46 protein-coding genes (1 of these 46 only partly in view) are annotated in these 57,671 nt (G+C 59.8%); 25 read left to right on the top strand and 21 right to left on the bottom strand.

Going from position 1 to position 57,671, the window contains the following annotated elements; all coding sequences use genetic code 11:
• Positions 1-674 carry the 5' portion of a CDP-alcohol phosphatidyltransferase family protein gene (locus tag FNT36_RS14135; protein ID WP_144848786.1) on the bottom strand. It extends 85 nt beyond the left edge of the window, so the window shows 674 of its 759 coding nt (coding positions 1-674); the start codon lies at positions 672-674; its stop codon lies beyond the left edge, outside the window.
• Between the two features lie 134 nt (positions 675-808).
• Positions 809-1,453, bottom strand: a complete 645-nt coding sequence (locus FNT36_RS14130; protein ID WP_144848783.1) for an MBL fold metallo-hydrolase — start codon at positions 1,451-1,453, stop codon at positions 809-811.
• 196 nt (positions 1,454-1,649) lie between these two features.
• Here FNT36_RS14130 and FNT36_RS14125 point away from each other — a divergent pair, with 196 nt between their 5' ends.
• From FNT36_RS14125 to ccsA (FNT36_RS14085), 9 genes are all read left to right on the top strand, one after another.
• Complete coding sequence (locus FNT36_RS14125) at positions 1,650-2,771, top strand: NAD(P)/FAD-dependent oxidoreductase (protein WP_144848780.1); 1,122 nt, start codon at positions 1,650-1,652, stop codon at positions 2,769-2,771.
• A gap of 64 nt (positions 2,772-2,835) precedes the next feature.
• Entirely contained in the window at positions 2,836-6,180 is a 3,345-nt protein-coding gene (locus FNT36_RS14120) for a PD40 domain-containing protein (RefSeq protein WP_144848778.1), read from the top strand.
• A gap of 195 nt (positions 6,181-6,375) precedes the next feature.
• On the top strand, positions 6,376-8,295 hold the full coding sequence (locus FNT36_RS14115) for a fibronectin type III domain-containing protein (RefSeq protein WP_144848775.1): 1,920 nt from the start codon (positions 6,376-6,378) through the stop codon (positions 8,293-8,295).
• Between the two features lie 114 nt (positions 8,296-8,409).
• Entirely contained in the window at positions 8,410-9,087 is a 678-nt protein-coding gene (locus tag FNT36_RS14110) for a heme exporter protein CcmB (protein WP_317129610.1), read from the top strand.
• Between the two features lie 99 nt (positions 9,088-9,186).
• Complete coding sequence (locus FNT36_RS14105; RefSeq protein ID WP_144848772.1) at positions 9,187-9,810, top strand: methyltransferase domain-containing protein; 624 nt, start codon at positions 9,187-9,189, stop codon at positions 9,808-9,810.
• A gap of 30 nt (positions 9,811-9,840) precedes the next feature.
• Entirely contained in the window at positions 9,841-10,518 is a 678-nt protein-coding gene (gene ccsA / locus FNT36_RS14100) for a cytochrome c biogenesis protein CcsA (RefSeq protein WP_144848769.1), read from the top strand.
• A complete protein-coding gene (locus FNT36_RS14095; RefSeq protein WP_233635915.1) occupies positions 10,490-10,741 on the top strand; it encodes a CcmD family protein in 252 nt (83 codons plus the stop codon). The genes ccsA (FNT36_RS14100) and FNT36_RS14095 overlap by 29 nt, the downstream gene beginning before the upstream one ends.
• A gap of 39 nt (positions 10,742-10,780) precedes the next feature.
• Positions 10,781-11,224 carry a cytochrome c maturation protein CcmE domain-containing protein gene (locus FNT36_RS14090; protein WP_144848765.1) on the top strand — a complete coding sequence of 148 codons (444 nt, stop codon included), beginning with the start codon at positions 10,781-10,783 and terminating at the stop codon, positions 11,222-11,224.
• 521 nt (positions 11,225-11,745) lie between these two features.
• Entirely contained in the window at positions 11,746-14,334 is a 2,589-nt protein-coding gene (gene ccsA, locus FNT36_RS14085) for a cytochrome c biogenesis protein CcsA (RefSeq protein WP_144848762.1), read from the top strand.
• 80 nt (positions 14,335-14,414) lie between these two features.
• On the opposite strand, the gene FNT36_RS14080 is transcribed toward ccsA (FNT36_RS14085), so the two are convergent.
• Positions 14,415-17,171 carry a fibronectin type III domain-containing protein gene (locus tag FNT36_RS14080; protein ID WP_144848758.1) on the bottom strand — a complete coding sequence of 919 codons (2,757 nt, stop codon included), beginning with the start codon at positions 17,169-17,171 and terminating at the stop codon, positions 14,415-14,417.
• A gap of 315 nt (positions 17,172-17,486) precedes the next feature.
• Here FNT36_RS14080 and FNT36_RS14075 point away from each other — a divergent pair, with 315 nt between their 5' ends.
• The 4 genes from FNT36_RS14075 (at position 17,487) to FNT36_RS14060 (ending at position 19,321) form a co-directional block, all read left to right on the top strand.
• Positions 17,487-18,299 carry a Rossmann-like and DUF2520 domain-containing protein gene (locus FNT36_RS14075; protein ID WP_144848755.1) on the top strand — a complete coding sequence of 271 codons (813 nt, stop codon included), beginning with the start codon at positions 17,487-17,489 and terminating at the stop codon, positions 18,297-18,299.
• A gap of 39 nt (positions 18,300-18,338) precedes the next feature.
• Positions 18,339-18,671: a 2Fe-2S iron-sulfur cluster-binding protein gene (locus FNT36_RS14070; RefSeq protein ID WP_144848752.1), complete on the top strand. Its 333-nt coding sequence runs from the start codon at positions 18,339-18,341 to the stop codon at positions 18,669-18,671.
• 108 nt (positions 18,672-18,779) lie between these two features.
• Positions 18,780-19,016: a Fe-S cluster assembly protein IscX gene (iscX, locus tag FNT36_RS14065; protein ID WP_144848750.1), complete on the top strand. Its 237-nt coding sequence runs from the start codon at positions 18,780-18,782 to the stop codon at positions 19,014-19,016.
• 110 nt (positions 19,017-19,126) lie between these two features.
• On the top strand, positions 19,127-19,321 hold the full coding sequence (locus FNT36_RS14060) for a cold-shock protein (protein WP_144848747.1): 195 nt from the start codon (positions 19,127-19,129) through the stop codon (positions 19,319-19,321).
• Positions 19,322-19,412: 91 nt separating this feature from the next.
• Here the strand turns inward: FNT36_RS14060 and FNT36_RS14055 are convergent, their stop codons facing one another.
• Entirely contained in the window at positions 19,413-19,733 is a 321-nt protein-coding gene (locus tag FNT36_RS14055; protein ID WP_144848743.1) for a 2Fe-2S iron-sulfur cluster-binding protein, read from the bottom strand.
• Positions 19,734-19,822: 89 nt separating this feature from the next.
• Positions 19,823-20,830 carry an NAD(P)/FAD-dependent oxidoreductase gene (locus FNT36_RS14050; protein ID WP_144849281.1) on the bottom strand — a complete coding sequence of 336 codons (1,008 nt, stop codon included), beginning with the start codon at positions 20,828-20,830 and terminating at the stop codon, positions 19,823-19,825.
• Positions 20,831-20,987: 157 nt separating this feature from the next.
• Here FNT36_RS14050 and FNT36_RS14045 point away from each other — a divergent pair, with 157 nt between their 5' ends.
• From FNT36_RS14045 to FNT36_RS14025, 5 genes are all read left to right on the top strand, one after another.
• Complete coding sequence (locus FNT36_RS14045) at positions 20,988-21,923, top strand: hypothetical protein (RefSeq protein WP_144848740.1); 936 nt, start codon at positions 20,988-20,990, stop codon at positions 21,921-21,923.
• A 134-nt stretch (positions 21,924-22,057) separates the two neighbouring features.
• A complete protein-coding gene (locus FNT36_RS14040) occupies positions 22,058-23,131 on the top strand; it encodes a glycosyltransferase family protein (RefSeq protein WP_144848737.1) in 1,074 nt (357 codons plus the stop codon).
• Positions 23,132-23,225: 94 nt separating this feature from the next.
• Positions 23,226-24,497 (top strand): phosphopyruvate hydratase, encoded by a 1,272-nt coding sequence (eno, locus tag FNT36_RS14035; RefSeq protein WP_144848734.1) that lies wholly within the window; start codon positions 23,226-23,228, stop codon positions 24,495-24,497.
• A 95-nt stretch (positions 24,498-24,592) separates the two neighbouring features.
• Positions 24,593-24,910, top strand: coding sequence for an FtsB family cell division protein (locus FNT36_RS14030; protein WP_144848731.1), 318 nt, complete (start codon positions 24,593-24,595; stop codon positions 24,908-24,910).
• Between the two features lie 169 nt (positions 24,911-25,079).
• Positions 25,080-25,460 carry a hypothetical protein gene (locus tag FNT36_RS14025; protein WP_233635914.1) on the top strand — a complete coding sequence of 127 codons (381 nt, stop codon included), beginning with the start codon at positions 25,080-25,082 and terminating at the stop codon, positions 25,458-25,460.
• Positions 25,461-25,623: 163 nt separating this feature from the next.
• On the opposite strand, the gene FNT36_RS14020 is transcribed toward FNT36_RS14025, so the two are convergent.
• From FNT36_RS14020 to FNT36_RS13995, 6 genes are all read right to left on the bottom strand, one after another.
• Complete coding sequence (locus FNT36_RS14020; RefSeq protein ID WP_144848725.1) at positions 25,624-26,784, bottom strand: anhydro-N-acetylmuramic acid kinase; 1,161 nt, start codon at positions 26,782-26,784, stop codon at positions 25,624-25,626.
• On the bottom strand, positions 26,781-27,137 hold the full coding sequence (locus FNT36_RS14015; RefSeq protein ID WP_144848722.1) for a nucleotide pyrophosphohydrolase: 357 nt from the start codon (positions 27,135-27,137) through the stop codon (positions 26,781-26,783). The genes FNT36_RS14020 and FNT36_RS14015 overlap by 4 nt, the downstream gene beginning before the upstream one ends.
• Positions 27,137-27,589 (bottom strand): D-aminoacyl-tRNA deacylase, encoded by a 453-nt coding sequence (gene dtd / locus FNT36_RS14010; protein WP_144848719.1) that lies wholly within the window; start codon positions 27,587-27,589, stop codon positions 27,137-27,139. The genes FNT36_RS14015 and dtd overlap by 1 nt, the downstream gene beginning before the upstream one ends.
• Before the next feature lie 141 nt (positions 27,590-27,730).
• Positions 27,731-28,837: an endolytic transglycosylase MltG gene (mltG, locus tag FNT36_RS14005; protein WP_144848716.1), complete on the bottom strand. Its 1,107-nt coding sequence runs from the start codon at positions 28,835-28,837 to the stop codon at positions 27,731-27,733.
• 71 nt (positions 28,838-28,908) lie between these two features.
• Positions 28,909-30,891, bottom strand: coding sequence for a carboxypeptidase-like regulatory domain-containing protein (locus FNT36_RS14000; protein WP_144848713.1), 1,983 nt, complete (start codon positions 30,889-30,891; stop codon positions 28,909-28,911).
• A 138-nt stretch (positions 30,892-31,029) separates the two neighbouring features.
• The gene (locus FNT36_RS13995; protein WP_144848710.1) at positions 31,030-32,211 is read right to left on the bottom strand and encodes a ribonuclease D; all 1,182 of its coding nucleotides are present in this window, start codon (positions 32,209-32,211) and stop codon (positions 31,030-31,032) included.
• 254 nt (positions 32,212-32,465) lie between these two features.
• Here FNT36_RS13995 and FNT36_RS13990 point away from each other — a divergent pair, with 254 nt between their 5' ends.
• Both FNT36_RS13990 and FNT36_RS13985 read left to right on the top strand, forming a co-directional pair.
• Positions 32,466-35,552: a SusC/RagA family TonB-linked outer membrane protein gene (locus FNT36_RS13990; protein ID WP_144848707.1), complete on the top strand. Its 3,087-nt coding sequence runs from the start codon at positions 32,466-32,468 to the stop codon at positions 35,550-35,552.
• A 43-nt stretch (positions 35,553-35,595) separates the two neighbouring features.
• A complete protein-coding gene (locus FNT36_RS13985) occupies positions 35,596-37,008 on the top strand; it encodes a RagB/SusD family nutrient uptake outer membrane protein (RefSeq protein WP_144848704.1) in 1,413 nt (470 codons plus the stop codon).
• Between the two features lie 200 nt (positions 37,009-37,208).
• Here the strand turns inward: FNT36_RS13985 and FNT36_RS13980 are convergent, their stop codons facing one another.
• A complete protein-coding gene (locus tag FNT36_RS13980) occupies positions 37,209-38,162 on the bottom strand; it encodes a bifunctional helix-turn-helix transcriptional regulator/GNAT family N-acetyltransferase (protein WP_144848701.1) in 954 nt (317 codons plus the stop codon).
• Between the two features lie 301 nt (positions 38,163-38,463).
• On the opposite strand from FNT36_RS13980, the gene FNT36_RS13975 reads away from it, so the two are divergent.
• A complete protein-coding gene (locus FNT36_RS13975; RefSeq protein ID WP_144848699.1) occupies positions 38,464-41,037 on the top strand; it encodes a S8 family peptidase in 2,574 nt (857 codons plus the stop codon).
• A 98-nt stretch (positions 41,038-41,135) separates the two neighbouring features.
• Here FNT36_RS13975 and FNT36_RS13970 read toward each other — a convergent pair whose 3' ends face one another.
• The 3 genes from FNT36_RS13970 to FNT36_RS25490 all read right to left on the bottom strand — a co-directional run bounded on the left by FNT36_RS13970 (position 41,136) and on the right by FNT36_RS25490 (position 43,667).
• Positions 41,136-41,942 carry a M57 family metalloprotease gene (locus FNT36_RS13970; RefSeq protein ID WP_144848696.1) on the bottom strand — a complete coding sequence of 269 codons (807 nt, stop codon included), beginning with the start codon at positions 41,940-41,942 and terminating at the stop codon, positions 41,136-41,138.
• Between the two features lie 411 nt (positions 41,943-42,353).
• Positions 42,354-43,496, bottom strand: a complete 1,143-nt coding sequence (locus FNT36_RS13965) for a multinuclear nonheme iron-dependent oxidase (protein WP_233635913.1) — start codon at positions 43,494-43,496, stop codon at positions 42,354-42,356.
• Between the two features lie 3 nt (positions 43,497-43,499).
• Complete coding sequence (locus FNT36_RS25490; protein ID WP_233635912.1) at positions 43,500-43,667, bottom strand: chryseobasin-related MNIO class RiPP peptide; 168 nt, start codon at positions 43,665-43,667, stop codon at positions 43,500-43,502.
• 435 nt (positions 43,668-44,102) lie between these two features.
• On the opposite strand from FNT36_RS25490, the gene FNT36_RS13960 reads away from it, so the two are divergent.
• Together FNT36_RS13960 and FNT36_RS13955 are read left to right on the top strand one after the other, a co-directional pair.
• Positions 44,103-47,123 (top strand): SusC/RagA family TonB-linked outer membrane protein, encoded by a 3,021-nt coding sequence (locus FNT36_RS13960; RefSeq protein ID WP_233635911.1) that lies wholly within the window; start codon positions 44,103-44,105, stop codon positions 47,121-47,123.
• Positions 47,124-47,144: 21 nt separating this feature from the next.
• A complete protein-coding gene (locus FNT36_RS13955) occupies positions 47,145-48,623 on the top strand; it encodes a RagB/SusD family nutrient uptake outer membrane protein (RefSeq protein WP_144848690.1) in 1,479 nt (492 codons plus the stop codon).
• Positions 48,624-48,697: 74 nt separating this feature from the next.
• On the opposite strand, the gene FNT36_RS13950 is transcribed toward FNT36_RS13955, so the two are convergent.
• The 3 genes from FNT36_RS13950 to FNT36_RS13940 form a co-directional block, all read right to left on the bottom strand.
• Positions 48,698-49,171 (bottom strand): hypothetical protein, encoded by a 474-nt coding sequence (locus FNT36_RS13950; protein ID WP_144848687.1) that lies wholly within the window; start codon positions 49,169-49,171, stop codon positions 48,698-48,700.
• Between the two features lie 128 nt (positions 49,172-49,299).
• The gene (feoB, locus tag FNT36_RS13945) at positions 49,300-51,468 is read right to left on the bottom strand and encodes a ferrous iron transport protein B (RefSeq protein ID WP_144848684.1); all 2,169 of its coding nucleotides are present in this window, start codon (positions 51,466-51,468) and stop codon (positions 49,300-49,302) included.
• A 23-nt stretch (positions 51,469-51,491) separates the two neighbouring features.
• Positions 51,492-51,773 carry a FeoA family protein gene (locus tag FNT36_RS13940; protein ID WP_144848681.1) on the bottom strand — a complete coding sequence of 94 codons (282 nt, stop codon included), beginning with the start codon at positions 51,771-51,773 and terminating at the stop codon, positions 51,492-51,494.
• Between the two features lie 273 nt (positions 51,774-52,046).
• Here FNT36_RS13940 and FNT36_RS13935 point away from each other — a divergent pair, with 273 nt between their 5' ends.
• Together FNT36_RS13935 and FNT36_RS13930 are read left to right on the top strand one after the other, a co-directional pair.
• The gene (locus tag FNT36_RS13935; RefSeq protein ID WP_233635910.1) at positions 52,047-52,907 is read left to right on the top strand and encodes a carboxypeptidase-like regulatory domain-containing protein; all 861 of its coding nucleotides are present in this window, start codon (positions 52,047-52,049) and stop codon (positions 52,905-52,907) included.
• Between the two features lie 159 nt (positions 52,908-53,066).
• Positions 53,067-55,769, top strand: a complete 2,703-nt coding sequence (locus FNT36_RS13930; protein ID WP_233635909.1) for a cyclic nucleotide-binding domain-containing protein — start codon at positions 53,067-53,069, stop codon at positions 55,767-55,769.
• A gap of 60 nt (positions 55,770-55,829) precedes the next feature.
• On the opposite strand, the gene FNT36_RS13925 is transcribed toward FNT36_RS13930, so the two are convergent.
• The 3 genes from FNT36_RS13925 to FNT36_RS13915 all read right to left on the bottom strand — a co-directional run.
• A complete protein-coding gene (locus tag FNT36_RS13925; protein ID WP_144848675.1) occupies positions 55,830-56,876 on the bottom strand; it encodes an adenylate/guanylate cyclase domain-containing protein in 1,047 nt (348 codons plus the stop codon).
• The gene (locus FNT36_RS13920; protein ID WP_233635908.1) at positions 56,873-57,256 is read right to left on the bottom strand and encodes a response regulator; all 384 of its coding nucleotides are present in this window, start codon (positions 57,254-57,256) and stop codon (positions 56,873-56,875) included. The genes FNT36_RS13925 and FNT36_RS13920 overlap by 4 nt, the downstream gene beginning before the upstream one ends.
• 39 nt (positions 57,257-57,295) lie before the next feature.
• On the bottom strand, positions 57,296-57,671 hold a 376-nt coding region (locus FNT36_RS13915), incomplete at its 5' end, for a sensor histidine kinase (protein WP_233635907.1).

Here is a 57,671-nt window from a genome sequence, read left to right as displayed (position 1 = left end):
GCCACCGGCACACCCGCTGCCCGCAGCCATATTACTAGCCCTAGGGCCAGTGCCACAAAAATAAACCGCCGCCGATTGCCTAGCCAGCGCAGATTCTTGAATTTTAGCGCAAAGAGCGGTAGCTCAGCTACTAGTAAGCCCGAGAGCACCACGGCTAGCCCTACTAGCAGCCATTGATTTAGGATAATTGAGGTAAGCCCGAAGGTGTCATTCGCTAAAATGAGCGGTAGCGAAGCTACTACCAGCGTACAGGCCGGAGTAGGAAGCCCAATAAAAGAAGTAGTCTGCCGGGTATCGTTGTTGAACTTAGCCAAGCGCAGCGCCGAAAAGATGCTGATTACAAACCCTAAGCACGGCAAGAACAGCATGAGACTAGGCAACTCAAAATCCCCATGCCCTGGGCCTAGTTCCATCGCTTCTATTAGCAGCTTGTACATAATCGCCCCCGGCACCACTCCAAACGACACCATATCGGCCAGCGAGTCTAGGTCCTTACCGATGGGCGACGACACCCGCAGCGCCCGTGCCAGCAGTCCATCGAAGAAGTCAGCCACTGCCGCGATACCTATTAGGTAGGCGCCGATAACTAAGTCGCCTCGAAAGATAAAGGTTAGCGCCAGGCACCCGCACAGCAGGTTGATGCAGGTGAGCGTATTGGGTAAGTGCTTTTTCAAGTCGTATCGAATTTAGAAAGATAGGTCAGCTAGTCAACATCGTGCCAAAAGAGCCCTATTTTCTGCATTAATCACCTTTATCAGCGGGCTAGGCACCCTAGGCGGGCCCGTAGCAATAATTCCTAGGTTGCTAATTAACCCAAAAACGGGTTCGAGCGCCGCTCGGCACCGATGGTAGTGGTGGGGCCGTGGCCGGGGTACACCACCGTAGCGTCGGGCAAGGTCAGGAGCTCTTCCTTAATGCTCTTAAGCAGTGTGTTATGGTCGCCACCCGGCAAGTCGGTGCGGCCAATGCTGCTCTTGAACAGCACGTCGCCGCCTACTAACTGACCGCTCGCTTCGTCGTAAAACACGACGTGCCCCGGCGCGTGGCCCGGTGCAAAACGCACACTCAGTTCGCTCTCGCCTAGCTTGATTACTTGCCCGGCCACTAGCTCGCCGGTAGGCTCGGCGGGCTCGTAGTTGGCAAAGCCGTAGGGGCCGGCGTAGGTGGCCACGGCCCGCAACGTGGGCAGGTCGAGCGCGTGCAGCAAAAAAGGAATGCCAGGGTACGTATTCAACACAAACGCATTGCCAAGCACGTGGTCGATGTGGGCGTGGGTGTTGAGCAAAAGCTTAACATCGAGCTGATGCGCGGCCACGTAGTTGCGTAGGGTATCTTGCTCGGCCCGTGAGTAGGCGCCGGGGTCCACGATGGCGGTGGCCCGGGTGGCCTCGTCGATGAGCAGATAGGTATTTTCGGCGAAGCCGTTGAAGGTGAAGCTGACAATGCGAAGCATAGGCACAAAGGTATTCGGTTTAGGTGCTTAGCAGGGCTGGCGAACGACCTAGGGCAGTAGCACAGACCTTCAGGCCGAGCGTACCGGGCCTGGGTGCTCACGGGCTAACTATTGGCGTTACCTTGTCTTTGCCCAACTTGCTCTTTGCAGAAGCTAATTGGCTCCTCACCGTGCCGCCCGTATCTTGCTTAACAGAATGTCAACTGATTTCGACCTGTACGATTACCTGCTCATTGGCCACGGGCTAGCGGGGGCACTGCTGGCGCGCGAACTGCGCGGCCGCGGCTACCGTGTGCTCGTGTACGACGAGCCGCGGCCCGACACAGCCTCGCGGGTGGCGGCTGGCCTCATGAACCCGGTGGCGGGCAAGCGCTTTGCCCTCACCTGGCGCGCCCTCGACACGCTGCCCTATGCGGTAGCTTATTATCGAAACCTCGAGCAGGAGTTGGAGGCGGATTTCCTGGTCGAAACGCCTATTCTAAAAGTATTTGGCTCGGCGCAAGAGCAGCAGCAGATGGTAGCCCGCGCCGCCACCGAGCCGTGGGCAGGCTTCGTGGCGGCCATCGATACGGCGCCCATCGAGCAGGCTGGGCTGCTGGCCCCGTACGGTGGGGCGTGGCTGCGCGGCGGCGGCTACGTGCGCGTGGCCGAGCTATTGGCCGCGCTGGCCCAGCAAGGCCGCGCCGAAGGCTGGCTGCGCGAAGAAACTTTTCAGTGGGAAGCCCTCGTTAGCGGCGCAGCCGATGTTAGCTACGCGCCAGGGCAAGTGCGCGCCCGGCAAGTAGTGTGCTGCCAGGGGGCAGCCGCCTTGCAGTGCCCGTACTTTGCCTGGCTGCCGCTCACGCCCAACCAAGGCGAAGTGCTGAATGTAGAAGTACCCGGCCTAACGGCAACCCAGGCGCTCAATCGGGGCGCCTACGTGGTGCCCGACGGGCCTGGGCGGTTTCGGGTGGGTGCTACCTACCGGTGGCCACCCTTTGAGCCAGCTGGGTCGGCCGAAGGCGAAGCTGAACTAACGGCGCGCCTTACTGGCCTTACGCCCCTGCCCTATCAGGTGCTGGGGCTGCGGCGCGGTGTGCGGCCCGCCGTGCGCGACCGCCGCCCACTGCTGGGCCACCACCCTGCTTTGCCGTGGCTGAGCATCTGCGGCGGCTTTGGCTCTAAGGGCGTATCCTTGGCGCCTAGGTTAGCTGCTTTGCTGGCCGACCACCTAGGGGGCCAAAGCGAGCTATGGCCCGAGGTAGACGTGGCGCGTTACAACAAACTGTACCTTGCCGACTTACTAGAAAATAAGCCGCCCGCTCGTGCGTTTGGGTAGCGGCCCCCGCGCCAACCGCTTGGCGCTCCACTTATCTCCCGTTTTTACCCCTGATTAATTTGCCGTGAAATTTTTCCTCAATGGCTGCCGGGCCGCTGCCGGCATTCTGCAAACGGGACCGCGTGGGTGGGCCACTGCCGTGGCGGCAGGGGCACTATTGCTACTAAGCGGGCCTGCCGCCCGGGCGCAGCTAGCGCAGGAGCCGTTTGGCCGAGTACGCATCCAGTACAAGAACCTCAACTGGCAGTTTTACTCGACCCAGAACTTCAACGTGTACTTCTACGGCGGGGGCGAGGCCAGCGCACGCCGCGCCGCCGAGTATGCCGAGCAGGAGCTACAGCGCATTACGGCGCTGGTGGGGTACTACCCCTATAGCAAGACCACGCTGATGCTTTACAACTCGGTGGGCGACTTGCGCCAGAGCAACATCGGCTTGCCTGCTCCTAATACCGTGAACGGTGGCGAAGCTCAACTAGCTCGCATGAGCAAGGTCGAAATAGCCTTTGGTGGCCGCCAAACCGACTTCAAGCGGGAGATGAGCTTCCAGATTACGCAGGTGCTGCTCAACGACATGATGTACGGCGGCTCGCTGCGCGAAGTGTTGCAAAGCAACTACCTCCTACAGCTGCCCGACTGGTTTGTGGGTGGTGCTTCGGCCTACGCCGCCGAGGGCTGGAGCGTGGACATGGACGGCTACATGCGCGACATGGTGCGGCAGTACCCCACCGGCAACCGCACGGCGCCCTTCTTTGTGCGTAACTCCAGGTTGGCCGGCCAAAGCATCTGGAACTACGTGGCTGAGCGCTATGGATACGGTGCAGTGCAGAACATCTTGAATCTCACGCGCATCACGCGCGATGTAGAAGTGGGCATCAGCTCGTCGCTGAACGTACCGTTCAAGATATTCCTGCGCAATTGGGTCAACTACTACCGCACGCTGAATACTCAGCCTGCTATTGAGGCCCTCTCGCAGCCAGCCGATGCAGCGCGGCGCAGCTCGCGCAATCGGCGGGGCCTGGAGTTGTTTTCGCAGCCCGTGCTCAGCCCCGATGGCCAGCGCGTGGCCTACGCCGTGAATGACCAAGGCCGCTTCCGCGTGGTAGTGGCCAACCGCGATGGCTCGCACCGCCACGTGCTGCTGCACAACGGCTACAAAACGCCTGAGCAGCAAATAGAAGGCCGCCTGCCCGCTCTGGCTTGGCGTGGCAATGGCCAAGTGGCCGTGGCCGAACTAAGCCGCGGCAAAATGGCCCTGCGCCTGCACGACGCCACCGGCGACGGCATCGTGGCGCGGCTGCGCGGCGCCATTCGCATCAGCCGGCCCACTAGCATTTTTGACACCTACGACCAGGTACTTGACCTCAACTATTCGCCCGACGGCAAGTCACTGGTCTTTAGCGCCATCAAGAACGGCCAGAACGATATTTACCTGCTAAAAGCTGGTAGCCGGCAGCCCGAGAAACTGACCGACGACTTGTTTGACGACCAGCAGGCGGTGTTTATGCCCAATGGGCAGGCCATCGTATTCAGCTCTAACCGCTACCTCGACTCGACGGGTCGGGCACGCCCGGCGTCGTTTCCCAATGTGGTGAATAACTACGACTTGTTCATTTACCATCTTGATGGGCGAGACAAGCCGGTTGAAACCCTGGTGAGCACCATCTCGAACGAGTCGCGGCCACGGCCGATTTCCAACGACGAAATTTTATACCTAGGAGAGGAAAGTGGCATTCGCAGCGTCTACCGCTACTCGCTGGCCACCAAGCAGCGCAAGCCGGTTACCAATTTTTCGTCTAATATCCAAGACTTTGACTACAACATAAGTAGCCAGGCGCTGGCATTTGTGCCGCAGGTGCAGGCCCGCGACCTGCTTTATGTGTATCCCAAGTTTGAGTTGCCCACCGAGCTGTTCTTAGGTAAGACGGCGCGCCAGCAAACTCTGGAAGCTCGCTCGCAGCCGGCCCCCGCCCCGGTGAAGCCAGCAGCTCCGGCGCCAGCCCCTGCCCCCACTACAGCAGCGGCCCCCACCACCGACCCAGTCACTACGGTGCCTGCCCCCGCTACTGTGCCGGCCGACCCCAACAATGCAGTGCCGCAGTCGGCAGCCAAGCGCCGGGGTAGCAACACTGTCAATACCAACAACTACCAGTTTGAGGAGGACGACGACCCGGCCATCCCGGTGCGGCCGCGGCGTAGCACTAAAACGGCTGTAGCCCCCGCGGCTACCAAGGCCGCAGTGCCCGCCCTAGCTGGGCCCTACCGCTACGATACCCGCTTCATGGCCGACAACCTGCTGACGGGCATTGCCGTGGACCCGCTGATTGGCTTTGGGGTGTCGCTGCAAGCCAACTTGTCAGATGCCTTTGAAAATCAGCGCATTCAGGCCAACTTATTTGGGCAGCTCGACCTGCGCACCAGCAATATTAGCCTGTCGTATACCAACGTCACGCACCGCGTCGATTGGGGCATCTCGTACCAGAAGCAGGCGTATTTCTTCGATACGCAGTACAGCAACATCGGCCTCACGCGCTACGGGCGCCACCGGGTGGCCCCCACTGTGGCCTATCCGCTCACTCACAACTTGAGCGTGCGCGGCGGCCCGCTCTTCGAAACCGTGTCGCGGACCCAAACCGGTAATACCAACGCCGAACTGGACACCCATGCCAACTACCTAGGCTACAATGCTGAGCTGGTATTTGACAACTCGCGCTCGACGGGGGTGAACATGCTACTGGGTACCCGCATGAAAGTGGGCATCTTGCAGCAGCGCCAGATTGGCAACTCGTCGGGCGACTTTGGCAAGTTTTACATCGACCTGCGCCACTACCAGAAGCTGCATCGCCAGCTGGTATGGGCCAACCGCGCTAGCTTCGGCAGCTTCTTTGGGCCCAACCTCCAAACCTTCCGCCTAGGGGGCATGGACAACTGGCTGTTTCAGAAGTACAGCGACCAGCAGCTGCTAACGCCGCTACCCGACCCCACGTCCATTTTCAACCAGCAGTTTGTAACCAACCTGCGCGGCTTCGACCTAAGCCGGCGCACGGGCCGCAGCTATGTGCTGTTTAACAGCGAGCTGCGCTTCCCCATTGTGCAGTACCTGTCGCGGCGCCCCATCTACTCGGGCTTCTTCCGCAACCTAGAGTTTGTGGGCTTTGTGGATGCAGGCACGGCCTACAACGGCGGCAACCCATTCAGCGAAAGCAACTCTAACAACACGGTGCCATTCAAGAACAACACGTTCTTCTCAGGCACCGTTATCAACTACCGCAACCCGCTGCTGGTGGGCTACGGCGTAGGCGTGCGCACTACCATGCTGGGCTTCTACACTAAGTTCGACTTTGCTTGGGGCGAAGAAAACGGCATCCGCACCTCGCCTAAGCCTTACCTCACCCTGGGCCACGACTTTTAAGCTCAGCCCTACCTAGGCAACGCGCCCCGGCCCCACAGGCCGGGGCGTTTTGTTTGGGGCACTAGCAGTAGCCGCCTCATTTTCAAGGCAGTTAGTGATGGCCGGCCTTCTTCTTTTGCCGTATAGCAAGATGACCTAGGCCGATGGCCAGTTCACCGTTACTTTACAGCATGATTTCACTTTACCCCCTACATAATGGGACTTTTCTACCACGTCGCCTTTTGGTCGCGCTTGAGCGCGGCCACGCTGCTGGCGGTAGGTAGCCTGACGGCTGCCCGCGCCCAGACCTTTGCCTACCCCGCCAACGAGGCTTACAACGCGGTAAGCGCCTACACGGACCTAGGCGCTACGGGCACCGCCATCGCCACGGCCAACACCGACGACGCCAACTCGGACGCGCAGGCTATTGGCTTCACATTCAATTATAACGGCACGGCGTTTACACAGTTCGTGCTCAATACCAACGGCTACATCAAGCTAGGGGCCACGGCCCCAGTGGCTCCTTACTTTTACAGCTCCCCGCAGGTGACGACTGGTGGTCCGTTGAACTCGACGACTGACACAAACCTGATTCTGCCTTTCAACACCGACCTGACAGCGGGGGCCACTTCTCCCACTGAGTACCGCGTAGCTACCACGGGCACGACAGGTAGCCGCGTATGCACCATTCAGTGGAAAAATGTGTCGGATAAGGCTTCGACTATCGCCACGCAGTACGCCAATTTCTCTTTTCAGGTCAAGCTGTATGAAGGCAGCAACCAGATAGACTTTGTGTACGGCACGGCCACACCCGGCGTCACGGGCACGGCCGCCCCACGCACAGTAGCTGTGGGGCTGAAGGGTAGCAGCCCAGCTGACAACCAGCTGCTGACCGTTCAAAAAGCCTCTACTTTCCCCTGGTCGACCTCAATAGCCCAGAACCGTGACTATCCGGTTGCCACCGGTAACGCCTCGCCTACTGGCCACAACGTGCGTGCCGATGCCACGGTGCTGCCTGAAGCCGGACGGACGTACCGCTTCACAGCACCGACCTGCCGCGTACCCACCAACTTGGCCGTTAGCAACCTAACTACTACTTCGGCTACCATCACGTTCACCGGTCCTACCAACGGCACGGCGTATGCCCTTATTTATGGGCCACCGTTGTTTGACCCTACCCAAAGCGGTACTGTAGTTCAGACTACTAACACTAGCTATACCCTCACAGGCCTTACTCCCGGCAATGGCTATGACCTATACGTGGTGGCCCAGTGCGGCGCCAACAGCCAAAGTATAGGGAGCGCGCCCCTTTATTTTTCGACACCTTGCACGGCTACAACCATCGTTATCAATACGTTTCCGTACGTCGAAAATTTCGATGCTTTGCAGGAGGGTACCATCCCCTGCGGCTACCAAGGGCTGGATGTCAACCAAGACGGCTATACCTGGGGAACCCTAGTTGACTATGGCAACTCGGCTCCTAGTGCGCTGGCTTATGTTTTCAACGACAATGACCCCACAATAGGGGCTGACGACTGGGTTTTCACGCCCGGCTTGCAGCTACGGGCGGGCTACGCTTATCAGTTGCAATTCAGCTACGCCGCTGGCGCGGCCAACTACCCCGAAAGCCTGGAAGTGAAGTACGGCACCGCCGCTACCCCAGCCGGCCAAACTACCCAGCTCTATAGTGCCAAGTCCATCACGAATGAGGCTTATGCCACCACGGCGGCCGGCCAAGTGGCCACCATTACGCCGCCCGCTGATGGGGTGTACTACATCGGGTTTCATGCCCTTAGCGCACCCGACCGGGCGGCCCTGCTCATAGATGATATTCGGATATCTGAGAGCCGCGTACTGGCCGTTCGAAACGCTACCAACACTGTATTCACGGCTGAAGCCGCGCCGGTGCCCTTCGGCGAAACGCTGACTTTGACGCTGAACACTCGCAAGGCAGGTCCGCTGCAATTGACTTTGCGCGATGCCCTAGGGCGGGTGCTGCGCCGCAGCACGATGGCCGCTACCGTGGGCACCAGCGCACTGACCGTGCCCGAGGTAGGGCAGTTGCCCGCGGGTGTGTATTTCCTCAACATCGAGCAAGGAGGCGAGTCGCAGGTGCTGCGGGTGGCGCACCAGTAGCTTGCCCTAGGTTCTCTCTCAAAAGCTGCGGCCGGCCGGTCGCAGCTTTTTTGCTTTTTGAGTAAGGCGCACTGCCTGATACACCGGCCCCGGCACAGGCCGTATCTTTGCGGCGTGTCGCTGCCCGCTGAAATCTGGCATTTATTGCTAAAAGACCTGCGCCTGGAATGGCGGCAGCGTACAGCGCTGGCGGGCCTGCTGCTCTACGTGGGCGGCACGGTGTACGTGAGCTACCTCAGCTTTACGCTGCGCGGCGGCCTGCCCCCGGCCCCGGCCTGGAACGCGCTTTTCTGGATAATCCTGCTTTTTGCGGCCCTAGGTGCCGCAGGCCGCGGCCTGGCGCAAGAGCCGGCTGGCTTGCGCCTGTACTACTATACGGTGGCTCGGCCCGAAGCCGTTATCTTGGCCAAAATCGTTTACAATGCCCTACTGTTGCTAGCCCTGGCGGGGCCAGGGTTGCTGGTCTACACCATGCTGCTCGGCAACCCAGTGCAGAGTTGGGGCCTGTTTGCTGGCAATGTGGCCCTAGGTGCCATCAGCTTGGCTTCGTCGCTCACGCTGGTTTCGGCCATAGCAGCGCGGGCGGGGCAGAGCGGGGGTGGCACGCTGCTGGCCGTGCTCGGGCTGCCGGTGCTAGTGCCGGTGCTGCTTATCGTGGTCAAAATCAGCAAGAACGCGCTCGATGGCTTGCCTTGGGATGTCAGCCAAGGGCCCATGCTCACGCTCATTGCCTTGAACTTTATTGTGGGGGCGGTGTCCTATGTGTTATTCCCTTTTCTATGGCGCACCTAGGTGAGTAGCATTAGGCAATTATCAGCTGTCAGTTCGTGTTAGGCTGATACTTAGTACTTGTCCACTGCTACTTATTCACTGCTTTTCGCTATTTGTTCTATGCTAACTAACCTCCCCCCGCAAGCTTTTGCCCGCCGCGACGAGTCGCCGGACCAGGAGTTTTACCGCTTCGAGCGGCTGGTGACGCACATCGACGCGGGAGCAGTGGCGGCCGTGACGCAGCTCTATCGGCAGTTTTTGCCGGCCGGGGGGGCAGTGCTCGACCTTATGAGCAGCTGGGTGAGCCACCTACCCGCTGAGGTACCCTACACCCGCGTAGCCGGCCTAGGCATGAATGCCCGCGAGCTAGCCCAAAACCCGCGCCTCACCGAGCATCTGGTGCAAGACCTTAACGCGCAGCCGCACCTCCCCTACGGCGACGCTGAATTTGATGGAGCGGGCATTTGCGTATCGGTGCAGTACCTCACGCGGCCGGCCGACGTGTTTGCGGAATTGGCGCGCGTGCTGCGGCCGGGTGCCCCGCTAGTGGTCACGTTTTCCAACCGCTGCTTTCCCGATAAAGCCGTGTACGCTTGGCAAGTGCTCGACGACAACGGCCACGTAGCTCTGGTGCAGCAGTATTTCGCGGCGGCCAACTTTGGCCCCACCGAGGTGTTTGCCCACCGCCCCAAGGGTGGCGACCCCCTCTATGGCGTGGTAGGCCGCGTGCCCACCAACCCGTAGTTTTTAATTCATACTTTATAAGTAACCAACATGAAGTGGTGGAAATACCTGACTATCGCCCTGCTGCTGTACACAGTAGTCATGGGCTTTTTGGGCCACGTGCCGCGTTTGGCCATCCTCAACGAGACGGAGCGTAACCTGTACTTCCACGTGCCCATGTGGTTCGGGATGACGATTATCCTGCTGGCGTCGGTAATTAATTCTATCCGCTACCTGCGCACTCCTAGCTCGCGCCTTGATATTCTAGCCCACGAGTCGGCCAAGACGGGCATCCTCCTAGGGGTATTGGGCCTGCTGACTGGCAGCCTGTGGGCGCGCTACACCTGGGGCACCTGGTGGACCACCGACGTAAAGCTCAACGGCGCAGCCGTGACAATGCTCATCTACGCCGCCTACCTGGTGCTGCGCGGCTCGGTGAGCGATGAGCAGCAACGCGCGCGCCTCTCGGCTATCTATAATATTTTTGCATTTTCGGCGGCTATCCCGCTGCTGTTCATCATGCCTAGGTTAGCGGAAGCGTCGCTACACCCCGGCATGGGTGGCAACCCCGGCTTTAGCAAATATGACCTAGATAGCGCCATGCGTTTGGTGTTCTATCCGGCCGTTATTGGCTGGACGCTGCTGGGCGTGTGGATTACGGAAGTGGCTTGCCGCTTGGCTTTTGTGCAAGAGAAGATTTATGAAAAACAAGAAAAACAACTGGCTTAGCAGGGCCATGGCCCTGCTGCTACCGCTGCTGCTCTTAGGTGGCGCGGCCCTTGCCCAGGCCCCGGCGGCCGCCGAGCCCGAAATGGCGGACGCTCTGCGCGCGAGCGGCAAAATCTATGTGGTGGTGCTGGTGCTCGTCATCATTGTCACGGGCCTGCTGGTGTACCTCGTGCGCCTCGATGGCAAAGTAAGCCGCCTCGAGCGGGACGCAGAAAACCGCTAACCTAGGCACCCCTTTGGTCGAAAATCTGTTCTTAAATCCATGAAGAAAACGCACATTTTCGTGTTGCTCGTCATCGCTGCGGCGGTGAGTGTTATCATCAGCACTATGTCGGGGGCTAGCTCCTACGTCACGTTTGCCGAGGCCCGGCAGCAGGCGGCCGCCGGCAATCCCAATAAGGTGCACGTGGTGGGCACGTTGCCCCGCGACGCATCTAAGCAGCCCCTAGGGCTGGAGTATGACGCCCGCCGCGACCCCAACTATTTTGCCTTCACGCTAGTCGACACTCTCAATGTGGCCCAGCGCGTGGTGTACCATAACCCCGCGCCGCCCGACCTCGACAAGTCGGAGCAAGTAGTTATCGTGGGCGCCATGAAAGACAATATCTTCGTGGCTGACCAGATTTTGACCAAGTGCCCAAGTAAGTACGTGGAGAAGGACCTAGGCAAGACGGCCCCGCCCCCCGCCACGGCAATGAATAACTAGCTTACAGCTAACTGTTTTTAGTATCAGTTTATTCAACCGGCTGTCCTGCTGAGTTTGCAAAGCATCATCTCACGTTTGTGTGCCCTAGGCCAACGCGGTGAGATGCTTCGCAAGCTCAGCAGGACAGCCGGTTTTATGTTGGCGCTGTGCGCCACCCGCGCTGCTCAAGCAGCAGTTGGTAGGCTACAGCAAGCTGCGGCCGGTGATGGCGAGGGGGACTGATGGGGGCACTTCTTTCCTTGATTTGCCTCTGGGCCGCTACCCACACGGCGCGTACCTGATATTCCATCTTTCTAATCCTCAGAATGGGAACCTGCTGCGCTCGATTAGCCTTACCAGCCTGGCGATGTGCAGCGTGGCCGACTCTATGCCCAGTCCTGGCGCGATGCCAGCCTGAGTGAAGTAGCGGTGGACGCAACCTGCCGCCCGCCGCGTGGTTCTGCTTACACCGAACACCTAGTACTGTCGCTTAGCACCCCGGGGTACTAGGTGGTACCTTTGCAAGAAAAACTAGTTTGCCTGTGAATTTATTTATCGGAAATCTCGGCCAGGCCAGCGTTATCGTGGCCTTCGTGGCGGCGGCAGTAGCGGCCTACGGGTACTTTCAGGCGGCGCGCGGCCGGGCCCTCGGCGAGGCCGATGGCAGCTGGCTGCGGCTGGCGCGGGGCGCGTTTTTCGTGCACGGCGCGGCGGTGCTGATGGTAGTGGGCGCGCTGTTCAACATCATTCATGCGCACCGCTACGAGTACTACTACGCGTGGGCGCACTCCTCCAACCACCTGCCGGTGCACTTCATGATTTCGTGCTTCTGGGAGGGGCAAGAGGGTAGCTTCCTGCTCTGGATATTCTGGCACGTGCTCATCGGCCTAGGTATCATGAAGTTCAACCGCCAGTGGGAAGCGCCGGTGCTGGCCGTGTTTGCGGCCGTGCAGGCCTTCCTGGTCAGCATGATTTTGGGCGTAGTGGTGGGCGGCACCAAGATTGGCTCGTCGCCATTCATCTTGCTCCGCGATTTCCTCACCGACCTGCCAGTATGGAAAACGCAGCCTGATTTCGTGCCTAAAGATGGCAACGGCCTCAACGCCCTGCTCCAGAACTACTGGATGGTGATTCACCCGCCCACGCTGTTCCTGGGCTTTGCGCTTACGTTAGTGCCGTTTGCGTTCGCAGTTGCGGGCCTCTGGAAAAAGGAGCTGACCAACTGGGTAAAGCCAGCCCTGCCGTGGACCTCGCTCGGCGGTGCGGTATTGGGCATCGGCATTATGATGGGTGCCTACTGGGCCTACGAGACGCTGAACTTCGGCGGCTACTGGAACTGGGACCCGGTTGAGAACGCCATTTTCGTGCCGTGGCTGGTGCTCATCGCGGCCTTGCACGGCATGGTGCTGTGGCAAAAGCGGCGCATTGCGTTGCGCACGGCATTCGTGCTGGTGATAAGCACCTTTGTGCTTATTCTCTACGCTACCTTCCTCACCCGCAGCGGCGTGCTCGGCGCAGCCTCGGTGCACTCATTTACCGACCTTGGCTTGTCGGGGCAGCTTCTTATCTACCTAGGCTTCTTCACGGTGCTGGCCGTGGGCTTACTAGTGCAGCGCTGGAAAAGTATTCCGGTTTCGGATAAAGAGCTTGACGCCTACAGCCCCGAAATGTGGGTATTTGTGGGCGCCACGGTGCTGTGCTTGGCTGCCTTCCAGGTAGTGTTCACCACTAGCATCCCGGTGTATAAAGCCTTCCTAGGCTTCTTCGGTATCAAAGCCAACATGGCCTTGCCAGCCGACCAGGTGTCCTTCTATACCCGCATTCAGCTGTGGAGCGGGGTACTGATTGCGGTGCTTTCGGGCATCGGGCAAGTGATGTGGTGGCAGCGCAACAACAAAGAGTCAGTGGTCAACGCCTTTGCACCTAGCGTGATGCTAGCACTGCTGGGTACGGCCCTAGGTGTGCTTTTGCTGCGTTATTTCGGCCATCCCATCACGGCGCCCTACGCCATTTTGCTGGCAGCGGGCTTGTTTGGCGTGCTGGCCAATTTTGGCACCTTGTTCGGGCTGTGGCAGCGGGGCGTCACTGTTTCGGGTGGCGCAGTGGCGCACATCGGCATTGCCCTGATGCTGCTCGGTATGCTAGGCTCGTCGGGCTACTCCGATACTATCTCGCGCAACGTAACTGGCCGCCTCATTTCGCAGCAAATGTCGGAAGAGGAAAACCGCGACAACGTGCTGCTGCTCCGCAACGAAACCGTTCCGATGCACGGCTACGAAGTCACCTATACTGGCCAGTATCTCGACGTGCCCGGCGTGCCCGGCTACGTGAACACGCAGCTGCTCTACCGCACCGACGATGAGTATAAGGCAGTAGCTCGCGGCGATATCAAGCGCGACGACAAAGTATATTTCAAGACCGGTGACACGCTCGAAATCCGGCCCGAGAACACGTACTACCGCGTCAACTACGAGGATAAGAAAAATGGCGAGTCCTTCACGCTGTATCCCCGCGCGCAGGTCAACGAGGAGATGGGCGGCATCTTGGCTTCACCGGCGTTGCAGCGCTACCTAGGGCACGACATTTACTCGCACATCACCTCTGTGCCCGACCCGCGCAAGGAACAGCCCTGGAGCCCCAGCATTCCGCACGAGCTGGCCGTGGGCGATACCATTTTCTTGAATGATTATTTCGCGGTGTTCCGGGCCATCGAGCAGGCGCATTCGGTGCCGGGCGTGAAGCTAGAGCAAGGTGACATCGCCCTGCAAGCCGACATGATAATATCGGGTGAGAAGGGCCGGCAGTACCACGCCCACCCCGTGTTCTTGCTGCGCGACCGCCAGGTGGGCAGTGTGCCCGACGAGGTTGAAGACCTAGGCCTGCGTCTCACCCTCAATCAAATTGACCCGGTGAAGGGCAAGTTTACCTTCGGCGTGAGCACCACGGCCAAAGACTACATCGTGTTAAAAGCCACTGAAAAGCCGTTCATTAACTTGCTGTGGGGCGGCACGCTGCTCATGGGCCTGGGCCTGTGCATGAGCATCCGGCAGCGCCGCACAACTAAGGCCGCCAAGGTGCCCGCACCGGCCGTTGGCCGTGCCGGAGCTGCCCGACCGCAGGCCGTGGCTTAGGCTCGCTCCGACTCTTTAGTACCATAAAAAAGGCCACCCCGCTGGGGTGGCCTTTTGCATTGCCCTAGGTAGGCTAAAGCTTACTTGATGACGGAAAGCTGCCGCAGCGCATACTCGTCGCCGTTGGTTATCTTGAGGTGGTAGAGGCCTGTAGCGAGGTGGCTCAAATCCAGCTTATTAGTGAAGTTGTCGCGGGCAGTGCCTGCGTACACACGCTGGCCGATATTGTTTACTACTTCTACTTGCAAGCCTTTCTGCGCATTGGCCCCGGTGATAGCCAAGTCAAACACGCCCGTGGCCGAGGGGTTGGGGAACACCGAGATGGACCGCAGCAGCGCCTCCGACGTAGCCGTGGCGGTAACGGCGGTTACCGTCAGGTCGTCGATGTATAGGTTGCTTTGGTTGGCAGCGCTGTTCACGTGGAAGCCTACGTACTGGGTGCTGGCCCCAGCCGGCAGCAAGGCCACTACGGGCGTCGAGGCCCCACCGGCCAGTGCATAGGCGAGGTTATTGATAGCCGCGTTGGTATATAGCAGGTTGGTTTGGCCGGCCGCTGTGGGGGCCGTGCCCGACTTTACTTCGAGGCTTTCGGTGAAGTTGGACGTGCCCGCCCCGATGCCCGCCGCGCGGTAGCGGAAAGCCACCTGGTAGCGCGTGCCCGCCGTAGCCGGCAGCACCAGCGGCGGCGTGAAAAACCAATCATTAGCGGCCGTATTATTCACCACGGCGCCTTGGTAGCGCATGGCGTAGGGGCCCGAGTTGGGGCTTTCGGTAGAGATGCGCCAAGTAGTGCCATCGCCGTTGGCATCGAGCGTGGTAATGCCGCACGGCAGCGACTGCCCCGGCAAGATGGTATCGAAGTTCTGGTTGTAAGGGAAGGTCGATACCGTTGTCACGGGGTCGCAGGCCGTGATGAACGTCAGCGGAGCTGAGTAGATGCTAGTGCCGCCAGCAGTACAGTTGCTGCGCACATATACTTGGTAGCTAGTAGCCGGCGTGAGGCCCGTCAGCGTCACTGGCGAAGTGGTGGCCGCGATAGTCGTGCCGCCCGTGCTCACATTGAAGCCCGCGGGGCCATACACTAGCTGGTAATCGCTGGTGCCCGTAGCCGGCGGTGTAAACGTAATGGTGGCACCCGTAGGCGTCACGTTGGTAGCGGCCACGGCAGTCGGGGGCGCGCAGTTAGGCACCGCAGTTCCTATCTCGATGGCCACGCGCGCCTTCGGGTTCGCATTCACAAAGTCGGTCCAGGTAGTGCCCGTGGTGCTGAAGTAGAACGTACCTGGCCGAATGGGGTCTTCGGTTTGGTAATTGATACCAATGTTAGCCGGCGCACTGGCGGTGCCGGTTTCGCGCACCGCTACAAAGAATGTAGCAGGTACCGCGATGCCCGGCAGGGTTACTGTAAGAGGGCCCGCAGTAGGCGTGCGGATTTGGGTCGGCGATGTGTAAAGCAGCTGCCCGGGCAGGCCTCCCGTGCCAGTAGCATCGTAAAGCAGCACCTGGAATGGGGACGTATTATTAGCACTCGCGGCCAACGTTAGCACTACGTCGCTGACGACGGTAGCGGCGGGCAGACTAAACTTCTGCGTCAGCCAGCCATTGCCGACCCCTACGCTGCCGGTTGTGGTGCCAGTGGGGTCGGTGTACGATAAGCGATTAGCCGTAATAGTTTGGCCATAAGTGGTACTATTGTTAGTGGTGTTGCCATCAGCAGGCACAGTCACTGTCAGTACGTTATCGCCCGCGGCCAGCGTGGTGGGGTAAGCAGCAAACGTAACCGTGGTAGATGCCCCCGGCGCCAGCGACGCAATAGTTTTGGTATCGCTAAACGTGTTGGCGCCCGTCACGGCCAGGGTCACGGGCAGGTTGGTTTGGGGGCCTGCACCAGCGTTGGTTATCACGGCCCGCACCGTGTGCGGCAGGGCCGTTTGGGTAGCTAGCTTGCCGAGGGTATAAATGGCAGATACAGCAGCGTCATTGGCGGGAGCTGTAGCAAAGCGGAACGTGCGCCCTAGGTCGGGCCCGTAGGTACGGCGGTAGTTAAGTGTAGTGCCACTGTAGACGCCGGTAATGAAAACTGCCGTTGACCACGCCGCAGTCGACGACGTTTTATTAACTAGAATATCCTGCCCGGCCGAGCTGCCCGAGCCTTTGATGCCCACCGTTGGAAAGCGGTTGATGCTAGCGCCTGCTGTGGCCGACACCACCGGGCCGTACACAAACTCGATGGTGCCCGTAGCTTGGTAGAGCTTCACCTGAAACGCGAAGTTGTCGAACTGCGTGGCATTGGTGCTACCCGCCTTGTCGCGCACATTCTTCCACTGAATAGTGCACACCTGGCTGGTGCCCGTGCCTGTGGTAGCCACCCGATACTCGGCGGGGCCCACACTCCCATCCTGCAAGTCGAAGTTGAAGGGTGCCAGCAAGTTCACATCAGCCGGGTCGGTGCTGCTAATGGGGTCAATCCCCGCGGCTTGGCCAGTTTCATAGACCCCAAACAGATTGGCCACCGATGGCGCGGCGCTTCCTAGGCGCATAATACCGTTGGTATTCAGCACAAACTGCGTAAATGATGCGCCGTTATAGTTGAAGGTGAACCCGATATTTTGGGGCGCCGAGTTAGCATCATCGGTATTGGCCGTGGTGATAACTGTGCTGTTGCTCACCGTTGCCAGGTCGGTGTAGGTGCCGGTCACGTTAGAAGCCGTCGCCACAGCATAGTTCAGGACCTGAGCCTGGGCCGCTCCCGCAGCCCCACCTGCCAGCAAGGCTGTGAAGCCCAGCTGCCGCAGTCGATAAGCTAACCCAGTTGTTTTAGCGTAAGGTTTTTTCATGAAAAGCAAAAGAAAATGAGCATAAAATGTGGGGGCAGAGGCCGAGCAGGCAGCTAGGCTAAGGCAAGAAGTACAGCGCGGTCTACAGTCGTATTTCCTAAACGGCTTCTTACCTAGGCGAGGTTGCCTGCAGCCTCAAATGGGACAAGGACCTTTCAACCCCCAAGATGCTAATTTTTTATGGAACTTTCGGCGGGTAGAATGGTACTTCTATCCCAGGCCCTGCTCCCAGTCATCACTACCTATCAAACCAATACCCTAGAGCTCACCTGCTTATTAGGCAGCTAAGCTCTTCCAGCTACTTCGTTTATTCTCATGCGCATTGGTTTATTCGGAACGGGACGCGTGGCCACGGCACTCGGGCCTGCACTTGTAGCCGCAGGGCACGCGCTCATTTTCGTGGCGGGCCGCACGCCTGCCAGCGCGCTGGCCCTTGCTGCCTTAGCCCCTGGCTGCGTCGCCCTCTCGCTGCCATTGGCGCAGGCGCTGCCCCCCGCCGACCTTTACCTGCTGGCCGTGCCCGATGCGGCCGTGCCCAACCTGCTAGCGGCCGTAGCCTGGCCCTCAGGAGCACTGGTGGCGCACTTGGCCGGCGCGTTGCCAGTGGCGGTATTTGCGGCGCAGCCGCAGGTGCGCGGCGGCGTGCTCTATCCGCTCCAAACCTTCAGCCCTGGCCGCGCTATCAACTGGCCAGCCGTTCCCCTCTTTGTCGAGGCCCCCGACGCCGCAGCCGAAGTACAGTTGCTGGCTCTGGCCCACAGCCTCAGCCAGCACGTAGCACGGCTCGACTCGGCCCAGCGGCTGCGGCTGCACCTAGGGGCCGTGTTTGCTAGCAATTTTACCAACCACGTGCTAGGGATTGCACACCAATTGCTGGGCGAGGCCGGCCTCTCTTTCGACCTGCTAGCACCACTGGTGCGCGAAACTGTAGACAAAGCCCTAGGGGCCCAGCTGGGCCCCTTTGCGGTGCAAACCGGCCCGGCTGCTCGCCACGATACCCCTACCCTGGCCGCCCACGCGGCGGCACTGGTGGCTCACCCCGCCTGGCAGACACTTTACACGCAGCTCACGCAGAGCATACAGGCAGCGGAGGCAGCCACTGTGGCGCGCCCGCTTAGCCCTGCCTAACTTTGTACTTTCAACTGGCTCTCTGAGCCCACTACTATTTTGCAACCCTCCACCATCATCTTTCAGTTTCAGGACGGCCAGCCTCCCCAAACGCACGTGGCCGCCAGCGGCGAGTCGGTGCTCGACGTGGCCCTCAACAACGGCATTCAGCTGCAACACAACTGCGGCGGCGTGTGCGGCTGTAGCACCTGCCACATCTACGTGGACAAGGGCATGGACGACCTGCCCGAGATTTCCGACAAGGAAGAAGACTTTATTGACCGGGCCATCAGCCCGCGTATCAACTCGCGCCTAGCCTGCCAATGCGTGCTGCCCAACGAGCAGCTCGAAGTCGTCGTCACCATTCCGCCCCAGCATTTTCTAGGGCACTAGTTTCTTAATTGTCAGTTGTTAATGGTTAATTGTTAATGAGCACCATTACTCATTAGCAATTAGCCATTAACAACTAACCATTAATAACTAATCATTAACCGCTAACAAATGAATCATTACGAGCCGCCCATCGAATGGGCCGACCACGAGGACGTTGCCATTGCGCTCTACGAGAAGTTTGGCGACGACTTCACCGAAGCCAAAATCTATCGCATTCGCTTTACCGAGCTGCTAGAGTGGATTCTGACCCTGCCCAACTTTGCCGGCACCCGCGAGCAGGCCAACGAAGGCCACCTCGAGCAAATCCAGGCCAAGTGGGTGTATGAGTGGCGCGACCACCAGTAGGCTAAACCCCAACCCCCTAGGGCCGTATGACCGTAGCTGGCTGGCCCAGCACCCACCTGCTTGTCAGCTGCGGCTGCGCCAGTCAGCATTTTTTTCTTTTTTATTAGGCTATGAAAACCGGAACAGTAAAATTTTTCAATGAGACCAAAGGCTTTGGTTTCATCACCGACGACACCACCCGCGAAGAGTTCTTTGTGCACGTCACGGGCCTCAACGGCGGCCAGATTCAGCAGAACGACCGCGTAGAATTTGAAACCCAGGAGGGCCGCAAAGGCGTAAACGCCGTGAACGTGCGCCGCATCTGAGGCGTCGCTACGTTGGGTTTATCCTAAAAAAGGCCTTTCCACTGCTGGAAAGGCCTTTTTTGGTATTTCGTGCGTCTATTCCTCTAGCGCCCTAGGCTACTTCAGCTAGCCGAACTACTAGCCCATCGACGCGGGGAGTAAGGCGAATTTGGCAGCTGAGGCGGCTGGTTTCGTGCAGCACGGGCAGGGTGTCAAGCATAGCCCACTCATCTTCGCTGGGCTCGGGCAGGGCAGGGCCGGCCAGCACTTCTACATGGCAAGTGGCACACAGCGCCATGCCACCGCACGTAGCCTGAATGGGGTATTCATTAGCTTTCAGCAGCTCCATTAGGCTCAGGCCCATGTCGGTGGGGGCTTCTAGCTCGCGCCGCTGGCCGGGCGCCTCTTCTACATAAACTCGAACGTCACTCATTCCTTTTGATTATGAATTATGGCTTACGAAACTGAGGTGAGCAGCCAACTAATGCATCGGCTCACCTCAGTTTCGCAGGTCATAATTACTTACATCGTGGGCACCCCGTTTACAGTTGTGTACTTAAGGGTGTATTTTTTGTCGGGGTAAATGTACTTAAACGCGCCCTGACACATAAGCGCCGCCTCGTGGAAGCCGCACAAAATGAGTTTGAGCTTACCGGGATAGGTGTTGATGTCGCCAATGGCGTACACGCCGGGCAGTGAAGTGCTGTAGTCCAGCGTGTTCACCACTACAGCGTCGTTGTCGAGCTCTAGGCCCCAGTCGCCGATGGGCCCCAGCTTGGGCGTGAGGCCGAAGAGTGGCACAAACGCATCAATCGGCACGGTCACGGCCTCACCATTATTGCCCGTGATGGTGACTTGCTCTAGCATGTCGTCGCCGTGCAGGTGCGTCACGTTGGAGCTGAGCACGAGCTTGATTTTGCCCGCTTCAGCCAGGGTTTTTACTTTCTCGGCCGAGTCGGCAGCGCCGCGGAAAGTGGTGCCGCGGTGCACGAGCGTCACGTCGGCGGCCACGTTGGCCAGGAAGTTGGTCCAGTCGAGGGCCGAGTCGCCACCGCCCGCAATCACAATTTTTTTATCGCGGAAGTGCTCGGGGTCGCGCACCATGTAGTGCACGCCTTTGCCACTCTCAAAGCGCTCTAGGTTCTCCACAGCCGGCTTGCGCGGCTCAAACGAACCTAGGCCGCCTGCAATGGCTACAGCCTTGCACTGAATCTCTGTGCCGTCGGTGGTGTAGAGCTGAAACGAGCCGTCGTCGAGCTTAGCAAAGCGCTCTACCCGCTCACCTAGGGTGAAGGTGGGATGGAACGGCTCGATTTGCTTCATCAAGTTGTCAACCAAGTCGCCAGCCAGCACTTCGGGGTAGCCCGGAATGTCATAAATTGGCTTCTTAGGATAAATTTCGGTGAGCTGACCACCGGGCTGCGGCAGGGCGTCTACCACGTGGCAGCGTAACTTTAGCAGACCAGCCTCAAACACGGCAAACAGGCCTACTGGCCCGGCCCCGATGATGCAGATATCTGTCGAAATAATCTCGGGCATTACAGGAAATTTAAGTATTTAGAATGAGTACAAAGATACGACTGAGGGGGTGGACTGGCGTGCTAAATATGGGTTTTTGGCGCTGGGTGTAGTAGCATTGGCCCGGTTTTCGTTTTGGCGGCGGCACACCTGGCCGCATTTTTAGTTTATGACCACCTCCTATACCTCTGCACTGGCGCGCCTAGGCGCCCTAGGGCTGCTAGCCACCACGGCCTGCACTGCCCCACGCAACATCACTACCTCGGGCAAAGTGACGCCCCAGGGCGAGTTTCGCATAGCTTATAATCAAAACTTTAACGTGGCTACTGCGCCGCTCGCCAAGGCGGGCTCGGCCGTGCGCAGCGCCGCCAGCCAGCTCGGTACCCAGGCCGCCGAAGGCCAAAAGGTGAACTACTCCGACGCCGTGAGCCAAGTGCAAACCGCTGCCCTCGCCTACTTAGTCGACCCCGTGCAGCCGGCCTCTGACCTTAGCATTCGCTACGGCATTGTGCCGCGCCTCGACGCAGGTTATAAATACGCATTCGGCTCGCACGTTTTCGACGCTGCCTATCAGCTGCTGGGCCCTACCGGCTCGGTTGAGAACCCTGAGCGCGGAGCCGCTGGCGGCACCACCTATGCCAGCGTAGGGCTGCAATACGCCATTCAGCGCGCGGGCTTGCCCAAGATTCCTTTTCTCACCGACCTCAACAACTTGCTCGGGCTGTCGGCTACGCGTCAGGACTTAATTATTCCGCTCACCGTCAGCCAGTCGCTGGGCGCGGAGGAAAGCATTGGAGCCATCAGCTACGGGGTGGTGTACGCCCACTCGTGGGTGAGCTACGGCTTCACCCCCAATAACTTATACAATCGGGCTGGCACCAACGTGCTACCGGCTCTGCCTAGCCAGAGCAACAACTTCTCCTCCTACGGCCTGTTTCTGAACGCCAAGCTGGGTTATAAGTACGTGTACCTCGTGCCGGCCCTCAGCTTCTACTACCAGAACTACGGCACCTACACGCTGGTCGATGGTAGCTCCACTTCGTTTAGCGGGGCCACATTTATTCCGTCCCTAGGGGTGCAGTTTCGCATCCCAAGCTTCAAATAAGCTTCTTGCCGGTCTTTGCGAGTGCCACGCAGCAGTCTAACCCAAAGGGCAGTGCTTAGCAGGTGCGCTTGCTGCGCGGCGCTCGCAAGGACACACCGGCACCTTACTCCTTTACCTATTCACTCACTTACCGCATGACCATTCTCTACGGAGTGCCTGGCGAAGGCCTAGGGCACGCCACGCGCAGCAAAGTCATTATTGCCTGGCTGCTGGCCGAGGGGCACGATGTGCGAGTGGTTAGCAGCTCGCGGGCTTTTACGCTGCTCGACAAGACCTTTCCGGGCCGGGTACTGGAGATTCAGGGTTTCCACCTAGCGTATAAGAAGCTGACGGTGTCGAAGTCGCGCACTATCGGCCTTACGCTACGCTCGGCACCCGAGGCGCTGCGCACCAATTTTCGGCAATACCGGCAGCTGCTGCACGGCTTCCGGGCCGAGGTAGTGATAAGTGACTTTGAGTCGTTCAGCTACCTATATGCCAAGCTGCTGCGCGTGCCGGTTATCAGCATTGATAATATGCAGATAATCAGCCGCGCCCAGCTCGATGTAGTAGTGCCCGAGGAGGAGCAGGAAAACTTCGACGTAGCCCGCTACTTAGTGCGCGCCAAGCTGCCCCGCGCTAAGCATTATCTTATTACTACGTTTTTTGAGCTGCCGCTGCGCCCGCGCTACGCCGAGCGCACGACGCTGGTGCCCAGCATCATCAGGCCCGAGATACAGGCGGCGCAGCCGACTAAAGGCGACTACATGCTGGTGTACCAAACGGCCACCAACCAAACCGACCTAGTCAAGATTTTGCAGCAAGTCCCCGGCCAGGAATTTCGGGTGTACGGCTTCAATAAAGACGAAGCGCACGGCAACGTGTTGCTGCGGCCGTTCTCTGAGGCAGGCTTTATTGCAGAGCTGGCGGGCTGCCGGGCAGTGCTCACCAATGGCGGATTTTCGCTAATTTCGGAGGCAGTGTACCTACACAAGCCGGTGTGCGCGGTGCCTATTCCGGCGCAGTTTGAGCAGTGGCTGAACGCGGCCGAGATAGAGCAGCGCGGCTACGGCTGGCACTTCGAGGCCATTACGGCGGCCAACGTGCAAGCCTTCCTAGGTCAGCTACCGGCCTATGAAGCGGCCCTGGGGGCTTATCAGCAAAATGGCAACGAGGAATTATTCGCAAACCTGCGGAAAATATTGGCGGGGCTGGCGACAGTGGATTAGCTAGGTGCCTGACCTTACCTTTGCCCGGCTGGCCTAGCCACTCGTGGCACCCTAGGGCAGCACCTCATAGCTTCTTCACCTCATCACCAGAAAAATGAGCTACATCGCAGCCATTCACGCCCGCCAGATTTTTGATTCGCGCGGCAATCCGACCGTCGAAGTTGACGTAACCACCGATTCGGGTACCGTAGGCCGCGCCGCCGTACCCTCGGGCGCCAGCACCGGCGTGCACGAAGCTGTAGAGCTACGCGACGGCGACAAGAGCATGTACCAGGGCAAGGGCGTGCTGAAAGCCGTTGAGAACGTGAACACTAAGATTGCCGAAGAGCTGGTAGGCTTCTCGGTATACGAGCAGGGTCTGATTGACAAAATCATGCGCGAGCTCGACGGCACCCCCAACAAAGGCAACCTAGGTGCCAACGCCATCCTCGGTGTAAGCCTAGCCGCCGCCCGCGCTGCGGCGCAGGAGCTGGGCCAGCCGCTGTACCGCTACATCGGCGGTGTGGGCGCCAACACGCTGCCCGTGCCGATGATGAACATCTTGAACGGTGGCTCGCACGCCGACAACAAGATTGACTTCCAGGAATTCATGGTAATGCCCGTAGGCGCCAGCTCGTTCTCGGAAGCACTACGCTGGGGCACCGACATCTTCCACACCCTCAAGTCGGTGTTGAAGAAGAAAGGCTACAGCACCAACGTAGGCGACGAAGGCGGCTTTGCTCCCGACATTCAGAGCAACGAGGAAGCTATCCAGATTGTACTGCAAGCCATCGAGCAGGCTGGCTACCAGCCCGGCGAGCAGGTAATGATTGCCCTCGACCCCGCTGCTTCGGAGTTCTTCGAAGATGGCAACTACCACTTCAAGAAGAGCACCGGCGACAAACTGACGCCCGAGCAAATGGTGAGCTACTGGGTTGACTGGACCAAGAAATACCCCATCATCAGCATCGAAGACGGCCTGGCCGAGGACGACTGGGCAGGCTGGAAGAGCATCACCGACCAGGTGGGCAAGAAAATTCAACTCGTGGGCGACGACTTGTTCGTGACCAACGTAGAGCGTCTGCAACGCGGTATTGATGAGCACATTGCCAACGCTATCCTCATCAAGGTAAACCAGATTGGCTCGCTCACCGAGACCATCGACGCCGTGACCCTAGGTCGCCGCAACGGCTACAAGTCCATCATGAGCCACCGCTCGGGTGAGACCGAAGACTCGACCATCGCTGACCTCGCCGTAGCCCTGAGCACTGGCCAGATTAAGACGGGCTCGGCTTCGCGCTCGGACCGGATGGCCAAGTACAACCAGCTGCTCCGCATCGAGGAAGAGCTGGGCGAAATGGCTTACTTCCCCGGCAAGAAAATGTAAGAAGCCGCCGGCTTCTAGCTACGGAAGACCCTGCTTTGCTAGTCGAAGCAGGGTCTTCTTTTTTGCTTAGCTTTGTAATCAGCTCATTTTTGGCCATGCAATTCCCCGCCTTCCTCTTCCCCATCCTGCGCGTGCTGCGCAATTTCTACTTCCTCACTGGCGCGGCCTTTGTGGTGTGGATGCTACTTTTTGATGGCAACGACCTAGGCAAGCAGTATGACATGTACCGCAAGTGGAAAGAGCTGCGCAACGAGAAAGAATATTACGAGTCGAGCATTGAGGCCGTGAAGCACGACCGCGCCGAGCTGCTAAGCTCGCCGGCCCTGCTCGAAAAGTTTGCCCGCGAGAAGTACCTCATGAAGCGCCCCGGAGAGGACGTATTTGTGCTGGTGCCTAAGGAAGAGGATAAGTAAGCTCTAGGTCTGCTGACAACTGCTTTTATAAGAAGCGCCCGCTGTTCCGAGAATGGCGGGCGTTTTTTATGTCGTGTATCTTCACCTTCCGCCACCAATTACTCGTTCCTTGCCACTACGCGCCCCTACTCCCTATTTATGGCCTAGCGCGGTCGCTTTACTGCTGGGTTTGGTGGCTGCGCTGGGCTTCCAGCCTACGCCCAGGCCTACCCAGGCTCAAGTGGCGCGGCGCTTTTTGAGCGAAGTACTGCGTGCCGACTATCCGGCCGCCTACCAGCGCCTGGCGCCCGAGGTGCGGGCCACGCTCCCCCCAACAGCATTTGCGACCGCGGCCGGGCCGCTACGGCACCTAGGGCAGCAGCGCGGGCAAGCAGTAGAGCTATACAAACTAGGTACTTGGCTAAGTGAGGGTGGCGGACACGAGCCGTGGTTCTACCGCTTTTCCTTTGCCAGTGACTCGGCTCGCCGCCCGCCACCAGTGCTACTCGAAGTAACTTTTAGCGACACCACCGCACGGCAGGTACTGGGCTTTGGAATCAAAAATCGGTAGAGTAAGACCTAGGGCAGCCCTAACGTAATACCCCACCCCCGGCCCCTCCCCTCCGGGAGAGGGGAGCCTGACGACTTAATAGCGTTCGCTTACGTTTGCTCACGGTCGGCTCCCCTCTCCCGGAGGGGAGGGGCCGGGGGTGGGGTAAACACACCGTGGTTACCTAGGGTAACGAAATCTTACCCAGGCTCAGCGTAGGGTGGCCAGCCAGCGTCTCGTTGGCCAGTACTGCGAAGAGAATGGCTTCCTTGGCATCGGGCGGCACGCTGGCCTTGGCGGTGCTGAGCAGGCGGGCAGTGGGCAGGTGCCGGCCTAGGGCCGCCAGCAGCGTAGCATTGTGCGCCCCGCCACCGCTTATGAGGATTTCGGCTGTGGGCTGGGGCCCTAGGTAGTGCCTAGCAGCCTGAGCCACGCCGGTGGCCGTAAGCTCCACGAGCGTAGCGAGCAAGTCGGGCGCGGGCAGGCTGGTGGTGGAGGTTTTGGCCTGGCTAGACTTCAAATAAGTGGGCGAAAACAGCTCGGGACCAGTAGTCTTGGGAAAACCTTGGGCAAAAAACGGGTGGCTGAGTAGCGCCGCCAGCAAGCCTGCGTGCACGTGGCCCTGGGCCGCGAGGTAGCCGCCCGCATCATACGTCTGCTGGGGGTAGTGCTGGCGCACCACGTGGTCGAGCAGGGTGTTGGCGGGGCCGGTATCGGTGGCCTGGGCGGGACCACCATCGGCGGGCAGATACGTGAAGTTGGCAATGCCGCCTAGATTAAGCAGCAGGCGGTCGGTGCCCGGCTGCCGAAACAGCAACTCGTCGGCAAACGGCGCCAGCGGGGCACCTTCGCCGCCAGCCGCCACGTGCTTTTGCCGGAAATCGGAGAGCGTGACGATGCCCGTGAGGTGAGCTAGGTGGTCGCCGTCGCCGATTTGCAGCGTGGCATGGTGCCCAAACTCGGCCCGCCGGTGCTGGTGGCGCGGCGCGTGCCAAATGGTTTGGCCGTGGCTGGCCAGCACGTCTACCTCGGCGGGTACCACGCCCCACTGCTGCAAGCAATTCAGCACCGCGGCAGCGTTGCGGCGAGCCACTTCGGCGTGTAGTAGCACCACCTCTTGCAGCTGCACCGTGGGCTGGCTAATGGCCCGCAGACGCTGCTGAAACTCGACTTCGTAGGGCACGGTGGCGAAGTGTTCGAGCACTACATCGAGGGTGGCGCCGTGGCCGGTGCAGCGGCACAGGGCCACGTCGAGGCCATCGAGCGAGGTGCCCGACATCAGGCCGATAATACGCCGACTCGGCTGGTCGGCAAGTTGTACTAGCTTGGTTAGCTGCGCATTCATAGGTCGGAGGCAGGCGCGGTAGAGTCGCCTGCTAGCTTAGGATTGTCGCGGTGGCGGGTGGCATCGCGCTGGGTTTTCTTGGCGAGGTTGCGGGCTAGGGCGTCGGTGAGGTTCACGCCGGTTTGGTTGGCCAGGCAGATGACTACGAAGAGCACGTCGGCCAACTCATCGCCCAGCTCGCGGCCCTTGTCCGACTCCTTAAACGACTGCTCGCCGTACTGCCGGGCAATGAGGCGGGCCACCTCCCCCACTTCTTCGGTGAGAATGGCCATGTTAGTAAGCTCGCTGAAATAGCGCACGCCGGTGGTCGTAATCCACTCATCTACGGTGGCTTGGGCTTGGTCGAGGGTCATTAGGAGGCAGTAGGAGAATCTAGAATAATCGTGACGGGTCCGTCATTAAGCAAACGTACTTGCATGTCGGCCCCAAAGATGCCGGTGGGCACAGGCTGGCCTAACTCTTGCGCCACCAGGGCTACAAAGCGCTGGTAAAGCGGCTCGGCCACGGCCGGTGGAGCGGCGCCCACGTAGCTGGGGCGGTTGCCCTTGCGGGCATCGGCGAGCAGCGTAAATTGGCTCACTACCAACACTTGGCCGCCTGTATCGCGCACGCTTAGGTTCATCTGGCCGTTCTCATCCGAGAAAATACGCAGATTAACAAGCTTGCGTACCATCCAGTTGAGGGCGGCCTCATCGTCGGTGGGCGCGCAGCCAGCCAGCACCAATAGGCCCGGCCCAATCTGGCCGGTGATGGTGCCTTCGACCGTTACGGAGGCTTCGCGGACGCGCTGAATAACAAGACGCATTTTACTATCTATCAATTAATAATAAGAATGGCATATGTCATTGTGAGGAGGCACGACAAAGCAATCTTCCCTTTACGTTAGCTAACGTAAGCAAGGCGGTGTAGGAAAGATTGCTTCGTCGTGCCTCCTCGCAATGACAGACTATTTTTTGATTTTCAGGCTGTCTAAATGCTGCCAGTAGCGGCGGGCATTGAGCTTGTGGTCGGCGTAGGTTTCGGCAAAGTCGGAGAAGCCGCTGCCATCGGGCCGGGCGCAAAAAAACACGAACTTGTGGTGCGCCGGGTGCAGCACGGCATCGAGCGTCTGCGGGAAAGGCGTGGTGATGGGGCCCGGCGGCAAGCCTTTGTGGCGGTAGGTGTTGTAGGGCGAATCGACCTTCTTATCCACGTTGAGCACGCGCTTCCGGGTACCTAGGCCGTGCAGGGGCCACAGCAGCGTGGGGTCGGCTTGCAGGGGCTGGCCTCGGCGCAAGCGGTTGAGATACACCCCCGCAATGAGCGGCTCGTCGGTAGGCTGGGCCGTTTCGCGCTGCACAATGCTGGCCAGCACTGCTACTTGCACCGGGGTCATTTTTAGCGAATCGGCCTGCTGCCGCCGCGCTGCCGTCCAGAAGCGGCGGTGGCGAGCGGCCACTGAGTCGAGAAAAGCCGCCGCTGGCGTGGGCCAAAACAACCGTAGTGTTCCCGGAATAAATAGGGTGCGCACGGTGGTCGTATCGAGCTTAAAATGAGTAGCCAGGTATGTACTGTCGGCCAGCAGCTTATGCAGCTGCACGGTATCGAGAAAAAGCTGGCGACCGGCTTGGCGCGGCAACTGCGGCAGGTAGTGAAAGGGCTTTAGCGTGAACGCTAGCGTGTCTTGCCGGCCGCTTTCAAGCAGCTGTAGCAATTCTAGGTTGCCTAGGCCGGCGGGCAGGGTGTAGCGGCCGGGGTGCGTGGGGTTATCCTTGGTGCCAAACTTGCGCAAGCTGGCCAGCACTACAAAGTCAATGGGCCGCTCTAGCAGCCCGGGCTGGCGCAACGAGTCTAGCACCTCTTCCTGCTTTGCCCCCGGCTGAATGTAGAGGTAAGCGGGTCCGTCCACATTTGCGAGCACATTGGGCTGATACAGCAGCCGGTGCAATACGCCGCCCACTAGCGCCAGCAGCGCCAAAACCACCCAGAATGCCACCTGCCGCCAAAACGCCCAGCCCGTCATTGGCCGGCGGGGCGGCTTGGGCGGAGTAGTTGGCAGCAAGGGGTCCGTCATGGGCGAGCACTGCCCGGTTGAGACTACCGGGCGCGACCAAAATTAACGCCCTAGGTGGGTTTGACACGGCGCTACTTGCCTAGGCGGTAGAGCAGGCCTACACTCAGCTGCCACCGCCCCAACTGCCAGGGAGCCGCCATGGCTGGCTGGCCGTCCACGGTCAGCTGCACCTCGCTGGCGGGGAGATTAAGGGTACCTTCGCTATCGCTGTGGAAGAAACCGCCCTGCTCCGTAGCCAGCAGCTGGGTGCGGGTGCGCACAGGCCACAGGTAGCCTAGGTCAGCCACAGCCTGCCATTGGTGGCTCAGCTCCACGCCCAAGCCCATTTTAGGCTGAATGGCATCGGTGAGACGCTGGAGGCTGAGGGCGAGGCGGTCGGTGGCCAGCTCAGCGCCGGCCAGGCGCAGGCTAGCGTCGGGGTTGTCGAAGGTGCCTAGGTCGCGGCTCAGGCTTTGGCGCAGGTAGGCCACACCTAGGCGCCCCAGCACGGGGCGGCCGCGCGGGTTCAGGTGGCGCTCCCAACTCAGGCCGGCCTCCCAGCCATCGCCCGCTAGCTGGCCCAGCGCATGCCGCGTCAGGCCATATAGAGCTAGGTGGCGCGGCAGCTCAATTTGCACGCCTAGCTGATAGCTGGCCGCTACGCGCCGGCGCCGCACCTCCGTGGTCGCCATTGCTCGGAAAGCGGAGCCCGGCGGCGCTATGTCCACACCTAGGGCACTCTCCGCAGCTGCTACAGGCAGCAGTCCCAGGCCGTAGGTATAGCGCAGCCGCCCCTGCCACCAGCGCCGGGCGGGCAGCGAGGTAACGGCCGGACTAGGTGCCGCCTCGGTGACGACAGGCGCAGGGGCAGCTAGCAACTGCTCGGCTTGCTGCTGGCGCGCTTGGTCGAGCAAATCGAGCTGCAATTGACTAGCAGGCAGCAGCGTCGTGTAGTTTTTCCAGAACGTCGAATCGTAGGGCGTGGGAGCCCGCAGAAAAATATCGTTGTACTGCGCCCGCTCGGGGTATGGGATGGGGGCAGCCTGGGCCGTGTCGATGGCCGTGGTTTGAAACTCGGCTAGGTGCCGCCGTGCCTGCCCAGCCACCGGCGACCCTAGGGTATTGTACCAGATGCTTTTGAGGTGCCAGCGCCCGGCGTATTGCTGGTAGGCCACGCGGTAGGCGCGCTCGGTGGCCCGAAAGCTCAGCACGTGCTCGCGGCGGATGCCGCTGGGCGTGCGGTGCCAAGCGGCCCCCAGAAAGGCGTAGCTCTGCTCATCAATGTACAGCTCGCCAGCAAAATTGGCCCGGTCGGTGCCCGGCCGCGGGCCAAAGGCAATGACGTACACCGGCCGCCCCTGAAACGTGGTTTGGGGCGTGAGCTGGTACTGGTAGTTCTTGAACTGGAAAGGCTGAATAAACTCGGCCCGATTGTGCACAAAATCAAACCGGTGCGGCACAAACGGCCCTGCCGACCACTCTATCTGAAGCAGGCCCGGCGCTGAATGTAGCGTATCGCGCAGGTCCACCTTGCGGGCTTCCAAAATCTGCACCTGCCCATCGTCGTTGGGGTGCTGATAGGGCGCTTTGTACACTAGCAACACGCCCTCGCTTAGGTAATCATACGCGTGCCCAGCGCCATGGTCGTCCGACTCGCGGAAGAAGCCCGTCAGGCGCGTGGGCCGCGTGGAGTAGTTGCGCGGAATGCGCGCCACCGCTTCCCGAATGATGCCCGTCACCGACGACGACACGGCCACGGCGCCTAGGGTAGCCGGACTACTTTGTAACTCGATGCGCAGCTCGGGCGCCGGCAGTGGCGGCAACGGCCGGGTGTAGCGCCGGTAGCCCAGCAGGGCCACCTCTAGCTCGGTAGTGGCGTAGGCCGCGGGCACCCGCAATGCAAAGCGGCCTTCTTGGTTGGTGCTCGTACCCAGCTTATTGCCCGCAATACCTACTTGCGCGAAGGGCAACGGCTGGTGCGTATCGGCATCGAGCACTAAGCCGCGCAGCACCAGCGCTTCTTGCGCCAGAGCTGGGCTGGCTAGCAGCCACAACAGCAAGTAAAGCAGCTTCACGGGAGCCTAGGGTTGGTTGAAAATAGCTTGGTTTTATAGCACGAGCGCCGCTCGCATCCGCGTCAGGATAGCTTATACCAGCTTACCTAGACGCAAGATGCAAGCGGCGCTCGTGCTATAAAACCAAGCTACCGTTACCTAGGCGCCCAATGGGCCGTCGAGGTCGGCGAGAGGCAGGCCGTGCTGGCTGGCGGTTTCGCTCAGTAGCTGGCGCTGCCAGGGGCGCAGAGCGGCCAGGCTACCCTGCTCCACCACGTCGCCGATGAGGCGGTTGCTAAGCACAGTATTAGCCAGCACCGGGCTGTAGTCGGCGGCTAGGTGGTTCTTGAGCGCTTGCAAAAGCGTTTCGCGAGCTTCGGCGCGGGCCGCCACGGGGCCATTGAAACGGCGGCGGAAAGGCTGCGGCCGGCGCTGGTCGGCGGGCAGGGGCCCGTCGGGCGCCAGGTCGGCACTGGCCAGGGCAATCAGCTCATCGGCGTAGGGCGAGCGCTTGAGGTCGGGGTGCAAGCCGCCAGCCCCACGCAGCGCGCCGTGCGAGGCAATAGGCTGGCGCGTGAGCTCGGCTAGGCGGTCGTTGCTGAGCACCATGTAGCTGGGGCGGTCGAGCTGGCGCGCCACGCGGTCGCGCAGGGCATACAGCTCCCGAAACAGCGGCAGCTCGCCGGGCGAGATGCGGTACTTGCCGGCCAGCCGCAGGTGCGGGCGCAGCTCATCGCGGCCGTAGCGCACAGCCTCTAAGGCGTGGTTTTCTTCTTGGGCCCACTGGGCGCGACCCTGCTCTTGGAGGCGGGCAGCTAGGCGGTCGGTCAGCTCGAAGAGGTAGAGCACGTCGTTGGCGGCGTATTCCTTTTGGGCTTCGGTGAGGGGGCGCTTGAGCCAGTTCGACTTCTGCTCACCCTTGTCCACCTCAAAGCCCAATTCGCTCTGGATGAGGCGACCTAGGGAGATATTATTATCCTCCAGGGCCAGCAACGTGAATTGCACACTCGTATCGACGATGTTGCGGCAATGCACGCCAAACAGCTCATCGAGCAGCAGAATATCCGATTTGCAAGAGTGGAACACCTTGGCCACGGCCGGGTCGCGCAGTACGGCAAACAGCGGCTCTAGGCCAGCGGCCATGTCGGGCTCAAGCGGCAGCGGGTCGATGAGGTATACCGCTTCGCCATCGAAGACTTGGATGAGGGCTAAGTGGCGGCCATAGCGATAACGGTTGTCGTCAAACTCTAGGTCGATGCCGATGCGTGGCAGAGTGGCTAGGTGGGAAGCTACGTCGGCCACCTGGGCTGCCGTAGTGAGATACTGAATAAGTGGCTTCATGCGTGCGCGCAAAGGTAGGGCCAGGGCCGGCACTAGCCCAGCACCAAATTGCCTTAGCAAAATCGGTTTAGCTAATGTTTTTATAGTTTTTTCCAGAGCCGAAGCATAGGCTGTCTTAACAAAGCACTATTTGCATAATTTATGTACTTTTCTGTACATTGCCCCTTCAAAGCAGAGGCTTGCTTTCTGTATTGCTCTCCCTTTCAAAAGAATTCCCATGAAAATCCACCCCTATTTTTTCTACAGTTCATTTCATGAGAAAATCTTACTTTACTCATTTTCGGCTGCTACTGCTGCTGTTAGGCTGGCTGCTGGCATTTCCGGGCCTAGCCCAAAACCGCTCGGTTAGCGGCCGGGTACTAGCCTCGGATGGTGGCGCGCTACCGGGCGTCACGATTTTGGAAAAAGGCACGACCAATGGTGTTACTACCGGCGCCGATGGCCGCTATACCCTAGGTGTGCAGCCAGGCGCCACCCTGATATTTAGCTCGGTAGGCTTCGTTACCAAGAGTTTAGCCGTAGGCAGCCAGAACACCGTCGATGTGACGCTGGATGCCTCAACCACCGACCTCGGCGAGGCGGTAGTGGTGGGCTACGGCACCCAAACCAAGGCCGACCTAACGGGCTCGGTGGCCACGCTTTCGAGCAAGGACGTGGGCAACCAACCGGTGCAGTCGTTCGAGCAGTCCATTCAGGGCAAGGCGGCCGGCGTATTTATCGAAAACAGCAGCGGCAAGCTAGGTCAGGGCATCCGGGTGCGGGTGCGCGGGGTATCGAGCATCAGCGGCGGCACGCAGCCCCTGTATGTAGTTGACGGTGTGCCAGTAGTGGCCGACAACCTCTCCTCAACCACAGCTGCTACTAACCCCATTGCCGATATCAACCCGACGGATATTGAGAGCATCAGCATTCTGAAGGATGCCTCAGCCTCAGCTATCTACGGCTCGCGCGCTACCAATGGCGTGGTACTCATCACCACCAAGCGCGGCAAGGTCGGGGCCACGCGCTTCAACGTGGGCGTGCAGGCCGGCTGGAGCGAGCCTACGCACAAACGCGAGTTTTTGAATAGCCAGGAGTACGTGTCGCTCATCACGGAAGCGCTGACCAACCGGGGCGGCACCTTTGCTGTGCCCGCCAACATTACAGCGCGCCTGAGCGGCTACGCGGGCGGCGTAGACCCGCTGAGCTACGACACCAATTGGCAAGACCAGGTGCTGCAAAAGGCGGGCTTTCAGCAATATGACCTGAACGCCAGCGGCGGCACCGACAAAACGCGCTTCTACCTCTCGGGACAGTACAGCAACCAGAAGGGCATCATCGTTAGCAACCAGTACGAGCGCATGGCCACGCGCTTTAACCTAGACCACCAGGCTACCGAGCGGCTGTCGTTTGGCATCAACCTAACGGCCACGCGCTCGGTCAACAACCGCGTGCCCAACGACAACGCCTTCAGCACGCCCATGCAGATAGTGGCGCTGGCGCCCATCACGCCCCTCATCGACCCGCGCTCGGGCCAGGTGAGTGGCGCCCTCGACCCCAGCACGGGCCTGCCCAACACGGGCTTTCCATTTTACTACAACCCGCTGCTGAGCATTCAGGGTGGTACCTACGTCACGACGGTGTACCGCCTGCTCGGCAACGTGTACGCGCAGCTGAACCTAGCTAAGGGGCTGATTTTCCGCTCAGAGCTGGGCACCGACGTGCTGAACCAGAACGAGGAGCAGTACCTGAGCCGCCTGACCTCGCGCAACACCGGCAACACCAACGGCTACGGCTACAACGCGAACCAGACCAACGCCAAGGTCGTGGTCAATAACTACTTCTCGTACAAGAACACGTTTGCTGACAACCACTCGGTAGAACTGACCCTAGGAACGAGCTACGAGAACGCCCGCATCAACGGCAACAGCGTGACGGGCACGCAATTCCCGTCTGACTCGTACCGCACGCTCGATGCGGCGGCCCAAATCACGGCGGGCTCGTCGTTCACGACCAGCAATGCGCTGGTGTCGTACTTCGCACGTGGGTCTTATGCCTTTGCGGGCAAGTACCTAGTGGGCGCCAGCGCCCGCCTCGATGGTTCGTCGCGCTTTGGTGCCGGGCGCCGCTACGGCATTTTCCCGGCGGGCTCGCTGGGCTGGCTCATCTCGGAAGAAGACTTTTTGAAGGGTAACAAAACGCTGAGCTTGCTGAAAATCCGCGCTAGCGTGGGCAAAACCGGCAACCAGAACTTCGGCAACTTTGCGTCGCGCAGCCTCTTTGCGGGCACTGGCTACGTGGGCACACCGGGCCAGCGCCCCTCGCAGCTCGGCAACGACTTCCTGAGCTGGGAATCGACGGTGCAATATGACGTCGGCCTCGAATACGGTTTCCTCGACAACCGCATTAGCGGCGAAGTGGACATCTACCGCAAAAACACTACAGGCTTGCTGCTGTCGCAGCCGGTGCCGGGCACCGCGGGCTTCTCGTCGATTAACCGCAACGTGGGTAGCCTGCGCAACCAAGGCATCGAGCTGACACTGACCACGCGCAACTTCGTGGGCGACTTTGCCTGGACGACCAGCGTGAACGCGTCGGTGAACCGCAACAAAATAATGGACCTAGCGGGCCCCGACATCCTGGGCAGTGCCCTCAACCGGGCGCAGGCCGGCCAGCCGCTGGGCACCTTCGTTGGCCCCGAGTACGCGGGCGTAGACCCCGCCAACGGCAATGCGCTGTACTACCTAAACACCACGAACACCGACGGCACCCTCAACCGCAACACGACCACCAATATCAACCAAGCTGCCAACGTGCCCATCGGCAACCCCAACCCGACCTGGACGGGCGGTATCACCAACACCTTCTCGTATAAAGGCATTGACCTGAGCGCTACGTTGGTGGGCGTATTTGGCAACCAGATTTACGATTCGGCGGGCCCCTACTTTTCTACGGGCTTCAACAACGGCTTCGACAACCAAACTCGCGACCAGCTCAACCGCTGGCAGAAGCCCGGCGACATTACCAACGTACCGAAGGCCGTGTACGGTGGCGGCATTGGCACCGGCGCCTCGTCGCGCTTTGTGCAGAATGGCGACTACGGCCGCCTGCGCTCGGTGGTGCTCGGCTACAACCTACCGAGCAGCCTCGCCAAGCGCGGCTTTCTGCAATCGGCACGCATCTTCTTGCAAGGCTACAACCTCTTGACCTTCACGAAGTACACGGGCTGGGACCCCGAAGTGAGCTCCGACTATGTGACGGGCACCGGCAATACGTCGTCCAACAACATCAGCCAGGGCATCAGCTTCTACACCGCGCCGCAGGCCCGCACCTACACCCTAGGTATCAACCTAGGCTTCTAGGCGCCGCCTGCCCCTGCCTTTCATGTCTTAGCCTTATTACGTTATGAAGAAAATAGTACCCGGGCTGCTCACGGCGGCCCTGCTCCTGGGTGGCCTGGAGAGCTGCAACAACAAGCTCAACGTGCAGCCCGTGAGCACCATCGACTCGGCCACGGCTTTTAATAATTCTAGCGACGTGCTAGCGGGCCTCGTGGGCTGCTACGCAGGCCTGCAAAGCACCAACCTCTACGGCGGCTACCTGCAGTTTATGACCGACCTGCTGGCCGACAACGGCGACGAGAGCTTCGTGGGCACGTTTACCCAGCCCCAAGAAGCCCAGCGCAAAACGCTGCTCATCACTAACACCCAGGTGAGTGCCACCTGGCTGAGCGCCTACGACGTTATCAACCGCACCAACAACGTGCTGGCCAACCTAGGCAAGCTCGACACGCCGGCCCAACAAGCCAGCGTCGAAGGCGAAGCTAAGTTTATTCGCTCTTTGATGTACTTCGACCTGGTGCGCGCCTTCGGCAAGGCCTGGAACGACGGCACACCCACCAGCAACCTAGGCGTGCCCCTGGTGCTGACACCCACCCTATCGGTGGCCGACGCCCAGCAGGTGCCCCGCAACACGGTGGCCGAAGTCTACGCCCAGATTATTACGGACTTGACTACGGCTGAAGCTAAACTAACTACCGGCGGCTCGCTCAACGCGTTTTCGGCCACCCGCTACGCCTGCGCTGGGCTGCTGGCCCGCGTGTACTTGCAGCAGAACAACTATGCGGCCGCAGCGGCCGCGGCCAACCGGGCGCTGGCCTCTTCGTCCTTCGGGCTGAACACCTTTTACGGTGAAAACTTTGGCTACAGCACGACCAACGTGGCCACTGCCACTGTGCCGATAAATACCAGCGCCAACACGCGGGAGGATATTTTCACCATTCAAATCACGGCGCAAAGCGGTTCTAACCAACTCAACACATTTTACGCCCGCAACCGCCGAGCCGACGTTACGGTGCAGCCGCAGTTCCTAGGTCTGTTCGAAACCGGCGATACGCGGGCTAGCCTCCTCACCACGCCCACGGCCAGCGTGCCGGCCTACACGCGCAAATACGATGCGCAGTACGGCAACATCAAGCTAATGCGCGTAGATGAAATGCTGCTGACCCGCGCCGAAGCCAACTTCCGGGCCGGCGGCACGCCGGTGGGCGCCACCCCGCTGGCCGATGTCAATGCCGTTCGCACGCGAGCTGGGCTGCAGCCGCTTGCCAGCGTCACGCTAGCTCAGATTCTGAAGGAGCGCCGCATTGAACTGGCATTTGAGGGCTTCCGCCTCGGCGACCTCAAGCGCAATCAAGAATCGACCACCGACCCGCTTAGTAACGCCACTATTCCGTGGAACTCGCCCCGGCTGGTCTTCCCCATCCCCTTCCGCGAGCTCAACGTGAACCCCAACCTCAAGCAAAACGAAGGCTACTAGGTCCACCTAGGCTATTCAAGAAGGCCCGCGACTGTTGTCGCGGGCCTTTTCGCGTTTTATCTAACGGTAAATAGAGTATCTTTTTAACTGTCATGCTGAGCTTGCGAAGCATCTTATCACGGCCGAAACGACCCAACGTGATAAGATGCTTCGCAAGCTCAGCATGACAGTTTTTGTTGAGACACTAAGGATAACCGGACCTAGGAGGTCAGCAGCAGTTCCATTTGAATATTGCAGCGCTCGTAGGGCGAGGGCTGGCCGGCCACCGTTTTGCGGAAGCCCAGCTTGTGGTACAGGCTGAGGGCGGGCTTGAGTTTGGTGTTGCTTTCGAGGTAGAGGCGACGCGCACCCAGCGCTCGCGCCTGCGTAATGGCCGCTTGCCCCAGCTGAAAACCAATACCCAGCCCCTGCGCCGTGGGCGACACAGCCATTTTAGCCAGCTCATACGAAGTGTCGTCCATCTTGAGGAGCGCGCAGGTGCCCACTACCTGGCCGCCGTACTCGGCCAGCAAAATGCGGCCGCCGCGCTGCAAAATGTACTCGTCGGGGTAGTCCAGCGCTTTCAAGTCCGCCGCCTCTACCCGAAAGTAGCGCTCTATCCACTCCACGTTGAGGCGCTTAAAGTCGGGTTGGTGGGCCGGCGTGTAGTCGAGCAGACGCACCTCGTCGGTCACGCGCTCGTCGCGCAGGGCCTTCACCCGGCTACCTAGGCTCTGGCGCGATAGTGCATATTCCATTTCCTCAATAGCCAGCCAGAGATTGTGGCGGGTTTCGGCCAGCAGGGCCTCGGTGGCTTGGCGCACGTCGGCGGTTTGCTGCTGCAAGGCGGGCCACAAAGCAGCCCCTTTTTCGCTGAGCGCCACCACGCTGCGGCGCTGGTCGGCTTCGCCGCGCTGCACTACTACTAGGTCGTGCTTGGCGAGGTCTTTTACTACTTGGCTCACAGCCGCGTGCGTTTGGCCGATGCGCTCGGCAATGTCGCCCACGTGGCGCCCAGGCTCCTGGGCCACTGTGCAAAACACCGGAAACCAGCGCGGCTCAAATGGCAAGTGGTACAGGTCGTATACCTCGGCCGCCTGGCTGGTCATCGTGTCGGTAAGGCGCCGCAAACGGCTACCTAGGGCCGCGGGCCCTACTTCATCGAAGAAATCCATACGACAAATATAAAGTATTTATGTAAGTACTTACAAATAATAATTACATTAATAATTCTAGCTTTTAAAGTGAGGTGTGACTTTCATTTCAATCAATACTCATTGCAGGCCCAACAGCTACGCTCTTCTCCCAGCGTCAGTAGTAGCGTCCTGATTTCAGCAGCTACTGCTTATTTTGGTAACCTAGGCGACGCTCAAATCGCTGACTACCTATCCAGTGCGTGCTTTATTCTCACTTCCATCTGCTTACCTTTCTGCCTCTCGCCTTCCTAAGCTACTGGGCTGCTGCCTACTAGTTGCAGTGCCGCTGCGCGGGCTAGCTCAGAAGGCTACTTCAAAGCTGGCCCCTACTGTAGCTGCCGCAGCACGCCGCGAGGCGCCGGGCCAGGCAGTGCGGGTGCGCGTGCACGATGCGGCCGCTTTCCGCCGCTGGGCGGCGCAGCAAACGCCCGCCCTGTCCGTGCAGCCTAGCCCCAATGCGGCGCAAATACTCACCCTAGGGCCCGTATCGGCGCAGCAACTGGCGGCATTATCAGCATCGCCGCTAGTCGAGTTTGTGGATGTACCCAATCGCCAGGCCCACGACGAGCGCCTACTCAACAGCGCCGACCTGACGGTGAACAGCCTAGTGGCCGTGCAGCAGCGCTACCCTACCCTAGCGGGCCAAGGCCTCACCGTTTCCGTCAAGGAAAATCCGCTTGACCCCACCGACCTCGACTTTCGGGGCCGGCTGCTGAATACGCCGGCGGGCACCGTCATTCAGTCGGCGCACGCCAGTACTATGGCCACGCTCATTGCGGGCGGCGGCAATTCGGGGCCTGCGGGGCGTGGGGCTGCGCCGCAGGCGCGCATCGCGTCTTCCTCTTATGCTAACCTGCTACCCGATGCCAACGCCGACCTCGTGCAGCAGGGCGTGAGCGTGCAAAACCACTCGTACGGCACCGGCATCGAGAATTACTACGGCCTCGAAGCCCTAGGTTATGACCAGCAGGCACGGCAGTTGCCCACGCTGCTGCACGTGTTTTCGTCCGGCAACTCGGGCGCGAGCGCCAGCACCAGCGGCCTCTACCAAGGCCTGGCGGGCGTGGCCAACCTCACTGGCCAGTTCAAGATGAGTAAAAACTCATTGAGCGTGGGTGCTACTGATGCCCTAGGGCAGGTGGCGGTGCTCAGCTCGCGCGGGCCGGCCTACGATGGCCGCCTCAAGCCCGAGCTAGTAGCCTATGGCGACGCCGGCTCGTCCGATGCCTCGGCACTGGTATCGGGTGCAGCCCTACTGGTGCAGCAAGCCTACCGCGACGGGCCGGGCAGCGGCAGCTTGCCCCCCTCGGCACTAGTGCGAGCCGCGCTGCTCAACAGTGCCGACGATGTGGGCCGGCCCGAGGTTGATTTTGTGTCGGGCTTCGGTCAGCTCAATGCCCTGGGGGCTGTGCGTACCGTGCGCGAGGGCCGCTACCAGCAGGGTACCCTAGGGCAAGACCAAGAGCAGGTTTTCCAGCTTACCGTGCCACCTGGCGCACTCCGCCTGAAAGTAACCCTGGCCTGGACCGACCCCGAAGCCGCTGCTAATGCCCCACAAGCCCTGGTCAATGACCTTGACTTGGCAGTGCTAGGACCGGGCAGCACGGGTCCGTGGCTGCCGTGGTCGCTCAGCCCCCACCCCGACTCACTAACCCAGCCCGCCCGCCGCCGCGCCGACCACCTCAACCCCACGGAGCAGGTGACGCTGGCGCTACCCGCCGCGGGCACCTACCAGCTGCGGGTGCGCGGCTACCGCGTGCCCAGCGGCCCCCAGGCGTTCAGCTTGGCCTACGAGGTAGCAGCGCCGGGCCTGGAATGGCTCACGCCTAGCACGGTACGCAACGTGCGCCCCGCCCAGACTACCCTGCTGCGCTGGACCTGGGCCGGCCCCGCCACCCTAGGGCGCCTCGAATACCGTCCGGTGGGCCGGGTGGCGTGGCGCACAGTAGCCACGCAAGTAGACCTAGCCCAGCGCACCTACGCCTGGAGCGCCCCCGATACCACCACGCTGGCCCAGCTGCGCTACGTGGTGGGCGGCCAGGTTTACCCCTCCGATACATTCGCGCTAGCCCGGCCGCTGCCTGTGCGCATAGGCTACGTGTGCCCCGACGAAGCCCTGCTAAGTTGGCCCGCCACACCCGGCGCTACACAGTACCAAGTGTATCGCCTCGGCGCTACCGCCCCCGAGCCCTTCCAGCTCACAGCCGACACGGCCCTGCTCGTAGCAACGAGCCAGCAGGCGGGGCCCTACTTCGCGGTGGCGCCGGTGCTGCGCGGCAAAGTAGCCGAGCGCGGCCCCACCAGTAACCTCGCCGAAGCTGGCGTGGGCTGCTACATTCAGTCGTTTTTGCCCCAGCTGCCGGTCACCGATACGGCGCGGCTAGTGCTGGCCCTAGGTAGCCTCTACCGCCTGCGGGCGGTGCAGCTCCAGCGCCTTGGGCCGAGCGGGTTCGTTACTATTCAAACCCTTAGCCCGGTTACGCAGCTACGCGCCGTTTTCACCGACCTAGAGGCCGCGCCGGGCCTCAACCAGTACCGGGTGCTGGGCCAGGATGATGCCGGCCGCACGTTTTACAGCGCTACCGAGGCCGTGCAGCTAGTGCGCCGCAATGAGCTACTGGTGTTTCCGGTGCCCGCTGCCAGTGGCCAAGACCTACAAGTAGCCGGTGAGCCCAACGTGCCGCTACGCCTGCGCCTCTACGATGCCCTAGGCCGCCTGCTGCGCGAAGCTACCGCCGACGGTGCCCTTAACACCTTGCCTACCGCTGGCCTCCGCCCCGGCGTGTACTTGTTGCGCGCCACGCCCACCACGGGCGGTGCTACCCTCACCCGCCGAATAGTGATAGCAGAGTAATAGCGCGGTGCTCGGCCCCGGAGCCCGGGGCGCACAAAAAACCCCTGGCCTAGATGCAGGCCGGGGGTTCTTATTACTAAACCGTAGTAGCTACGAGCTTAGTAGAGGTAGTTAAGCGCCGTCACGTCGTTGGTGTTGAAAGGCCGGTTTACACCGTTGCCCACGCAGGCCAGCATCCACGAGTTGGGGTCGGGTGCCGAAGGCGTGCCGGGAACGAGAATGGCCCCCACAGTGCTAGCGCCCTCGTTGGTAGCCGTGCCGCCGCAGCTGTACGCGCGGTTCATGTAGTCGGTGTGGCGGAAGCCGATGCAGTGGCCCATCTCGTGCGCCATGATGGTAGCGATGTAGTTGACATTCGTGCTGTTAATCACGTTGGGCACGAGCGTGAAGCCAGGGGCAGGCTCCCCATTTTGCGGAAAACCGCCCGATTGGCCCAGTACGCCCGACCCTAGGTTCGACGAATACTTCACGGGTAGGTTGGCCGTGCCCGTCGTGATGCGCCGGAACGTCAGTTGCAGACCCTGCGCATTGTAGCGGCGAATAGCCTCATCAATCGCTGTTACATAAACCGCTGGAAACTGACTGGAAATGCTGACGGTGAGCACGCGCGGTAGGCGAGCCACCAAGTTGGTGGTGCGGTACTGCTCGTCGGCACCTACGCGCAGCATCGAGTAGTTGGTTTTGCTAGCCAGCAGCTCCGGGGTGAGCAGGATATCACCTTCTACTCGATAGCCGCCTTCCACGGCTTGCATGTCTTGGGTGCTAAAGCCGAGCGCTTTCACCTGCGCCGTTACATCTGACGAAATATCGGTGGGTTTTGCAACGTCTTCGGCGGTTTTCTGGCAGCCCGTCAGGGCTAGGGCTGCACTGGCGCCAAGCGCCAGCAAGAGGGAAAACTTAGACATACTAGAAATTGGTTTGGGAAAAGGAAGAGTGTGAGTGTCAAGAAATAGCCTCTCTCCTAGCTGTTGCATCTAACAGCCAAGAGCAGCTCGTTCTTATCCTCAAAGCACGCGCTTCTTTCTACCTAACCAAAGGACAAACAGCGCAATTTTGCGACATGTCGGTTTGTCTATGTATTCCCCTTTTTTAGCTATTCCTTACCAAATAAGTGCACTCTTTCTATTGCTCACATCAGGCTACACTCAGTGAGTTTTTGATTAACAAATAGTTAATTCTTCAAAGTTATTTGCCCTAGACGTGCTTTTTCGGACTTTAAGCTTCTAAAAACGCGTCATTTAGCCCTCTCCTTTCGCGCATTTCTTTTACCTTGCCTGCACTACTTGTATAGAGTAAGCGCACTTTTCACCTCGTAGCTATTTCCATTTTTGAGCGATACTTAGTGCTGTTTCTAGCATGTAAGGCTCCCAATGCTCTATCTGCCAAGCCGAACGAGCCAGCGCCGACGCCCGCAGGCGCTGCTGCGCTTCGGGCAGCGAGGCAGCCGTTTCCAGAATGTGCGAGAGCTGCCGCTGCTGCTCGTGTAGTAGGTCGTCTTGCACGGCCAGCGCCGGCAGGGCCGGCCAGCGCGGCAAAAAGGCATTGGGCACCGACCTAGGCGAGTGGTTATGCTGCTGCACTAGTGCTGCCATCTGCACAAAGTCGCGCCGAAACTGCACGTGGCTAGCCTCGGTTTTGAGGCTGGTGCCAAGCTGCTCCAACACCACGTACTTCAGATTGGGGCAGCGCGGCATGGTACGCGCTAGCAGGTTGAATACTTCCACTGGCACAGCCTCATCGTGGGTGTCGCGCCGAATTTTGCGAGTGGGCAGCAGCTGCGAGTTTTCCCAGCTACCCCCCGAAATGTGGATTTCACGCACTCGGTCGAGCGCGTAGCACTCTAGGAGCTCCTCATAGCCAATAGAGAAATTGTGAAGCTGGCAGTACAGGTTGTGCAGGTCTAGTATCAGAAAGCCATTGACCGGCGCCAGCAGCTCGCCCAAAAACTCGCCTTGACGCTTCACTTCCTCAAGCGAATAGGCAAAAGCCAGGTTTTCGAGCCCCACCGGGCACCGGGCCGCCTCCGCAATGCGCGCTAGCCGGTCTTGCCCAATACGCAGCGACACCGGCGAATAAGGCACCGAGAGCGGTGCCCCCGCGTGAAAGTTCTGGCCCGTAAACGCCCCAAAGTGCTCGGTAATGTGCGCAAATGAATAGCGTTGCGTCAGCTCGCGTAGTTGATTCAGCCACTGCTGCTGCTCACTAGTCCACCGGCCCGATAGCAGTGAAAAGTATACGCCGTGCCCTAGCAGCCGCTGCTGGTCGCTGTAGGCGTGCAGCAGCTCGACAAACCAAGCGGGCACTTCGCTAGCCCAATACAGTGCATCAAACGACCATTCGAGGGCTTCAACCTGTCCCTCCTCTAGCAGCGGCAGCGCCGCGCCCAAGATGTCGGCATCCAGGTTACAGGCGAGGGCGGCCAGCACGGTGGGCTGGGCAGGTGCTACAGGTGTGCCCACTACTTAGCCTAGGCCGCAGGCCGGGCAGTTGAATGGCTCCTTCTTCTCACCCGAGTTGGCTTGCGCTCCCACTTCCTTCGGCTTTGGGTCGCCCTTTTTACCGCAGCTGGTGGTGGTTTGCACGGTCACGCCGACCAGAATAGCGCCGAGTAAAGCTTTCGAAAGTTTCATAACAGGTGGCAATAGAGAGTTGTGCTTGGTAGAGTCACCTGGGTCCTCAATGGTTGCACACCGCTGCTACAGGCTCGCTACACTAGCTACCGCGTGTTCCTTCCGGCCAATGCCACGCAAATCCTTGCGACGCCCCAATTCCCTAGGTCGTTTCCACGCAGTTGTGCAGCTCACAACATGCCACGTCGCGCAAACTATTACTAGCTGCCCGCGCAGCTATTGAACCCATTTATCTACCTAGAGCATGCAATTTTTAGCTCCTTTACCCATTCCAAATCACTAGTAATTCACCTAAATGTTATGCTTTTCATCTATTCTCTAAAGTAGAAGTATTTTCTTTGTAATTGGCCTTTTGCTTTTTTTAGCTATTCCCCACCCATTGGCCTTCTCGCACTTATCTCATTTTTACCAATTATCCCATTCTTTATGAGACACATGTTCACCCCTTTGCTGGTGGTGGCTGCTCTGCCCGCGTTTGCCCAGTCCTCGGCAATCAGCGGGCGTGTAGTAGGCTCGGATAGCGGCCCGCTACCGGGAGTTACTGTTTTGGAGCAAGGCACTACCAATGGCACAGCTACTTCGGGCGACGGTACCTTTTCGCTAAACGTGAAGCCCGGCGCGACGCTGGTAATTAGCTCTATCGGCTATACGACCCAGACGGTGGCTGTGGGCAACCAAACGACCCTCAACGTAACGCTGCAAGCCAGCACCAGCACCCTCAACGAGGCGGTGGTAGTAGGCTACGGCACCCAAAGCAAGGCTGACCTGACAGGCGCCGTGACGCAGCTCTCGGGCAGCGTGGTCGAAAATCAGCCGGTAACGAGCTTCGAGCAAGCCATCCAGGGCCGCACGCCGGGCGTGGTTATCAACCAAGGCAGCGGCAAGCTAGGGCAAGGCATCAATATTCAGGTGCGCGGCACATCGTCGGTAACGGCGTCGAACCGCCCGCTGTACGTCATTGATGGCGTGCCGATTACCTTCCAAGACCAGTCACAGGCCGGCGACGAGCCGCTGAACCCGCTGGCCGACCTCAACCCCAACGACATCGAGAGCATCAGCATTCTGAAAGATGCCTCGGCCTCGGCCATCTACGGCTCGCGGGCGTCCAATGGTGTAGTCCTCATTAACACCAAGAAAGGCCGCCAGGGCCAGACGAAGGTGAATGTGGGTTACTACTATGGCATCAGCGCGCCCACGCGCTTTCGCCAGTTTCTGAATGCCGACCAGTACCGCACGCTGCTGAGCGAGTCGATGACCAATGCGGGCCTCATTGGCCCTGATAGCGAAACGCAATACCCCACCCTGGCCGATGCGTATGCTGGGGAAGGTGGCCTCGACTACAACTCGACCGACAACACCCCCTGGGACCGCCTAGCCTTCCGCAACAACGGTAAGTTCAAGCTCTTCAAGGGCGGCGCCAACGTGGCGCAGTACGACTTTAGCGCATCGGGCGGCGATGCCAAAACGCGCTTCTTCCTGAGCGGTACCTTCAATGACCAGAAGGGCATCATCATCGGCAACCGCTTCCGGCGGGGTAGCCTGCGCCTGAACCTCGACCACAGCATATACGACAACCTCAAGGTAGGGCTGAACGTGTCGCTGGCGCGCACCGTCAACGACCGGGTATCGGGCGACAATGCCTTCTCGAACCCTTTGCAGCTCAATGCGCTCACGCCGCTGCAGCCGCAGTACGACCCCACCACGGGCGCGCTGAACACCAGCACTATCTACTACAACAACCTACTTGACCAGGAGCTGGGCTCGAACCGGGCTGGTACCTACCGCTCGTTCACCACGGCCTACCTCAACTGGACCATCCTGAAGGGCCTAGTGCTGCGCACCGAAGTTGGGGGTGACTTCCTGAACCTGAATGAGGACCTCGTGCGCGGCGCGGGTACCCAGGACGGCGGCGCCACCGGCTACGCCTTCAACTCGCAGACGCAGACGGTTAACTACACGAACACGAACACGTTAACCTACGCCTTCAACCTCGGCGAAAACCATCACTTCGACGTGTTGGCGGGCGAGTCGTACCAGCGTGCCGACCAGAAGGTGACTTCGGCTGAAGGCCGGGGCTTCCCCACGCCGCAGTTTACGCGCATTGCCAGTGCGGCCGTGAAAACGGGCGGTAATACGTCGTTTGGCACCGGCTACTCCTTCCTCTCGTACTTCGCCCGCGCCAACTACAACTTCCAAGGCAAGTACCTGCTGTCGGGTAGCGTGCGCCGCGACGGCTCGTCGCGCTTCGGGGCCAACAACCGCTACGGCACTTTCGGGGCCGGCTCGGTGGGCTACTTGCTATCGGAGGAAAGCTTCTTGAAGGGCAATGAAATCATTAATTACCTGAAGCTGCGCGCCAGCTACGGCGTCACCGGCAACGGCGAAATTGGCAACTTCAGCTCGCGCCGCTTGGTGTCGGCCCTGCCCTACGCCGACCAGTCGGGTATTGCCCCAGATGCCGCCCTTGGCAACCCCAACTTGAGCTGGGAAACTACTAAGCAAGTGGACCTAGGGGTAGAATTTGGCTTCCTCGACAACCGCATCACTGGTGAGGTAGACCTCTACCAGAAGAATACTACCGGCCTGCTGCTCAACCGCCAGCTACAGCTAGTGAGCGGCTACACCACCATCACCGAAAACGTAGGTGGCCTGCGCAACAAAGGCCTCGAAATTTCGCTAAACGGCCGCATCCTCGACGGGGACGTGAAGTGGACGGTGGGCGGCAACATGTCGTTTAACCGCAACCTGATTACCGACCTGCCGACGCCTATCATCCCGACTGGCAACACCATTAGCCGGGTGCAGGCTGGCGAGCCCCTAGGTGTGTTCTACACCAAGAAATACGCTGGAGTGGATGCCGCCAATGGCGATGCCCTCTACTACAACGCCGATGGCTCCACAACCAACAGCTACGCGGCCGCCCCGATTCAGAAAGTAGGCAACCCAAACCCCAAGTTTACGGGTGGTGTTAACACGACCGTCAACTATAAGGGCTTCGACCTGAGCGCGCTCGGGCAGTTCACCTACGGCAACGATATTTACAACTCGGCAGGCACGTACCAGTCGGCCAACGCTGACTTCTTCGACAACCAGACCATCGACCAGCTCAACCGTTGGCAGAACCCCGGCGACATTACTTCGGTACCGCAGGCGCGCTACGGCGCTTCTAACGGCACTAACACCTCGTCGCGCTGGATTCAGGATGGTTCGTTCTTCCGCATCAAGAACGTGACCCTAGGCTACAACTTGCCGGCCGAGCTCGTGAAGCGTGGGCACATCCAAACGCTGCGCGTCTACATCACGGGCCAGAACCTAGCCACCTTCACCAAGTACACTGGCTACGACCCCGAGGTAAATACCTACGGCCTAGGTACCGCCAACTACTTGCTGGGCCACGACTTCTACACGCCGCCGCTGGCTAAGACGTACTTACTGGGCGTGAACATTGGCTTTTAATAATTTGTCCTTTAGTTAGATATGAAAAATATATTCAGCTGGTCCGCCGGTGTCTTAGCCCTGGGCCTAAGCCTAGCGGGCTGCAAAGACGCGCTGCAGATAGAGCCCCAGCAGAGCATTAACGCCGACGACGCCTACAACACTTCGCAGAAAGTGAGCGCCGCCGTGGTAGGTGCCTATGCCCGCCTCGACGACCCCCGCCTCTACGGCACCGACCTGATTCTGGTACCCGAGCTCATGGCCAGCAACGGCTACATCACCTGGGCCGGCACCTTCCAGAACTACCGCCAAATCTCGTTGCACACGCAGATTTCGACCTTGTCGAACGCCCAGGGCATCTGGACGCAGGCCTACAACGCCATCAACCAGTGCAACTTGATTTTGAACGCTTTGCCCGCCGTGACCGATGCCGGCCAGCGCAAGCAGTTTGAAGGCGAGGCCCATTACATCCGGGGTATTATGTACTTCGAGCTGGTGCGTTTGTTTGCGCAGCAGTACCAAGCCGGGGGTGGCAATACGCAGCCGGGCGTGCCCATCAACATCGTGCCGATTACGAATACCGAGCAGGCCGATGTGAAACTGCCCCGCGCTTCGGTAGAGGAGGTGTATACGCAGATACTCACCGACCTGCGCACGGCATCTACCATGCTGCCCACCCAGAACGTAACTCGCGCATCGAAGTACTCGGCCGAGGCCATGCTAGCGCGCGTGTACTTGCAGCAGGGCAACTACACGGCTGCCCGCGACATGGCCAATGACGTTATCACCAACAGCGGCGCTAGCCTCGTTGGCTCGGTAGCAGCCGTATTTGCCAACCGTAACAGCGCGGAGAGCCTCTTCGAGATTCAGCAGAACGACCAAAACAACGCGGGCACCAGCAACGATGGCCTAGCTACCTACTTTGCCGGCTACAGCCCCAATGGCGACCAAACCGTGCTTTACGGCCGCGGCGACGTGTACATCTCGGGCGCTTTTGCCAACCAGTATGGCTACGGCAGCGGCGATGTGCGCGGCACCGACTCGCTATCGGCTATCACGACCAAAAAGCTCATTTACCTGAGCGATGGCAATAGCCGCCGCAACCGTCTGCGGACCTTGAAGTGGCGCACCTATGGCCAGAACATTCCTATTGTTCGCTTGGCTGAAATGTACCTCATTCGAGCTGAGGCCGATGTACGGGCCGGTAACACTGCCTCGGCCACGGCCGACGTAAATGCTGTGCGGACGCGCTCGGGGGCCACTGCTCTTGCTACCGTTACGCTTGACGATGTACTGCGTGAGCGCCAGCTAGAGTTAGCCTTTGAAGGCTTCCGCATCCACGACCTGCACCGCGTTAATGGCATTGTCATTCCGGCAGTAGCGGCCAAGCCAGCCACGGCTGATTCGCCCGCCGTCCCGGCTTCGCCCGCCGTGTATGCTAGCGACCAACGCTTCGTCCTGCCTATTCCGCAGCGCGAAATCAATAATAACTCGCTTCTCACACAGAACGCCGGCTACTAAGCCGCGCATTCCGCGCCACAAAAAAGGCCGCCCCAAATACCGGGGCGGCCTTTTTTATTCAGTGCTTTATACTACTACTCATCCTCATCGTCATTGCGAGCTTCAAAATCCAACTCGCGGGCCAGGTCCACTGCTTCGTCGTTTACCTGCGCCAGCAGGTCAGGCGCGTCGGCGTCAAGGGTGCGAGCAAAGAGGTCAAGCAGGGCCTCGCCTTCGTCGTTTACATAGAGATTGGTATAGACCTGGTCAAACAGCTTACTCTCTTTGTGAATCTGCTTGTCGATGTCCTCGGGCGAGCGGGCGGTGCTAAGGGCACGGTGCAGTACATCGGCCGCGCGCCGGGCCTCATCGTGGTCGCCTAGGTCGGCCAGCAGGCGCAGCAAGCTGGTGGCCACCCCTAGGCGCCATTGCTCGAAGCGAAAGCCCTGCTCGCGGGGCGCGGCTTGCTCAAAGCCTGTGTAAGCGCCTAGCACGGCGGGCGTCAGGTAATGCTGTTGGTCGGCCGGCGTGCGGAATGCGAGATGCAGCAGGGTTTCGTAAGATGTCATTTTAGCAGAAGAAGCAATAAACAGATTGTCCTTGCGAGAAAGTACGATACAGCAACAATCGAGACGAGTTTGAAGGGTTCGATTACTGCGTCGTGCTTCCTCGCACGGACAAACATACTTGGAGTACCCTACCCCCACACCTGCCACACCAGCAGCGAGGCGGCGTAGGCTAAGCCGGTCATGTACACCAACTGCCCTAGGGGCCAGCGCCAGCTTTTGGTTTCGCGGTAGGTGACGGCCAGCGTGCTCATGCACTGCATGGCGAAGACGTAGAATACGAGCAGCGACAGCGCCCGCACCGGCGTGAAGAAGGGCTGTCCGTTGATGTCCTTCTCATTGGCCAGCTTCTGCTGCACGGTACCTAGGTCAGCATCCTGGCCTACGCTGTAGATGGTGCTCATGGTGCCTACGAACACTTCGCGCGCTGCGAACGATGTGAGCAAGGCAATACCCACCTTCCAATCGAAACCCAGTGGCCGGATAACCGGCTCGATAACGTGCCCAAAAGTGCCCGCGTAGGAGGTTTCGAGGCGGGCTGAGGCAACCTGGCGCTCTGTTTCGGCGGCGGGCCAGCGCTGGGCGGCGGCCTGCTGCTGCACCTGGGCTTCGGCTTGCGCCTGCCGGTTGCCAGGGCCGTAGCTGGCCAGCACCCACAGCAGCACCGAAATAGCCACAATCACCTTACCAGCCTGGAAAATAAACGCTTTTACCTTTTCCACGATGGTCAGGCCCACGTTTTTCCAGCGCGGCCAGCGGTACACCGGAAACTCCATGATGAAGTAGCTGCGCTCGCGAGCTTTCAAGATTTTCTTGAGTGCAAAGGCCGATACCAGCGCCGACACCAGACCTAGGAGATACAGCCCCATGAGTACCAGCCCGCGCATATTGAAGATGCCGAGCCACGACTCGTCGGGCACTACCAGCGCCACCAGCACCGTGTACACCGGAATGCGCGCCGAACACGACATGAGCGGCGTCACGAAAATGGTCAGCATCCGGTCTTTCCAGCTCTCAATAGTGCGCGCGCCCATAATGGCTGGCACGGCGCAAGCCAGCCCCGAAATGAGCGGCACCACACTTTTGCCACTCAGCCCGAAGGGCCGCATGAGCTTGTCCATCAAGAAAGTAACGCGAGCCATATAGCCGGTTTCTTCTAGCACTGCCAGAAAGGCGAAGAGCAAGGCAATCTGCGGAATAAATATCAGCACGCCACCTAGGCCGGCAATGACGCCCTCAGTAAGCAGCCGCACCAGTGGCCCACTAAAATTGTTCTGTAGCAACTCATTGAAGTTGGCCACCCCTTGGTCGATGAGGTCCATGGGGTACTGCGCCCAGGCGAAGATGGCCTGAAACAGCAGAAACAGGATACCTAGGAAAATGAGGTAGCCAAACACGCGGTGCGTCAGCACCTTGTCAATCTTGTTAGAAGCCGGCTCGCGCTGCTCGGTGCGCGTCACGGTCACTACCTCCAGCAGCAATTCGTTGATGCGGGCGTAGCGACCAATGGTTTCTTCGGCCTGCCGCGCCGTCGAGTCAAACTTGTACTTCTCGGTCAGCTCCAGCAAGTACGCCCGGTCGTCGTCGCTCAAGAAGCGCAAGCCCCGGAACTGGTGCGCATAGTGCAGCGCCAGGTAGTCGTTGTGTAGATTGAAGTAGTAGCGAATCTGACGCACCAGCGGCAGCAGGTCGCCCTCGGGCTCCCAAAAGCGCAGGGCGGGCGGGGCGGCTAGGCGCTCGGCCATCACAATGCGCAGCGCGGCCACACCCACACCCTTGCGAGCGTTCATGGGTACTACCGGCACGCCTAGCTCGCGCTCTAGCGCGGGCAAGTCAATCTGGATGCCGCGCTCGGCCGCCAAATCGGTCATGTTCAAGGCCAAGATGGCAGGCAAGCCTAGGTCGGCGAGCTGCGAAAAAAGCAGCAGGCTACGGCGCAGGTTGCTGGCATCCACCGTCACCACCACAAAGTCGGGGTAATCGGCCGCGTCGGGGTTGTAAAGCAGGTCGGCAATTACCTGCTCGTCGAGGCTCTTGGGATAAAGCGAGTACGTGCCGGGTAGGTCGATAATCTCGGCCCGGCGCTGGCCGCCAAGCTGGGCCATGCCCGTCTTGCGGTCTACGGTGACGCCCGGAAAATTGCCAACCTTCTGGTTGAGGCCCGTGAGCTGGTTGAAGAGCGAGGTCTTGCCCGAGTTAGGGTTGCCGATGAGGGCAAGGCGGGGGAGGTGCGGGTCGGCCGCCGGCCGGTTGGAAGGCGGCAGCGTAGTCGGCCGGGGCGCAGTTGGGGTTTCCTGCATCGGCGGGGAAAGTCAGGGAGAGTTTAAGCTTTCAGTTGGATAGTTGTCGCCTCGCTCACGCGCAGCGACAACGTATATTCTTCATCGCCCAGCACTAGCATCAGCGGGTCGCCGAGCGGAGCGCGGCCGGCCAGGCGCACCTGCGTGCCGGGGATGCAGCCCATTTCGAGCAGCTTGAGCGCCATTTCAGGGTCTTTGAGGCAGCACACGGTAGCCGTTTCGCCTACGCGCAAATCATTGGCAGTGCGGCGCGACGAGGTGGGAACAGGCGCAACGGTACGGGGAGAGCGACGAAGAAAAGCCAAAGTAACTGCTGCTATTTAGACGGGATTTAAACAAAGATACGTCTGTTTGGGCCTCGAAGGTTCCTCAGAGTCCAATAGAAGTAAGATAGATACCTAGGCGGTGGTCATCCACAAACCACACGTTTTTGTTTCCGCGAAGCCAATATTTTTTAGCTCCTCTATGTGGAGCCAAACCGTGTTGCGGCATAGATTTGTATTACCGCAATCAAAAACTTATTATATATGTACAGAAGCTTACTTTATTTTGCATTATTCTTCTTTGGCTTGTCAGTTATGGCGCAAGCCCAGACAACGGCACCCGTACTACTTGCGGGCAAGATTATAGATAAGGAGACGAAAGAGCCACTGCCATTTACCTCTGTGAGCCTGCACGATGAGCAAACAGGTGCACTTAGCAACGAGTTCGGCGTGTTTCAGCTACCCGCCCCGGTTAAGAATGCACAAGACTCGCTGGTAGTGATGGCGCTAGGCTACAAGCACCTAGCCGTACTGGTAAAGCGCGGCCAGGCACAGGCTAATATGGTGATTGAGGTGCCGCGCATGGCCATTGCCCTAAGCAGCGTAACAGTAAAGGGGGGCAAAGTCAAAAACCTAGGCCTAGGCGCCACCTCTAACCGCCCAGGCGAGGGGCTGCTCCAGGGCCAGCCGGGCAGCCAGTGCGCGTTTTTTATCAAGAATGATAAAAACCACCGCCTAGGCAACATCCGTTCGGTATCGTTTTACATCGGCGAAAACGGCTTTCCGCGCGAGCCTTTCCGGGTACGCATTTATAAAGCCGATGGCAACTACAATGCCCCGAACACCGACATTCTGACCCAAAGCGTGGTGGTGTCGTCGCCAGCCGGCGGGCAGTGGTACACTGTTGACCTGACTTCTTACAACGTAGTAGCGCCCGAAGAAGGCTTCTTTGTTGCGATGGAGTGGATTGTAAGCGGCGATAAGTTCTTCAAAACCGACTTTATGGATGAGAACTACACGCCCTTCGGCCAGATTATGCGCCCCACCTTCGAGTTTAAGGAAAGCCGCACCTGGAACTACACCATCGCCCGCGGCTGGAACCAACTGACGCTGGCTAACGGCCAAGGTCAGCGCTACAACGCCATGATTAAGGCTGAAGTAGACATGATTAAGTAGCAGCGGCCTGGTTGCTATTGCGAGGCGACCCCACGAAACAATCGCGCTTGGACGAGCTATTTAGGCTTCCTTCGAGCGCAATTGCTTTGTGGGGTCGCCTCTAATTTTTCGCACCGCCTTCCCTTGCCCTAACTTGCCGGCTCATCTGTTGCTGGCGCTTTGTTTACTTCCTCCACCTGGTACCGGCTGCTAGGCGTGCGTCCTGACGAGACGCGAACGGTCTGGCTGTTTTTTCTGCACAACTTTTTGCTGGGCATCGGCACCATCCTGGTGTACGTGGCGGCTAATGTTATTCTGCTCGAAAACAATCCCGAGCGTAATTTGCCCCTGGCCTACGGCACCGCCGCGCTGGCCATGATGGCGGCCGGGCGCGTGTATACGCACTTTGAGCACCACCTAGTGCTGCAAAAGCTGGCCGGCCGCGTGCTGATAGCGGTGGTGGCGCTAGCAGGCGTGCTAGGGGCGCTGGTGTTTCTGGGCCACTCGGTGGCGGCAGCGGTGGCCATTATGGCGGGCTACCGGGTTATTTACTTGCTCACCAACCTAGAGTTTTGGGGGGTGTCGGCCGTCGTGTTCGACGTGCGGCAGAGCAAGCGGCTATTTGGCCTCATTAGCGCGGGCGACATGCCAGCCAAGGCCCTAGGGGCTGGTTTGGCCATTATTATCCACGCGCATACCGATTTATTATACCTACTGCTCACGGCCTTTGCGGCCTACGGGGCGGCATTGCTAGTGGTGCAAGCCACGTTGCGCTCGCACGATGTAGAGGCGCGGCCCGTGGGCCGGCGGCAGCGAGTAGCGGGCACTAGCGTGTGGCAGCGCTGGTTTGGCAACAATCAATTGGTGCTAAGCATCTGCCTGAGCTTGACAGCTATTGCGGCCGTGACTACGGGCGTGGAGTATTCCTTTTTTGTCAACGTCAAGCACAAATTTCACGACCAAACCCTGGTAATGCAGTACGTAGGGGGCGTGCTGGCCCTCACCTACTTGCTGGCGATGCTATTCAAGGTGGGCTTGGCCCAGGTAACGCTCGACCGCCTAGGCATTCGGCGGATGCTGCTGACGCTGCCAGCCACCGTGCTGGCGGGGCTGCTGGCTTTTGGCGGGCTGAGCTGGCTGGGGGCGGGTGAGTCGACCCTGTTGATTTACTTCTGCGGCTTGTACCTGGGGTTGGAGGTGCTGCGCCGGGCCGTATTTGACCCAGTTTTTTTGGTGCTGTTTCAGCCTCTGGCGCCCCCCGAGCGCTTGCAAGCACACACACTGGCCAAGGGCTACTACGAGCCCCTCGGGATGGGCCTAGCGGGCCTGCTGCTGTTCCTCACGGCCAGCCACGAGGCCATTGCCGAATGGCTACCCTTTGTGTGGATGGCGCTGTTTATGGCTGGCGCGCTGTATTTTTTGGCGCGCACCTATGGGCACTACCTCGCCGAACTACAACACGCCCTAAGCCAGCGCTTTTCACTGACCGAGGAACTGCGTACCGAACTTCCCGATGGGCCTGCGACTGCAGCAGCCACAGTGCTTGCGCCAGCCGACCTAGCCGAGGCCCAAGAACTTACGGCGCTGCTACTGGATAAAAAACGCCGGCCAGCGGCCACCGCTCGTTTGCTAGCGCTAGGCCCGGTGGCCGTGCCCGCCTTGGCGGCAGCCTTGCGGCCGGGCACCAGTGAGGCCCTAGCCCGGCGGGCTGCCTCCGTGGCGGGGCAGCTGCGGCTACCCGAAAGCCGCCGCGCACTCGTGGCGCTGGCCCAGCAGCCGCACCCCACCCGGCGCGAAATGGCTCTGCGCGCCCTGCGTGGCTTTGCTCCAGTGGCAGCCGACGCCCCTATTTTTCAAGGGTTGGTAGAAGATGAATTGCGGCTGGCGCAGCGGCTGATTACTGGCTTGGCCCACCTAGGCAGCACCGGCGAACTGGCACGGGCCCTAGACTACGAACTCGACCGCATCGAGCAGCGCATCTTTGGGCTATTGCAGCAACTGTACCCGCCCCAGCTGATAGTAGATGCGCAGCGGGGCGTAGCCCACGCCGCTCGCGAGCGCCAAGCCAACGCCCTCGAAATCCTTGACAATCTCATTCCGCGCCCCTGGTACCAAGGCTTGCAAGCCCTACTCGACGTGAGCCCAGCCGCCGAAAGAGCGCAGGTGTTTGACCAGCTGCTCGGGCCGCTCACTACCACTATGGCAATGCCAGCCTACATTATTCAGCAAGGCGAGGCCACATTTAGCGACTGGACCGTGGCTGTGGCGCTGCGGCAGCACGTGCCCACCCTTGGGCAGCTGCCTGACTGGCTACCCTACTTCAATAGCCCCGACGCGCTGCTGCAGGAAAGTGCCCTTACGGCTATCAACCACTTAGCTACCAGCCAACACACTATTTACGACGAGGCTCTACGGCTGCTGCCGGTCCTCCCTCACTTGCTTATGAGCCACCACGCCGCCGCTGCCCACTTGCCGGCCCAGTCCCGGGTGGGCCTGCTCCGCCACACCGCACTGTTTGCCGAAACACCCGAAAACGTGCTTAGCAGCATTGTGCCCATCATGCAGGAAGTTACGTTTCCGGCGGGCCACCAAATATTTGCAAAAGGAGACCTAGGTGCCTCGCTATACATCGTATACGAGGGCGAGGTCGGCATCTTCAACGGCCCGCAGCTGCTGACCACTTTCCGGCAGGGTGACTTCTTCGGCGAGCTAGCGCTGCTCGACGCCGAGCCGCGCTCGGCCACGGCTGTAGCCCAGAGCGCCGTGCGCGCCTTCCGGCTTGACCAAGACGATTTCTACGACGTGATGGAGGAGCGCAGCGAGGTACTCCGCAATATTCTACGCGTGCTTTGCCAGCGCCTGCGCAAGCAAAATGAGGCGTAAAAGCAGTGCCTCGTGCTTAGCTAGTAGTTGTTTCCTACTACCTAAGCACGAGGCACTACCCTAGGCTAATACCTCGTAGGTCATCACGGGCTGCTCTTTGTTCTTAAGCTTCACCTCGCCCACGGGCTGGCACTGAAACGACTCTTTGAGCCGCTGGTAGGCAGCGGCGCTCACAATAATTTGGCCGGGCTTAGCAGAACCTTGCAGCCGCTGGCTTACGTTCACAGTGTCACCTATTACGGTGTAGTCCAGGCGCTTGAGAGAGGCCGAACCTATATTACCCGATACCATTTCGCCGGTATTAATGCCAATGCTTACGGCAGGGCGGTACTCAGTGCCGGGGATGGCTTGGTCGGCCTCGGCCATGAGGCGCGTGCGCACGGCCAGGGCCGCATCAACGGCACGGTCGAGGTGAAAATCGCCCCGAAAAACGGCCATCACGGCGTCGCCCATAAACTTATCGACGTAGCCACCCTGGGCAATTATCTCCTTCACCATCTGGTCGAAGTAGCGGTTGAGCAGGTCTACAACCGTGGCGGCGGGCAGCTTTTCGGAAAGCGACGTGAAGCCGCAAATGTCAATAAATACGACCGTGCCCTCGATGGTTTCGGAGGCCAGCAAGCGGCTCTCGAAGTCGGGCCGCGCCATGAAGTTGATGACTGTCTCATCGACGTACATCTTCAGGATGTTGTTTTCCTGCATGGCCTTCAGCGTATCGCGCAGCTGCTGCACTTGCGAGATGGTTTTCTCGATAGTGACTTCTAGGTCGTTGAAATCGACCGGCTTGCACACAAAGTCGAAGGCGCCCCGGTTCATAGCCGCGCGCAGGTTGGCCATGTCACCGTAGGCCGATACGATAACGGTTTTGATAATCGGGTTTGTCTCGTGCAGCTCCGTAAGCAGTGTTAACCCGTCCATCACGGGCATGTTGATGTCGGAAAGCACAATGGCCGTGTCGGGGTGCTCGGCCACGCGCACCAGTGCCTCCTGGCCATTGGCGGCAAATACAAACTCGTATTCACCCTCGCGAATTTTACGGCGAAACTTCTGTTTTACAAGTAGTTCTAGGTCAGCCTCGTCGTCTACGACCAGTATTTTTGTTTTCATGCGGAAGGCAGGGCAAGTAGCTTTTCTTTGAGAGCGGCGAAGTCAACGGGCTTAGTCAGGAAGTCGTCGGCGCCGAGGGCCAGGGCTTGGTTACGGCTCGCCTCGTCGCCGTAGGCAGTTATCATCATCACGCGGGGTGGCGGCGGCGGGGCGGGCTCGGTGCGCACGCGGCGCAGCAGCTCCAGCCCGCTCATACCCGGCATATTGATGTCGGAGAGAATGAGCACTACCTCGGAATGGTGCTCGTGCAGGTAACCTAGGGCTTCTTCGCCCGAGTAAGCAAAGGAAAAGGCCAGTGACCCACTGCGGATTTCGCGCCGGAAACGCTGCTCGAACAGCGTCCGCACGTCGGGCTCGTCGTCAACAACTAGGATTTTCATTATAGTAAAGATAAGAATAGTGCTGCGCCCTAGGTACCCTTAGAGAGGCAGCCGCAGTGTAAACGTAGTACCCTGGCCGAGTTGCGAAGCTACCTCTAGCGTGCCGCCGTGGCCTTGGGTGATGATGTCGTGGGCCAGCGAGAGGCCCAGGCCCGTGCCCTCGCCGGCGGGCTTGGTGGTGAAGAAGGGCTGGAATATCTTCTGGCGCACGGCCTCGGCGATGCCCGTACCGTTGTCCTGCACGCTGACCTCTACCTCGTCCCCCACCCGCCGGGTGCGCACGCCCACGCGGGGCGCGTAGCCCGCCTCGCCCGCCTGCTGGCGCTGGCGCACGGCGTAGAAGGCGTTGGTAAACAGGTTGAGCAGCACCCGGCCCACGTCCTGGCTCACGGCCTCGACCAGCGGCAGCACGGGG

The sequence above is a fragment of the Hymenobacter setariae genome (genome assembly GCF_007713685.1).
GTDB lineage: Bacteria > Bacteroidota > Bacteroidia > Cytophagales > Hymenobacteraceae > Hymenobacter > Hymenobacter setariae.
Note: the sequence above shows the minus strand (reverse complement) of the source record. Positions and strands in the feature narration are given on the sequence as shown.

Bases quoted from the DNA above. Each gene is read 5' to 3' on its own strand.
- FNT36_RS14130 (WP_144848783.1), bottom strand. From the start codon at position 1,453: ATGCTTCGCATTGTCAGCTTCACCTTCAACGGCTTCGCCGAAAATACC.
- FNT36_RS14125 (WP_144848780.1), top strand. From the start codon at position 1,650: ATGTCAACTGATTTCGACCTGTACGATTACCTGCTCATTGGCCACGGG.
- FNT36_RS14115 (WP_144848775.1), top strand. From the start codon at position 6,376: ATGGGACTTTTCTACCACGTCGCCTTTTGGTCGCGCTTGAGCGCGGCC.
- FNT36_RS14105 (WP_144848772.1), top strand. From the start codon at position 9,187: ATGCTAACTAACCTCCCCCCGCAAGCTTTTGCCCGCCGCGACGAGTCG.
- ccsA (WP_144848769.1), top strand. From the start codon at position 9,841: ATGAAGTGGTGGAAATACCTGACTATCGCCCTGCTGCTGTACACAGTA.
- FNT36_RS14095 (WP_233635915.1), top strand. From the start codon at position 10,490: ATGAAAAACAAGAAAAACAACTGGCTTAGCAGGGCCATGGCCCTGCTG.
- FNT36_RS14090 (WP_144848765.1), top strand. From the start codon at position 10,781: ATGAAGAAAACGCACATTTTCGTGTTGCTCGTCATCGCTGCGGCGGTG.
- FNT36_RS14080 (WP_144848758.1), bottom strand. From the start codon at position 17,171: ATGAAAAAACCTTACGCTAAAACAACTGGGTTAGCTTATCGACTGCGG.
- FNT36_RS14075 (WP_144848755.1), top strand. From the start codon at position 17,487: ATGCGCATTGGTTTATTCGGAACGGGACGCGTGGCCACGGCACTCGGG.
- iscX (WP_144848750.1), top strand. From the start codon at position 18,780: ATGAATCATTACGAGCCGCCCATCGAATGGGCCGACCACGAGGACGTT.
- FNT36_RS14060 (WP_144848747.1), top strand. From the start codon at position 19,127: ATGAAAACCGGAACAGTAAAATTTTTCAATGAGACCAAAGGCTTTGGT.
- FNT36_RS14055 (WP_144848743.1), bottom strand. From the start codon at position 19,733: ATGAGTGACGTTCGAGTTTATGTAGAAGAGGCGCCCGGCCAGCGGCGC.
- FNT36_RS14045 (WP_144848740.1), top strand. From the start codon at position 20,988: ATGACCACCTCCTATACCTCTGCACTGGCGCGCCTAGGCGCCCTAGGG.
- FNT36_RS14040 (WP_144848737.1), top strand. From the start codon at position 22,058: ATGACCATTCTCTACGGAGTGCCTGGCGAAGGCCTAGGGCACGCCACG.
- eno (WP_144848734.1), top strand. From the start codon at position 23,226: ATGAGCTACATCGCAGCCATTCACGCCCGCCAGATTTTTGATTCGCGC.
- FNT36_RS14030 (WP_144848731.1), top strand. From the start codon at position 24,593: ATGCAATTCCCCGCCTTCCTCTTCCCCATCCTGCGCGTGCTGCGCAAT.
- FNT36_RS14020 (WP_144848725.1), bottom strand. From the start codon at position 26,784: ATGAATGCGCAGCTAACCAAGCTAGTACAACTTGCCGACCAGCCGAGT.
- FNT36_RS14015 (WP_144848722.1), bottom strand. From the start codon at position 27,137: ATGACCCTCGACCAAGCCCAAGCCACCGTAGATGAGTGGATTACGACC.
- dtd (WP_144848719.1), bottom strand. From the start codon at position 27,589: ATGCGTCTTGTTATTCAGCGCGTCCGCGAAGCCTCCGTAACGGTCGAA.
- mltG (WP_144848716.1), bottom strand. From the start codon at position 28,837: ATGACGGACCCCTTGCTGCCAACTACTCCGCCCAAGCCGCCCCGCCGG.
- FNT36_RS13995 (WP_144848710.1), bottom strand. From the start codon at position 32,211: ATGAAGCCACTTATTCAGTATCTCACTACGGCAGCCCAGGTGGCCGAC.
- FNT36_RS13990 (WP_144848707.1), top strand. From the start codon at position 32,466: ATGAGAAAATCTTACTTTACTCATTTTCGGCTGCTACTGCTGCTGTTA.
- FNT36_RS13985 (WP_144848704.1), top strand. From the start codon at position 35,596: ATGAAGAAAATAGTACCCGGGCTGCTCACGGCGGCCCTGCTCCTGGGT.
- FNT36_RS13980 (WP_144848701.1), bottom strand. From the start codon at position 38,162: ATGGATTTCTTCGATGAAGTAGGGCCCGCGGCCCTAGGTAGCCGTTTG.
- FNT36_RS13970 (WP_144848696.1), bottom strand. From the start codon at position 41,942: ATGTCTAAGTTTTCCCTCTTGCTGGCGCTTGGCGCCAGTGCAGCCCTA.
- FNT36_RS25490 (WP_233635912.1), bottom strand. From the start codon at position 43,667: ATGAAACTTTCGAAAGCTTTACTCGGCGCTATTCTGGTCGGCGTGACC.
- FNT36_RS13960 (WP_233635911.1), top strand. From the start codon at position 44,103: ATGTTCACCCCTTTGCTGGTGGTGGCTGCTCTGCCCGCGTTTGCCCAG.
- FNT36_RS13955 (WP_144848690.1), top strand. From the start codon at position 47,145: ATGAAAAATATATTCAGCTGGTCCGCCGGTGTCTTAGCCCTGGGCCTA.
- FNT36_RS13950 (WP_144848687.1), bottom strand. From the start codon at position 49,171: ATGACATCTTACGAAACCCTGCTGCATCTCGCATTCCGCACGCCGGCC.
- feoB (WP_144848684.1), bottom strand. From the start codon at position 51,468: ATGCAGGAAACCCCAACTGCGCCCCGGCCGACTACGCTGCCGCCTTCC.
- FNT36_RS13935 (WP_233635910.1), top strand. From the start codon at position 52,047: ATGGCGCAAGCCCAGACAACGGCACCCGTACTACTTGCGGGCAAGATT.
- FNT36_RS13925 (WP_144848675.1), bottom strand. From the start codon at position 56,876: ATGAAAACAAAAATACTGGTCGTAGACGACGAGGCTGACCTAGAACTA.
- FNT36_RS13920 (WP_233635908.1), bottom strand. From the start codon at position 57,256: ATGAAAATCCTAGTTGTTGACGACGAGCCCGACGTGCGGACGCTGTTC.